The organism is Pseudomonas fulva NBRC 16637 = DSM 17717 (assembly GCF_000730565.1).
Lineage (GTDB): Bacteria > Pseudomonadota > Gammaproteobacteria > Pseudomonadales > Pseudomonadaceae > Aquipseudomonas > Aquipseudomonas fulva.
Genome location: NZ_BBIQ01000007.1, coordinates 1 through 57671, shown reverse-complemented (window position 1 = coordinate 57671; position 57671 = coordinate 1). Strand labels below are relative to the sequence as shown.

The window sequence follows — 57671 nt, the reverse complement described above, 5'->3', positions numbered from 1 at the left end:
CATCAACGCCGCAAGCCATGACTTGGTCGATGATGACCGGATCATCCACCATCGAGACGACGATCAAGGTCGTGCGCGGCAGTTGGCGTTTGAGCTGGGCTAGGCGGCTGACGGAATCCAGGCCCGGAAAACGCAGGTCAAGGATCAAGGTGTCGAGGGCCTCGCCGACGCTGGCAAGCTGCAGTACCTCATCCAGGCTGCCGGCCTCAGCTACATGGGCGCTTGGCAGCACACGGTAGACGGTACGCACCATGGCTTCCCTGAAAAGCGGATGGTCGTCCGCCACGATTATTCGACTGGTCACGCTTGGCAACTCCCTTTGGCCGCAGGTCGATCGGACCATGTTAACGTAGCAGCCCTGGCAAGTGCGTGCCGCCCCGTCACGGGAGCAAAGCCGCCTGATGAAAAGGATTCCGGCCATGGCCCTGGATAAAAACAACGAGCTCGATCAAGCGAACTTGCGTCTGGTCGTTGGCAGTTGCGCCTTCGCCTATGTGGCGATGCTGGTCTTTCTGCTGGACCGTTCTGCTGCGCTCTACGTGCCGGTGGTCGTCTACATTGTCGTCTTTCTCCTGGTATCGGTGCTTCTGCGCCAGGCCATCGCACGCTGGCCGGGGCACTATCCGTGGCGCCGGGTGCTGGGCATGGTGCACGACTACACAGGCACCTGCTTCGGCCTGGTAGTCGGCGGTGAGGCGGCGCTGCCCCTGTATGCCGTGATGGTGTGGGTCAACCTGGGCAACGGCATGCGTTTCGGCTCCCGGTACCTGGCCATCGCGACCGGGCTGGCGCTGATCGCCTTGGTTGCGGTGTACCAACTGACGCCTTACTGGCAGGCCAACCCTTTTCTGGTGCTGATGTTGCTGACCACCAGCACCGTGATCCCCGTCTATGCGCACTTGCTGCTCGAACGCACGCGCCGAGCTTCGGAGCAGGCCGCTGCAGCCAATCTCGAGAAGTCCCGCTTTCTGGCCCAGGCGAGTCACGACCTGCGCCAACCCATTCACTCCATCAGTCTGTTCACCGCTTGCCTGCGCGAGGCGCGGCTGGGCGAGGAGGAACGCAGGCTGGTGGACAGCATTGATCGATCGCTGCTGAATGTGTCCCAGCTGTTTCGTTCGATTCTGGACCTGTACACCTTGGACAACGGGCGTGTGCAGCCGCGCCATGAGCCCTTTGCCCTGGGCGATTTTCTCGAGACCCTTGCGCGTGAGCACGCCGAGGCTGCTCGCTGGGCGGGGGTGGAGATACGGGTGCGGCCTTGTGCCTACTGGACGCGTGCAGACCGCGGCATATTGACGACTATGGTCCAGAACGTCCTTTCCAACAGCCTCAAGTACGCACCGGGACGGCCACTGTTGATGGGTGTCCGACGCTGCCAGGGAGGTCTTGCCATCATGGTCTGTGATCAGGGGCGAGGCATCGAACCTGCACACCAGACGCTGGTGTTCGAGGAGTTCTACCGGGTCAGGCAAGTGCGCGACAAGGACGTCGAGGGCGTCGGATTGGGCCTGTCGATCGTTCGTCGGCTTGCACGGCTGATGGACGTGCAGGTGCACCTGCAATCTCGACCCGGCCACGGCACTACCGTGAGCCTGAAGGGGTTCGCGCAGATAACGCCTCAACCTACACTGCCAGCGCCTGAGCACGAGCTTGCCGCTGCAGGTTTGCTCAGCGGCCTGCGAGTCTGCCTGATAGAAGACGACCGTAACGTGCTCAGGGCAACGTCGGCCCTGTTGCAGCGTTGGGGGTGCGAAGTGGATGGGCACAGTTCTGCTGCCGCTTCGAATGAGGACTGTGACGTCATCGTTGCCGACTATGACCTTGGCCAGGACGCCACCGGAGTCGATTGCATCGAGCGGCTGCGCAGCGAGCGGGGCTGGGCTGTACCAGCCTTGATCATGACGGGGCATGATCCGGACCGAATACAGGACGCGGTACAGGGTCGCGATATCGCAGTGCTGTCCAAGCCTGTGCGCCCGGCCGAATTGCGAGCCATGCTGCGCACGCTCTGTGGTGAGCCCACCTTGCCTCCCTGTTGAAAGCGGCCGCAGCCCTGGTCACAGGCGGCCGGTCTGGCCTTCTTTCACGCAGCTGGGGGTGGGTTGATAAATGCCCATGCCCGCCGCAGCGACAAGTGCACCGCTGGGCATCTGGCATTCGAACCGCCCTTTGCCAGTCGTGGCGGTGTAGTAGGTGATGGTGCTGTCGCTGCGCACATCTTCCACTTTCGACACTTTGGTGTTGAGCACGAACTCGGTACGCTTCTTCAGGGTGTCATCAGACGGCTTGACCGTCTGGCAGCCGGCCATGGCCAATAGAGCCCCGGTAATGGCGATCAGCTTGAAGGGGGTCATGGGGATGGTTCCTTAGCGATGAAAGAACCGAAATATAGCGTGGGCGGGATGCAGGATCGATTAGGGCAGATGTGCTAAATGGCATTTAGCTACTCAGTATCCGACAGGCAGATATCAAGGCCGCTATTGGTGTATCGCCGCACCTGCTGCGCAAGGTCGAGCAGGGGTCGCCTCACGTCGACTTGCGCTCCTTCATGCTGGTGCTATGGCGGCTCGGCATCAAGGATACCGTCCTGGAACATCCCGAGAGCGGCCAAGTGGTCACCCTCGGCCGCCTAACCCTGAAGGGCAAACTGGGCACCTGCGCTTCGCGATCACTTTGCCACCTTCCTCGCGGGTGTCGACCTAGACAGCGCGTGCGCAGCGGCGAGCAGTGATCGGATGCCCAGTTGAGCCTCAGACCATAAGGGCCAACAGCGCTGCGGCTAGAGCTGGCGGCATGACCAGCAGCCCCAGGCGCAGAAATTGCCAGGCGCTGACAGACTCGCCTTCACGTCGAATCGCCACCAGCCAGAGCAAGGTTGCAAGGGATCCGGTAATGGACAAGTTCGGACCTAGGTCGACCCCAATCAGCAACGCGGCGGTAGTTTGCCGAGGGAGGTGGGCGATATCGACCATGGAGCCGGCAATCAGCCCACTCGGCAGGTTGTTCATCAAGTTGCTAGCCACGGCTACACCCACCCCCGCGGTCCAGCTGGCAGCGGTCTGAGACGTCTGCTCCAGGGTCATGAGCGCATGCGCCAGCTGTTCGATCGCGCCTGTCTGAGCCACAGCTTCGACCAACACGAACAAGCCCGCAACCAATGGCAGCACACTCCAGGCGACGTGTCGCAGGACTGGCATCGGACTGCGCCGCTGGCGCAAATGGATCAGCGCGGTGGTCGCAATACCAGCGCTAAAGGTAGGTAGGCCTAGTGGTACGTCCAGCGCCGATGCACCCAGCAGCACGCAGGCAGTCAGCGCAATGCCCCATGCACACAGGCGCGCACCGGCTGGAAGAGGCTGTATTTGCACGGTCAACGCAAGCGGCTGGCAGATCTGACGGCGTTGGGTGATACGCAAAATGACATACGTCGCCGCGATGGCTGCCAACGAAGGCAACGTGAACTGCTTTAACCAGTCCAGCAGAGGAGGCATCTGGCTGCCGAATACCACCAGGTTGGCGGGATTGGAAATGGGCAGAACGAAGCTTGCGGCATTGGCGATGAACGCACAGATGAACAGGTAGGGCAGAGGCTCAGCCTTGGCGGCCTTGCAGGCGGCATACACTGCTGGCGTCAGAACCACGGCAGTGGCATCGTTCGAGAGAAAAACGGTCACCAGGGTACCGACCAGGAAAACCAGATTGAACAGCCGTTGACCAGACCCTTGGGCATGGCCTACGGCATAACGGGCCACCCAATCGAAAAGCCCCTCCTGGCGGGCCACTTCGGCCAGAACCATCATGCCGACCAAAAACAGGTAGACGTCGCTCCCCTTGACCACCGCCGCCAAAGCGTTCATCGGGGCAATCAGCCCAAACAGCACGAGTACGGTGGCACCGCCTAGGGCCCAGATGAATTCGGGCACCTTGAAGGGTCTGAGTATGACGCCAGCAGTGGCCAGGGCCGAGACGATCCAGATGATCAACGATGTTTGGCTCAGGTGCATCAAGGGTTCAGTTTCCGGCGGCTGACGGCATAGAAGAGGAGGGCGCATCGCCCTGGCGTGGGTGCGTTTCGGGGAGGGCGACCAGCACAAGAACAAATGCGCAGGCTGCGATCCCGGCCAGCGTCAAGAACGCGGCATTGTAGCCCGCTGCTTGGACGACGAACCCTGCCAGACCAGGGCTCAGCGCAGCACCAAGGCCGAACACGGCGGTGAGCGCGCCAAGGCTTACGTTGAACCGCCCGGTACCCTCGGTGAGGTCCTTGACGATGATCGGGAACAGCGCCCCGAAAATGCCCGCGCCAATGCCATCGAGTAGCTGCACGCCTACGAGCCAGAAGGGGTTGTCAGACAAGGTGTAGAGCGCGCCGCGCAGTGGAAGTATCAGGAACCCCACGAGCATGAACGGCTTGCGCCCCCATTGTTCGGCACGCGCCCCGACCAGCAGCGCCATGGGCACCATGACCAGCTGGGCTGCCACGATGCAAGCCGAGGTCAATGGCGTGGCCAGGCGCAGGTCGACTTGAGAGAGTTTCTGGCTTACCAACGGCAGCATGGCCGCATTGGCCAGATGGAACAAGGCACAGCAGATCGCGAAGAGCAGCAATGTGCGGTTATGCAACAGCAGCGCCAAGCCCGCCGGATTGTCCTGATCGTTCGGGCTATGGGACAGGCCTCGAGCCACGTGATGGTCAATCTCAGCGCCCGGGACGCAGGCTACCGCGATGATGCTGGCCACGGTCAATGCAGCCATCAGGTAGAACACCACCACCGGCCCATACAGGTAGGCGAGGCCACCGGCCAGTAGTGCAGAGAAAGCATTTCCAGCATGGTTGAAGGTCTCGTTGCGCCCCACGCGTCGCGTGAACGCCTTCGGTCCGGTCAGCCCCAGAGAGATGGCTGCGATCGCCGGCGCGAACACGGAGCCGGCCAAGGCGCTGATGGTTTGCGTTACGGCAACCCAAGTGAATGATGTGATGAAAGGCAGCAACAGACAGCTCCCGGTTACCAGGACTGCCGCTATGACCACAACGGCACGTTTGGCGGGCGTACGGTCAATCAGGGCGCCAGCGGGCGTCTGAGCGAGCAGGGCAGTAACACCGGCAATCGTCATGACCAGCCCTATGCTCGCGGGCTGCCATTGATGAACGGCGAGCAGATAGATGGCAAGGTACGGTCCAAGTCCGTCACGTACATCGGCAAGGAAGAAGTTCAACCAGTCAAGCGAGCGATGCGGGGCGGATTGCCTAGGATTTTCCAAGGACGTGCTCTCGAGAGGGCCACGTAGCCATCGCTGGCATGGGCCAGGGTATGGGCGGCGGGCGAGTGGTGATGCTGGGGTATCTTTGGCAAAGACTGTGCACGGCGAGGATAGGTTCCAGAGGCGGATTTAAGTTATCTGGATGAGGGCCGGGAATTCGGCGAGGGATGGAATGGCGGGCTCGGTCGGCACGCATCGCCCAATGAAAACTTGGTACGGAAGGGATGGATAGGCGACGACAACCTAGGTCAATTATATAACTAAACTAAATGAATATTTAGTGTAGTTATTACTGAAAAGAATATTGAGTTAGGGTAGGAGACGCCCTAGCCATATTGTCAGTCCCCCGGAATCCGGATCTTCAACAAGGTGATCAAGCACCTCGAACCCGTTGGCGTGTAACTGATCGACGTATTCATTGGTACTCAAGCTGGCGTGATACAACGTCTCGCCCTCGAATGTACCCAAGGCTTCGCCATGGGAGGGCCCACTTGTAAACATGAGCAACGCCCCTGGGGCCGCATGGCGACGAAAAATCGGGAACATCAGGCGCTGATCGGTGGGCTTTAGGTGGAAAAAGCTGTTCCAAGCAATGATTGCGTCGAACTGACAGCCCAATGTAAGTGTGCGCATGTCTGCGTGAATCCATTGCTGCTCAGGAAACTGTGCACTGCACAGGATCAGCATCTGTTTGGACGAATCAACACCCACAACGCAGGCGCCGATTTCGACCAGGTGTCGCGCCACAGGTTGGCCAGAGCCGCAGCCCAGATCCAGAACACGTGCTGACGGCTTCAGCATGTTCCCGAAATGCGCAATCCATTTGCGATCAGTGAAGTGATTGGCGCGCTTTTGGTGCCAAGTAAATGCATGGCGGTCGTAAAGGTCGATGATGTGGTCTGCTGATGGATGGTGGGACATGGGAGGACGGTTTCCTTAAACGATCTTACGAGAGGACGCTGTAAGCGATTCGTGGCTTCAAATGTACCCCGGGTTGGTATCGAGCAGGAAATGCCTGGGTGCGCATAATGTGTATTATGTTAAATTATGCATTGGGCTGCTGGGATTTGATCTGTCACCTGTGCCTGAAAACCGGGATTTGCCTTAAATTACCAGAATCAACCCAAATCAAGGCCTTGTGAGGCTATCGCTAAATGAGGCGACTCACCAGTAGTCATGCTTAATCCATTGATCTGATTGAATAAAATTGACAATCAAGGCAATGCCCTGCGAATTGAAGCGACATCTGTGCAGCTCAGCTTCATCATCTGGAGCCAAAGTACCCTATTTTTTGAGTCAGACATCGATTCCTAAACCCTTTAGCGTTAGCAATTAATGAGGCGACTTTCCCGCACTCGTGCAACAGATTGAGGCGACTTTCCCACGCGTTGGAAGTAATAAGGCGACTTTCCACCAGCACCGCTACTGCGTTCAAGTATGGCTTTAAGGATGTTTGTGCAGGTTTATATCATTTAGGGAGTGCAGGAAAGTCTCCAAATTTAAAAGCGCTTGATGAGCGCATTTGCCTAAGCCTTAAGGAGCGCGGCAAGACATCTGTCATTGATCCAATCACAGCACTCTCATGTTGCGCCTAGCTAGGCTTGTCGTTACCATCAGTGATTCGACGCTTTTTCTTCGCAAAAGGTTGAAACTTCCGATTACTGTCATAACTGGAAGTCTATTGTCTTCAAAATTCTGGCTGGTATTTCATGGCGCGCGCACCCCAACCCTTGTTCGAAACCCACGATAACTTCATCGAGCAAGACTTCAGTTTGCACGGCTCACCGCTGGCCTGCGTCGGCGCCTTTCTGAGCGAGTGTGACGCCGCACTGGAGGCTGACCGCGGCTACGCCGCGGTACGTGGATTCCTGCGCGCCTTTTCCGACAACGCCCAGACGTTCAACTCGTACCGCAGTCATACCGAGCGCTTACTGCTGTGGGCGCTGCTGATCCAAGGCAAACCGCTGAATCAACTCAAACGCCAGGATGCCCAAGACTATCTGAACTTCTGTCGAAACCCGCCAGATGACTGGATGGGTCCGGTAACCCGCAGCCGGTTTGTTAGTAACCCGCACGCGCTCGACGCTCGCGAGGCTTACATCCCCAACCCCAAATGGCATCCGTTTAATCTCAAGTCGCGCAAAGTAATCGCTGCAGAAACTCCGAGCACCCAGGAGTATCATGCTGCGAATGGCACGTTGAACCAGGTGTTTACCGTCTGCAGTCGCTTCTACGAATTTCTGATTGAAGATGGCTTCGCCCAAACGAATCCGTTTCGGCTCCTCAAGAAAGGCAGCCGTTTTTCTACGCAAGAACTTGAAGTTTCTTCTTCGCGGGCACTTACGCCGCTGCAGTGGGACTTTGTCCTGGATACCGTTGAAGCAATGGCGAACGCCGAACCGGAGCGACATGAGCGAACATTATTTATTGTTGCTACGCTGTTCGCCATGTACCTGCGGGTTTCCGATCTCGCCGGTCGTAAAAACTGGAAACCCACCATGGGTGACTTCCGCTTAGATGATGAAGGCAATTGGTGGTACTTCGCCGTGGGTAAAGGCAACAAGGCGGCGAAGATTGCCGTGCGGGATATCTACGTAGAGCGCTATTTGAAACGTTATCGACGATTCCTGGGACTTCCCGAGTTACCTCATCCAGGAGAAACTACGCCGCTGATCACCACGCTCAACGGCCGCGCCGGTTTGTCCGATTGACAGATCCGCGCCCTCCTCCAAACCGTGTTTGATAAAGCCGTAGAGAAGATGCGCAGCGAAGGCCGCGCGAACCACGAGATGGAAAGTCTGCGCTGTGCGTCCGCGCACTGGCTGCGTCACACCTCGGCCACCTTTGACGCGCCGCTGCGCAATCCTAAGGACCTCCAGGAAGATTTGCGTCACAGCAACCTCAGTACGACCCAGAACACCTATTATCACTCGCATGATCAGGAGCGCGCACATTCGGTCAAGCGCATCGGCATGCGTGACCGCGGTTGAACTCGAATCACCTGCTCGCCGATCGCCAGCCTGGCGTCCAACAGGGATCGACGCCTTTTTCTAGGAGTCAAGAGTGAAAATTACCGGGCGGGTCGAGATTGAGTGCATCACATTTCCACCCGACAGTACGCACGGATCGTCAAAGCCTGGGTGACAGCGATTGGTTTGGATCCAGCCTTATACGGAACCCATACCCTGCGGCGAACCAACGCTTCGCTGATCTACCGCAGGACAAAGAACCTCAGAGCCGTACAGCTCTTACTGGGCCATACGAAGCTGGAAAGCACTGTCAGGTACCTTGGCATTGAGGTAGACGACGCTCTGGAGATGGCCGAGCAGACAGAGGTTTAGCCGCATGACCTGGCGACGGCTGGGGGCCGTCGCTATCTGGCCATGTTCCTGTCCTTCGTGAAGGTCAGCTTCCGGCCGGCGGGTGAAGCAGCGGGAGTATGATGCGCGCTTAGGCCGAGAGGGCTACCAGGGCGCTACTGCCATTGCCGCCTCGGCAGCCTGGACGGTCAGCTCGACGGCCAACCCGGCTACCATTCGGCAGGTCTCGAAAACATTTCAGATAACCTTCCCGCGTCTGAAATCGATGCCACCTCAGGGTTCCAGTGGCTCTCCCCCAAGCGTTTCGCATTTGAAAAAAGCCCAATCAATCAGGGCCTCAATGGATGGGCCGAGCGCCCGGCCTAGCTCTGTCAATGCATATTCCACCTTCGGGGGAACTTGCGGATAAACCGTCCTGGCGACGATCCCGTCCTTCTCCAACTCCCTAAGCTGCTGGATCAGCATTTTCTGGTTCACGCCTACAACTCGCTTTTCGAGTTCCGAAAAGCGAAGCGGTCCTTTCGCAGCGAAGAGCTGGACGATAATGACGATCTTCCACTTTCCTTCCAGTACCCGCAGGGTCTCGCTTGTCGCTGCCGCCCAGAAAAGTTGCTGATTAGGATCACCGCCCTGCCAATCTCGCTTCACTTCGCTTACCTTTTGGTTAGTAACACACAAAAATGTGTGTTCTTGCTATTGCGACAAGTTATCGCTAATTTCGGGGTTAAGTAAATATCTGATGTGAAAGTCGTGCGGTCATCAATCCTAGTGTCTTGAGGGAAGGCGTTGCCGCACCAGCCAAATGAGGATGAGAGGATGCAGACTGTACGATGGACATCTGGCGATAAGCCAAGCCTAGAGCTTCATGATGAAGCCATGCCTAGCCCTGGTCCGCATGAGGTTGTGGTACGGGTTCACGCCGCTTCTCTTAACTTTCGAGACCAGGCAATTCTCGACGGCGCATATGGCGGCCCGACGAAGCCCAAAGGTGTTCCCCTTTCAGACGGCGCGGGTGAGGTAATTGCGGTTGGTCACGCCGTCCAACGCACCAAGGTAGGCGACCGGGTTTCAGCGTCCTGCTGCCAGCATTGGATCAGCGGACCTTCGCTTCCGGAATATCATGCCAACAGTCTGGGCATGACTACAGACGGCTGGCTGGCCGAAGCTATCTTGTTGCACGAGAACGCCATTGTGCAGCTCCCGAATTATATGTCCTACATTGAGGCAGCATCGTTGCCTTGTGCCGCCGTAACGGCTTGGACGGCTCTGAACCTGTCGTCGCCTCTTCAGGCGGGTGACACGGTACTGGTACAGGGCACTGGTGGTGTAGCGCTGTTCTCGCTGCAGATTGCGAAAATGTTCGGCGCGAAGGTTCTTGCGATTACTTCGTCGGATGCTAAAGCAGAGCGGCTCCAGGCGCTGGGAGCTGCTGCCGTAGTCAACTATCGCTCTTATCCTGATTGGGATAAGCAAATTCTGGCCCTCACGGATGGGCAAGGTGTCGATAAGACCATTGATATAGCAGGCGAGAAGACTATTGTGCAGTCAGCAGCCGCAACAAGGAATGGCGGCAGTATCTCGCTGGTTGGCTTCACGAGCGGCTTTGGTGGCGGTCTGCCTCCGATCAATATTCTCGCTAAGTCGCTCCATGTCGCCGGTACATCGATTGGGTCGCGCGCGCACTTTGAAGCGCTACTGCGAGCTATGGCGTTGCATGAGGTTCACCCTGTCCTAGATCAGGTCTTCCCGTTTGCAGAGTACGAGGCCGCTTATCAGCGCCTTAAAAGCGGCGACCACATTGGCAAGGTCGTTATTGACTTCGCGCAGTAACGCAAACGTCGATATCTATGAGGGGCTGGTCTCGCTAGCCCCACCGTCGCGAGGGATACGGCGAGATGATTCCACTTTCAATTTTGGAACTAGGGCGTGTTCGGCAAGGATTCGATCGCCGCACGGCGCTCGAAGATGCCCGCACGCTTGCTCAGCACGCTGAACGCTTGGGTTATCAGCGCATTTGGGTAGCCGAGCACCACAATTCACCCGCGGTCACCACGGCTGCCACTTCGGTGGTACTGTCTCATATTGCGGCGGGTACAAGCCGTATCCGGATTGGTGCCGGTGGCGTCATGCTTCCCAACCATGCCCCATACGTTATCGCAGAGCAATTTGGGACTCTGGAAACTCTCTATCCTGGCCGTGTCGACTTGGGCCTAGGTCGGGCTCCTGGTACCGATCAGATGACCTTGCGCGCACTGCGGCGGGACTTCAGTAGTGCGGAAAACTTTCCTCAAGATGTCCTTGAGTTGCAGGGGTTCCTCGCCTCCAATGGTCAAGCACAAAGAATTGAAGCCGTCCCAGGCTCCGGGACCAATGTCCCGTTATGGATCTTGGGATCAAGTCTCTTCGGAGCGCGACTGGCTGCGTCCCTTGGCCTTCCGTATGCCTTCGGATCACAGTTTGCTCCACAGGCGCTTCCCCAAGCTCTCAAGGTATATAGACAGAGCTTCCAGCCCTCGGAGCAATTACGAAAGCCCTACGCATTGATCGGGGTGAACGTGGTTGCTGCAGAAACAGACACCGAGGCGCGCATTTTAGCAACTTCCCAGCAGATGACCTTTGCCGACATGTTCCGAGGCAAACCAAGTCTGCTCAAGCCACCTATAGAAGATATCGAGGCCTACAGGACCCCTCGCGAAAGAGCTCAAACCGATCAGATGCTGAGTTGCAGTGTGATAGGTAGTGCTGAGACTGTCCGCGATGGGCTCAACCAGCTCGTCTTGGACACCCAAGCCGATGAGCTAATGATTGTTTCTGACATCTTCGACTTTGATAAGCGAGTGCGCTCGCTTGAAATCATCGCCCAGGCGGCTGCTTAACACAGGAATTTTGTGATGTACGCGCAAATTACGCAATTCATAAAAATGCTCCACACCATTTCTCATCTTCTAGATAAAGCGCAAAAGCACGCGGAATTGAATAAGCTTGAGTCAGAGGTTCTCCTGAACGCGCGTCTTTCACCAGACATGCTGCCACTTACGAGTCAAGTACAGATGGCATGTGATACGGCGAGGCTCGCTACCTCGGTATTGACGGGCCAGCCGGCCCCGGCGTTTGAGGGTACTGAAAATACGGTCCAAGAACTCAAGGTTGTCATTGAAAAGACTATCTCTTACATCGCATCAATGGATGAGAATGATTTTGCGGGCTGGGAGGACAGAATTGTTGCACCTCCGGGTTGGGCTGGTGCATTCCTTGGAAAGGATTACTTTTACCAGCATGGGGTACCAAATTTTTACTTTCACACTGTCATGGCATACGCGATCCTTCGCCACAAAGGTGTTCGGATTGGGAAAATGGACTATATAGGCGCCCTTCCTTTTTTGAAATAATTGTTGAAATCTATTACTTTAGAATTTCTAAACGATATACATCGACTCTCGTCAGCGCTTTATCCACGCCTCGCTGAGAAATTGCCAGTTGCTATAATCGACGTCTGTGCTCGCCGATAAATATAAAATGCTGGCCGCCCAGCATGCCGCTGGCGGTACTCTGACGTTGCCGACCGACGACCATTCCGGCGATCCGCGCTGGCTGGCCGTGGCGCTGCTCCATAATGTCACGAGAGCTCAACTGGAACTGAGTCTCGAACGCGGGGTGGAGCAGGTTGAGAGGATAAGGGCCTATCTTGGTACCCACGAACATAGTCCGAGTAGAGGTTCTCACCGGCGATCGGTGCAACGATCTTTGGATGACCCCCAACCACTACGCCCTCAGCAAAGACCGGCAGCTGCGATACTCGTTAGCTGCCCTCCGCCAAGGGCTGCTTTGGGTCGAAAGCTGCCATCCGCGGTTCGCGGCTTCGTAAGCCTCCAAGCAAGGAACATTGCGATGTGCTATCCGACCCGATGTTTTTTGGGAAGAAGATGGCAACTGACCCTCCCTAGTTGGAAGTGCAGAGAAACGCGTAAGCTTGAGATACGGAGGAGTATATTTGTTCTCTCCGCTAAGACTGTGTTGGAGCCTTACTGAGGCTGACCGTTTTTAGTTTCAATCGCAGCGCGAAGTGCTTTTAGCTCAATTTCAGACTGGTCGAGCAGTGCCTTCAATTTCTCTGCCCTTTGCTGTGCTGCTGTTCCAGCCAGGTGGGCATCGGTAGCCTCCTTACTTTTGGTCTCAAGTTGTTGGGTGAGCAACTCCTTTGCACCCTCTGCTCGCGCAGTCGCCGCACTGGCAATGCCCAGGTCACCTCTCAGATGCTCTATAGCATCACGGTGCTGGCTGGCCTCCTTGGCATGCTGCCGGTTTTCGGCGATCAGGCGTTCGTTATCGCGGATCAGGCGGGTGGCTTCCTCCTGCTTAACCATCAGCGTCTGCTGAAGCAGAGTTACCTCTTGCTGCATCTGGTAGATCTGAGTTTCGTGACGGTTGAGATCCTGGTCGCGCTGTTCCTTTACTGCTACTCGGTAATGCTCGAGTGCTTCTCTGGCATGAGTATGCTTCTCCTCCAGAGATTCGATCTGGGCGTCCTTCTCTTGCACGCGAATTTCAAGGTCGCTGCAACTCTGGCTGATCCGGGCGTTTCGAGTGATCTCGGATTGGAGGCTGGATTTAACGATCTTGAGTTCTTCGTCCTGAGCCTGCAGGGCTGACTGCAGCTTGGCGATCTCCAATTGCGATTGCTCAAGATTGCGTTGAAGTGTACTGCTCTCAGCTTTCATCGCTTTGCGTTCAACCTCAAATGCAGCTCGCTCATGCGTCAAGGCTTCGTTTCCCTCCTCAAGCAGGCGTTCAAGCATCTTACCCACTAGTTCCGTAAGCTCATCACTTAGGCGCGAAGGCGAAGCCGAGGGTCGAAGGTCGAAGGTCGTGTGATTCAATCTCCTTCAAAAACCGCTGAATTGTAGTCTTTGACCCGGTATTTCCAAGTTCGATGCGTATCGCGTCGATGCTAGGGTTTTGCCCTCTCGACAGCAGCGCCTCGCGAGCCTTGCGCACCAGTACCAAGTTAATGCCGCCTGTAGCCATGTCTGCTCTTACGATTTCGTACTGTATTACGTTTCATGTCATTACGTACCGCTTTAACATTTTCAGATACCAGATATGCCTTAATTTTTGGCAAGACATAATCGAGGTTTATGGCTTCTTTACCCTTAAAAGGTCTTTAGCTTGCCGGGATAAGTGTGGAATGCTGGGATCACGCAGTTTTTTGAAGGCGAAAGGTGATGGACAAGGCTGATCGGTACCTCAAGGCAGGCACCCGGGAAAACACTCGCAAGAGCTACCGGGCTGCGATCGAGCATTTCGAAATGACGTGGGGCGGCTACCTGCCCACCACCGGCGACGGTATCGTTCGCTACCTCACCGAGTACGCCGACAAACATGCAATCAGCACGCTCAAGCAACGGTTGGCCGCGCTGGCTCAGTGGCACATCACACAGGGATTCCCCGACCCAACCAAGACGCCCAATGTGCGCCAGATGATCAAGGGCATCCGTGTCGTGCATCCCGCGCAGGTCAAGCAAGCCGCTCCTCTTTAACTTAGACATCTCGAACAGGCTGTGAAATGGCTTGAAGCGGAAGCCGCTGCCGCGCTCGATCGCGGTGACTACAAGACTCTGCTGCGCCACCGACGCTCGATTGCAATGGTGCTAATCGGATTCTGGCGGGGATTTCGCGGGGACGAGCTTGCCAGGCTCACGGTAGAGAACACATGTAGTGGTCTACTAACCCCGGACACCCATTTAGGCGAGAATGCTCGCCACAGAGAGGTGTCCGATGACCAAGCAACGCCGTACCTTTACCCCTGAGTTCAAGCGCGAAGCTGCCTGCCTGGTGCTCGATCAAGGCCACAGCCATGCCGAAGCGGCCCGTTCGCTCGGCTTGGTCGAGTCGGCACTGCGCCGATGGGTTAATCAGCTTCAGCAGGAGCGCGGCGGCGTTACGCCGGCCAGCAAAGCGTTGACGCCAGAGCAGCAAAAAATCCAAGAGTTGGAAGCCCGGATCACGCGCCTTGAACGCGAGAAATCGATACTAAAAAAGGCTACCGCGCTCTTGATGTCGGAAGATCTCGAGCGTACGCGCTGATCCGCCAGCTCAGCGATCATGAGCCCGTTGATTGTTTGTGCGAAGTGTTTGAAGTCACTCGCTCAAGTTACTACGCACATCGTCACAGAAGGCGAACTCCGGACGTTGAACGACTGCGGTTGCGCAGTCGAGTGAATGAGTTGTTCACGCGAGGTCGAAGTGCGCCCGGCAGCCGTACCATCATGGCAATGATGCAAGAAGAAGGTGAGCAAATCGGGCGGTTCAAGGTACGCAGCCTGATGCGTGAGCTGGCGTTGATCAGCAAGCAGCCAGGATCACATGCGTACAAAAAGGCCACAGTGGAGCGGCCAGATATTCCGAATACCTTGAACCGAGCGTTTGATGTCGAAGCGCCAAATCAGGTCTGGTGTGGAGACATAACTTACGTCTGGGCTCAGGGCAAATGGCACTATCTCGCAGTTGTACTGGATCTCTACGCACGCAGAGTGGTGGGCTGGGCCTTATCAGAGAAGCCGGATGCAGACTTAGTCGTCAAAGCGCTGGACGTAGCTTACGAACAGCGTGGAAAGCCTCAAGGACTACTGTTCCATTCCGACCAGGGATCGCAATATGGCAGCCGTCAGTTCCGCCAGAGACTGTGGCGCTACCGCATACGCCAGAGCATGAGCCGCCGAGGCAACTGTTGGGATAATGCACCGATGGAGCGAGTCTTCCGCAGCTTGAAATCAGAGTGGATACCGACCACGGGCTACCTGACCGGGCAGCAAGCTCAACGAGACATTGGCCAATACCTAATGGGCCATTACAACTGGATCCGGCCTCATCAGTTCAACGATGGACTAGCTCCAGCGAAAGCAGAAGAAAAACTCAAAACCGTGTCCGGGATGAGTTGACCACTACAGCTTATCAAGGGACTTGATAAGCAGAACTGTGGTTTGTAGTGGCATCTTCAGCGTTCCTTTCGGCCCGGAATGCTTAGCGGCGGGGCAATTTCGCCTGTCGTTAGGAACATCAGTCATGGTTAATTTAAAGAACCTGGCGCGCCGCAAGGCTCGTCAGTCAATGCACAACAGTGAAGATGCCCGTGTCGTCGAGGTAGCTGCACCCCAAGAACCTAAAGCTGGTCGGATTGCGTGGGTAAAAGCAAAGGCAGTGACGCTGCTGAAGTGGATCGCACGTATTCGTCTATGCATCTGGTTATGGGAAAAGGCTGTTGAGGGTTGGGATTTTGTCGAGACGGTGGTAATTCCATTTCTTGAGAACCTCCCATGACACAACAAACTACATCATTCGAATTCAGACGGGCCGGTTCTTCAGAGCCGGGCAATCATCGGAAGCTTGGACATAGTCGTGCATCTGCACTACCTTTTACCTGGCAATTCGTAAGGAGAACATGTGTACTCCATTGCGTCCCTTACCACTCGAAAGCCCGTTTCTAAGGCGCTTTAGTCTGCTCGTAGGTAGAGTGATCGGCTAAGGATGCTGTCGATTACCGTCCTTTAGAAAAGACTGTCGATTTTCCTTTTCATTAACCGGCCCCCTCCTCACTTTAGTGCCAGCTCAGTGCCAGCCATGATGTCCCAGTTTGGGTTCATTAACCCATAAAACGCCATTGATGTTCCCCTTTGGGGGCATTATGCGAGGTGTATCAGAGAGGCAATTCCCCTCGACTGGCAACCGCATGATGCGGAAAATAGACAGGTTTTCTACGATATCGGAAAACGTACCGGAGACGCACCCTGCCCTATGAAATCTAAGATCTTCAAGCTTCCACAGAACGTCCATGGCCTTCGGCTAGGCATGAGAATACACAGATCGAAGGATCTCCTTCGACGGTTGTTGGGCTAAGAGGTTTGTATGGAATACGTGATTAGCGTCAGCCAGGCGCGCAGGCGTTTTCGTCGCTTGCTCAAGCTCGTCGATCAAGGCCATACGTTCGTCCTAACTTGGTGCGGTAAGTCGGTAAGTCGGCTTGAGCTTGCCCGGTAGACGATTCTAGCTTTCTCGGGCGTGCCCGTTGGGTCGGCTCTTGTGAACCAAGCCGCCCGCTTCGCATGCCTCTTGGCCCTGCGGGCTTCGATCCTCACGCCTGCGCGCGCCGCTTGCCTGAGCGAGTCTACTCACAAGCGATAGTCCGGGAAGCAAGTCGTGATGCGCTTTTGCTATCATCTGCATCATTTCCAACGACGGGCAGAAAATGGACAAGGTTGTAACGGAATTCCTGCGGGAGAGAAAAGATGATCTACCGTCTCTCTATGATTGGACGTTTGATCACGGCCTAGCGAGCTCTGAGTTTGATATTTCTTTCTCAGGCGAAACCTCTTTCGATCGCACCCTTGAGCTGAAAACAGGCCTTCGAGAGCTAGTCCGCTCGACCAGTTGTGAAGTAGAGCATGGACGAGTTGCTACCTATTTCATCAAGGTATGGGGTGGGATTACGCGCTTCTCAAAAGTCAGCGAGACGCTGGAGCTCTTCTCGTCTTACAAGGGCTCCAAAGCAGTGCCGGCGGGTTTCAAGCCCTCCTTCAAGCTCATCAGCAGTTGGTCAAAATGGGCGTCTATTGTATGCCCAGATTGGGCATGTATCTATGATGCTCGCGTCGCGTACTCTCTGAATGCCATCAATTACCTCACAGGTGCCAAGCACCCTATTTTCCCGATGCCTGAGGGTCGTAATACGCGGCTGAAGATGCTGGACATCACCACTCTGCTGCTGAGTGAGCGGCTGCACCCAGGCGAGAGCAGTGATCCGAAAAACATGAGGAAAAAGCATTTTGTGTCGGAGCAAGATGCTTATCCTCAGTATCTGTCCATTGTGCGCAAGGTGAGCAAGGATCTGTGGGGAGATGAAAAGCATATTCATGAGGTAGAGATGCTGCTGTTCGCGCTGGCTGATGGTGAGATCTACCAAGAAGTATTCAATCGCCTCGCAAAGTCTTAAGTCGACTCCTCTAGCCTGCGTCTATTTCTTTATTCTGCAAATTCTGCATCAACCGCACAACCGTCCAGAGGTCGTAAACGCATGAGCGCTCTGAATCATTTGATAAAGCAAATCTACGAGCAGGCCAAAAGCGGGAAATGGGACAATGTCATTTCGGAGTGGATGGAGGAGCCCATGCTTGCCCGGCTTTGCAGCCGCTATCGGACTCCATCGTCAGGCTGGACATTCTTGCATCAAGCCGCTTACTTCGGACACGAACCTGCATGCAGGGAGCTCATTCGCCTAGGTGGTTCGGCTGCCACGCTCACCGCCAATGGCAAGTCCGCAGTTGAGGTCGCTCGGGAGCATGGATACACCGAACTCGCTGCTTTGCTGGAGCATTCAGTCCTTGAAGACCGCTCTTTGTGGTCGCCTCCTACCAATCTCGACCTATTGCCCAGCAGTAATCTCTTCCAGGAGGCGAGCGAGCGGCGAGCGAATTCTTTGATGCTTGTCGCCTACGCGGGAGGGGTTGTGCAGATTCCAAGCGAAGCTAGGTATTACGCAGATCCATTTGAACGCCCGCTCATTGGATGGCATGGCACGTTCGATCCTCCGTGCGGAATGGATGGTGAATCGATGCTGCGAGCCTGACGACTTTGGCATATCTGCCTTGCCCCATTGCGACCATTTTAGAGCTGGAGTCTAATGAGTGATTAACTGCAAACGACTGTGATCTGCCAGGATCCAGTCGATGGCAGCGAAGACGTCATCATCGATCTCCCGTCTGCCATCCTTGCAGCAATGGACGTCGGTCTTGGTGACTCTTTGAGTACGGCCAAGGCATGCATTGCATTCCCAGACCGTACAAATTGGCAACAGCTGATTCCCGCAGTCTGACGCCTATGGCTTTGCGACGCATGATGAAGCATTGCTGAAAAGCCTACGATTGTTCATCAGCGAATAGGTCGGTGCCGCCATTCGCCAAATCAAGTTTTGGCGGTATTGCATGATGAGGGACGCCGCCCTCATCGCAAAAGAACTGGTGAGCGGGGCAAGGCCCCACCGTCCAGATGATTACTCGGCAGCAGGCACGCCCTCGGATCCGTTTGATTGTGGCCTAGTCAGAGTGAGCAGTGGTTTGCGGTTGGCTTCGCAGAATTGCGAGCGGCAATTACCCATCAAGTCCTCGACCTTGGAGGTGCTATCACTCCAGGCAAGCTCCGGCTTTCCACGGGATTTGACCAGGTTGTCAAGGTAGGATTCGATCTTGGTAATACGGTCATGCTCGACGGTGACATAGCCGATGGGCACCGTGATGGCGCTCGCATTGTCGGGCTGCACATGATACTGCACAACGGCCAGTTGGCCAGGGATCAGGAAAATCTCAATTTGAGATTGAAGATCAGCGCCTTTGTAGGCGATGCCACACGGAATGCGGGTGTGAAAGCTAGATTTCAGGGCGCTGAGGTCTCGGCTGTCCTCGTACGGAAGGATTGCGGTGACATGCCCACGGCTTTGTCGGTCTTCAGCCAGGCGCCGAGAGATCTCGTTGCAGAAGTCGCTCATCAGAAACCCGTTGGCGCCCCAGAGTGGCGCCGAGCTGGACAGCCAGAAAGCGCGATGTACCTCGCCAGCCTTCCAGTCCTTGGCCACCTCCTCGATCATGCGATCGATGGTCTTCTTATTGTTGCGGTCGAAGATAGGGCCGATCATCGAGCGAGTGGTCTGTGTGCCGTAGCCGGTCTTGCGATTGGCGTGATCGATCAGCCAGTGATTCAGGTCAAGGCCACGGTCGTCGATATAGCGATCAAGCACATGGTCATCGAACATTTTGCAGTAGCCCAGAATGCTGACGCTCTTCTTAGGGCTTGGCAGGCTGTTGAGGTAGTCGGAGATCTTGGCCTCCACTTCCATCGACAACGGAGGCTGGCGCCCACCACTGGCCTTTTCAGCGACCTTCTTGATGATCTCCAGATCACCTTCTTTCGTTGGGCGCAACCAGATTTCCAGGTCGATCGGAATCTGCACGAACTTGCCTGCGCTGCATCCATCGACCTTGTAAAGCCGGATCTTCTTGGTTTCGATTTCCGGGCGGCGTGAGTAATCCAGGAACGCCCGGAACTGACTGCCAAAGAGCTCGGTGATTAGCTGCGGAGCCGGGCTGTGGTTCTCATCCGGGATCGGCAGTTGAGGCAAGCCGTGACGGCTGCGGTTGTAAGCATTGGAGGGCATGATAGAAACGGTCAAGGCTTCGAAGACCACCGTTTCGGTTTTGACCTCATACTTGGTCAAGCTAGGGGTGACTTCCGGATTGTCCTTGGTGCGGTCGATCAGCATGTTGCTAGGCACCAGCATGCCGTCATTGTTGTGAGTGATGAGCTTGTTCTTCTCAAGCGTCTCGATCAGCACCTCGCATTCGCGCTTGCTCAGCCCGAAGTACTGCTGAACTTCGCCAGGCGTGATTTCACGCAGTGAGATCAGCAGGCGGCAGGTGAACTCCTCGATTGCCGGCAGCGGGATCTCCTGTGTCCAGGCGCAGTTGATGTGATAGCTGTAGGCTGGAATCAGCAGGGAGATCGTATTGCACAGCCGCACGCCGCTGGTTTCGATCATTTCATTTTCTTCAAACATTTCGTGCACCCTCGATAACGGTGGTGCCATCGACCAACTCGTAATTTTCATTGCCAGCGGCGGTCTGCTCACTGATGAAGGTCAGGACATCGGCCAGTGACGACTGCTTGTTGGAAGCTTCCCACATGCTTTTGGCACCGATGACCACCAAGCGCTCCTGTGCTCGGGACAGCGACACGTTGATGCGAGATGGCTCAACCAGGAAGCCCTGTCGCCGCTCTGGGTTGTTTCGAACCAAGCAGAGTATGACAACCCCCCGCTCTTGCCCCTGGTACGAGTCTACCGTCGCGATGTCGCACAAATCGCGAAGCGGCGCCATCCACTCGGATCGCGACAGTTCGGCTTCAAGCAACCGCTTCTGGGCGCTGTACATCACAATAATACCGATCGGAAATGGGTGCTTCTCCGACTTGCTGGCGCGCAGCTTCTCCAGCACGGGGGAGGATGCGATCTGACGTAGCAGATGCATGCACACCTGCAGCTCATGGCGGTTGATCACGCGACCCCCGCCTTGGTTCTCCTCGTAGATCGCCCGCTCACCGGTACCGCTGTCGATCCAGGCCACAGGTTTGTTCATGGGGTATGGCAAGTCGACGTACCAATCCGGAGCGACTTTGCGATGGCTCTTGAGCTGCCCCCCGTAGAAGCAGTGCGATACGATTTCGCCGATAGGCTCGATCATCCGGTACTGGGTGTCGAGCGTTACACCTTCGTTGGCGATGAAGGCGCGCTCGAAGTCGGTTTTGCGCACCTCAGCCTCCTCGATACCCAACTTACGAGACACGGCCCGGACATGAGACTGCTCATAGTGAGGTGACAACTGACGGTGGTCACCTACCAGCAGGCCGCGGCTGGCACACTGCAGGGCGATCATGAGTTCAGAGGCCTGAGCGCGACCGGCTTCGTCGACGATGACCCAATCGAATTCTTGCTCTTCGATGTTCAGCCACTTGGCGCCCATGCCCACCAATGTACCGGTGACCAGTTGGCTCGACTTCACGAAGAAGCGATCAAAGCTTGCTGACCCGGAAGCCAGTACATCGATCCAGTCCTTGCTGATTGCAATCACGTGGTTCAGACGCTGGATGGCCAACTGGTTGGTGACGCCATGGTTGGCGGCAATCTGGCGAACCAGCTCACGCCAGTACTCCGGATCTGTAGCCTCCGGAAGTTTGAATTCGTAGCCACGGGTGCGGATGTTGTTGTTTACGATCTGGGCACATTCGTTCAGGCTGCGTTTGAACTCATCGATGCGGCATGCGCGATCAGGACTCTGCTCGCGGCGTTGGGTCAGGTCATTGATGTTACTCAGCAGTACAGCAATGCGTGACAGCAGAGGGCTGATGCTGCGGTGAAGCTTGGCGATATCCTCGACAAAGCTCTGGTCAAGCATCAGGCGCGATGCCAGCGCGTTGATGCGCTGCTCGTACTCACGCTGGAACTTGTGTCGCATCTTGCGCTGGATTGAGCTGGAGTGGCACTGCAAAAGCTTCTCGTCGATCAGGTGCTCCTGACCAAGACGCACGAGACTGATCTGGTTTCCCATTTCCTCGCACAATTCCTTGGCTTTAATGGCCACGGTGTCGACCGAGGTGTGCGATTGCCCCACCAGCAAGATGTTGCGCGCCAGCCCATTTTCGAATAGGTAATTGATTAGTTGACTAACGAATTTTGTCTTTCCGGTACCAGGCGGGCCCTGTAGCACTGAGACCGGCGATTGACTGATAACCTTCTGAAAAGCAACGACTTGCTTAGGGTTCATTCTTTCGTCAGAACCGTTGAAGTTGTCGTAGCGGGCGCGAATCGATTCTTCGCTGGGTACCTCCCGGACAACCTTGGAGCGTGCAGTGCCCTCTTCGTCAAAGTAGCCTGGCAGGTTGTGAATGCGAGAGTTGCCGGACAGCACCCTGTCCATGGCCTTCTGGCGGCGGAACCGGGATGCGTGGTTGCGTTTGGACTCAAAGAAGATCTCTGTGCCCTCACCGACCTTCTTCTTGAAGGCCGACAGCGATTCGCCATGTGGATGAACAGCGAGGATGTCATCACCCGATTCGGCGGCGATCACATGGCCAAACTGGCGCGTTTCGTCAGCAAGGTAGATGCCGATCTCTTCGTCTTCATCACCGGAAAATTCAAGCTCGTTCCCGGATTTTAGGATGCAGGGGATCAGCCAGGCTCCGGACTTGCTCTCTTCGATCTCGTTGCTGCGGATTTCGACCTTCAGCCGCTGCTCACCCTCGGTATCCATTAGGGCTTGCCAGATCCGGGATGGCTTAACTGTCTGCTCAACGCCCTCTTCAAGCGCGACGGGCTCACTGACTTCCTGCTCGGTAGAGCCGAACATTTCCTCAAGAAGATCCAGTACGGCGTCCTGATCCATCAGGAACTCTAGGAAGTTATTGGTTTTGCCGACTGGCGGGATGCCCCGCTCCACGCTGATCGGCTGCGTGAAGCTGAGTGCTGGTCGCTGCGCTGCCTGGGCATATTCGTTCAGGCCCGAATCGGTAATCCATGCCGCCGTGATCTGGCGCGATTCAGGATTGAGGATGACGGTGAGCTTTTGGTAGTGGGCAGTGATTACGCAGAACAGGTTATTTTTGTATTTGTCCGATATGTTCACGGACAAGTGGTATTCAAGGCCCTCGGCTTGCAGCAAGCGTGCGGTCTCAGGCAAGCGCATGTCGCTGTAGATCAGGCGCAGCGGTGGTAGAGCCACCTTGGGTGGGGCTTTCTGGCGCTCGATTTCCGCTTTCAGGCAGTCGCGCAGCAGAGAGAGGTCGACCGGGATGCCGTCCGGCTGCAAGGACGCGGCCTTGATCTCGGCGCGCACTTCATCAGGTACAGCTTCCCCGAACAGTTCTTCCACCATACGGTAGACGGCAAACTTATCCCGTCCATAGCCATCGGCAGACTGAGGGTTAGTCGGCCCATACTCGGTGTTGTAGGGTTCGCTTTGACCACCCCAGTCCAGTGAGTCGATCAGTACCATACGGCTGGCAGTCTCTGCACCTTCCTCAAGTGCTCCTGAAGCTGGGCGCACAAGAATGTTTGCTGGGTGCAGGTCGCCATGAGCGAATTGGTTGCTATGGATCTGGATGACCAGCTCACACAGTCCCAGCGCATTGTTGAGCTTCTCTTCATCGGTCACCAGTCCCTGGATATAGACATCCCAGGTGGTGCCCTCTTCAAAGCGGGTCAGAATGAAAAGGCCGGCACCTTCGCCGAACAGGCCGAACTGAAGCACCTTGGCGATGGGAAGCTCAGCCTCGACAGCCTTCTCGATCCGGCGCCGCATCCGCAGCAGGCGGCGGTTGGCACTAGGGTTCTTGAGATCGATAGCTGCTTTCTGCCAGAACTTGAACAGGCCATTTTCACCATCAATCGCACAGCGGTAGGCAATCTTCTCGCCAAATAGGGTAGGCGCACCACCGGGAGTCGGGGGGAAGTGAGCCATCATAGCGAAGGGACTCAGCTCGCGTTTGATGAAATCTCCTTTGCTGATCTCTTCGATGACGGTACGAGCATCGTCGAAGGGTTCATCCTTGCCAAGGGAGATGGCGTTGAATTCGGCGTGCATGGCAGCAGCACTTGGGTAGCGGTTGTCCTGCTCCAGATCCATGGCCTTGGCAAAGAAAGCGTCGAGTTTGCCCTTAAAAGGATCGTTCTCAACCGATTGCCAGATGGCCAGACCTTCCTCTTCGGTCATTTTCTGGTCGGGGAAGCAGATCTTGTGAGCGATGATCCCCAGCAGGTAGACGTCCTGGGCAAATGGATTGATGATCTCGCCCGCTTCCCCATAGATGTCCTCAGGAATGATCGAGGCCGAGCTTTTGATCATCTTGCTGATGTCGCGTACGGTGCCTTTTTCAGGAAGATGAGAGGCGTGGAAACCGCTGGCCAGAATGAAGGCGCTGTCTTCTGCGTACCACAGGTTGTGGGGCTGAATGTCTCGGTGGGCAACACCCATGCTGTGCAGTTCGGCAAACGGGGCCAGCAACGCACGGACGATGTCGAGCTTCTGTTCAGGTGTCCATTTTCCGCCGTTGATTGCAATGTAGTCGCCTAGGCGGCGGGTGTTTTTCTTCAGCTCGTACATTGCCACGCAATCGGCGCTGATGTTGTCCTCGTCCGGGGACTCCAGCGGGCGCAACATATAGTTCTGCAAGGGACTGTTGGTTGCCGATGCGGTGCGGTACAGATGATCCTCGCGGGTGACAACCTTCTGCCAGATGCTGTCTTCGCGGTTTATGATGCCCAGCACCGTCAAATCCCAACGACGGATCATGGCGCGCTGGCCATGATACTTCTCGTGTTGCGCCGGGAATTCAGAGAACAGGCTTTTCTCGTGCTGGTGATCAGGGACTTCGGAGGCTTCGAAGCCTTTAACCTTGAAGGTGGCGAGCTCAACTCGGCTGCCACGGAAGAAGTCGTCGAAGTGCTTGAGGTTGACCGGGTCGTTGGGGCGAAGCCGACCGACATCGTCAAACTTGATCGCCTGGGGGCCTGTGATGATCGCGGAATAGCCATCGGCCTCGCGGATCTTCATGAATTCTTCAAGGGTATGGACGAAAGGCTTGTCGTTTGCCGGCAGGTGCTCGGGGGTGGCTTCGCCGCAAAGGACAACGTGGGCTTCGACAAAGGGGTAGTAGCCCAGCTTATGCTGAAGTTCTGAACGCAAGATGCTGAGAAGGCGATAACCTTGATCGCGCTTGGTGTGGTACGGGCTCTTGGAACGGTACTTCCCGTCGATGTACCAGTTGCCGTCGAAGGAAGTCAGCTTGCCACGCCAGTTCTTGAGCTCGACAATCAGGATGCGATCGTGTGTAACTATGATCAGGTCAAACTCCATGCCACCCTGCGAGTCGCAGATCAGCACCGAGGCGTAGGCATGCCATGAATTGCGTAGTTCCGCCTCCATTCTTGCGACCGCTTTAGTCTCGCTCCCGTGAAGGCCCTTACCTTTGACAATGATCTTCATACTGCTCCTGTTGCCTATCCTTTGATCAAGATGCCTCTTGGGTCACCCGTTCTCGACGTACTGTTGGGCCTGATCAATGGCAGCTTCTTGGCGCCCTCTGCCATGGGGCAGGCCCAAACTTATCCTTTAGCTCTTCCTGCCCAGACTCCAGAAAAGTCTTGTACTCCTTCTGGAATTCAAAACTATGGTATTTTTTCGCCAGACCAGCAGTGACCAGAATGCGGTTTTGTGGATCGTAGATATCCATCGTCTCAGCTTTTTCCTGAGCGCTAAGCTCCTTAGTTTCGAACGGCAGTACAGGTAGCTTTGCAATCACGGAAGCGTTTTAGGCGTACCGATTTTGTTCCTCAACGTGAGACTGGTGGTTATTCGCAAACTCAGCGACTGCCACTGCTGCACAGGCGACAACCACTTACTTTTTCGTAATATTTCTAATGCTGTCCTCAGCATCACGAGACCATGCGTTGACGAACGCGCGAGATCTTACGTGATTTCAAAGTGCCATTGCCATATGAAGATGGCCGCCTAATACATGCTGGCACTGCGGATCTTGCCAGTTGCATCACCGTCTTTAACGATCGCGAAGAGCTCGACTGCTGCGAGCATGGTGTGAGTCCGGACGGTAAGCGGTCGGATTTCGATACGATTGCTGTGTTATCTACGTGGAAGCATCAGGCCCCTGGAGCGGATGCTTAAGGATATATAACGAGCCAGCAGCATGCCCTTGTGGGGCCGCTTTTGTGAACCGAGCCATCGTCTTGCGCCGACGTCTCGGCCCTGCGGGCGTACATCCGTCACGCCCGCGCGCTCCGCTTGCCGGCTCTGCGCTACCGGCTGCGGACGCCCGCATCACGTTTCAGTAATTTTGATCCAACGAACTGCGCTCACAATCCCCCAATTCCCCTCAGTATTCGGCCTGCGCTAGTGAGCGGATGGCTATGAACGTAGATAAGCCAAAGCTTCTTAGAATTGCTCGATCTTCTGTTCGCTACCTTTGCGGCCTAGGCTCTGTCTGAAATCCCAAGAAACTGAAATGTGAGCCTGGAACAGCCTGGTTTCTGTACAGTCGCCGACCATCTACGGAAAGGAATTCTGTGATGGCAAAGCGGTACGAACTCTCGGATGAAGCGTGGGCAGTGGTCGCCGATCTCTTTACGGCAATCCACGTCAGGGGCCGGCCGCGTAGCAGTGATCGCTTGATGCTCGATGGTGTACTCTGGGTGCTCTGCTCAGGAGCAGCCTGGCGAGATATGCCTGAGCGCTTCGGGTCTTGGGCGACTGTCTATCACCGCTTCCAAGTCTGGCGAAACCGCGGAACGTTCGATCAGATGCTCAGACGATTGCACCTCAGACTCAATGACAAAGGCTTGATCGATCCCCACACCTGGATGATCGATTCGACCGCTGTTAGAGCAACCCGTGCTTCATCTGGGGCGCGGAAAAAAGGGGGCCTGACGAGCCTGCCGATCACGCTCTAGGCCGCAGTCGTGGCGGCCTGACAACCAAAATCCACATGCTCTGCGACGCCAACGGGATACCGTTGCGCTTCCTTCTCTCTGGCGGTCAAGCCAGTGATATCAGCTACGCACAACCACTGTTGGACGAGGTCAGCATTCCATCGAGCCAGCGTGGACGCCCGCGCAAGCGCTGCAAATGGCTGCTCGCCGACAAGGGCTACGACGCCGAAGCGCTACGCCGCTACTGCGACCAATATCGAATGCAACCCGTCATCCCACTGCGCTCGATGAAGCGCAAGCCCAAGCCTGGCTTACCCAGACTGTTCGACCGGCCCAAATACCGACAGCGCAACATCATCGAACGCATGTTTGGCTGGCTGAAAGAGAACCGCCGAATCGTCACGCGCTTTGACAAGCTCGCAAAAAGTTATGCCGCGATGGTCTCGCTGGCTTGTGTCTTGCGGTGTATGCGACGGCTTTTTTCAGACAGAACCTAGGAATTCAAATGCAGTGTGGGTCAGAACGGCACGCCCTGGTCATAGCGAAAATCACTTCTGATGTCACAAATTAATCATTGACGATGTACTATTACCCCTCTAATCTCTGCCTACACCTTCCGAGCAGGCGGAGCACACGATGAGCACCTATTGGCGTAACCAGTTCGAAAAAAACTTTGTTTCACCTGAGGAGAAATTCGATCTGGACGAAATTCTCCAGGAGTCGCACGACGTCTATTGGGGTTCGCTGGGTGCCTCACTGATCAAATTTCATGGCCAAATCGACCCCGCCATCCTGGCGAGTCTAGATCAGATTTACCAAGGTGAGATCCCGGTTCAGGCGGCAGCTAGAGACTGCTATGACTACGCAATCAATGGTCGGTTGAAACTCGCGACGAATGGAGCAGAGCAAACCCGAATGAACGACAGCTGGGGACGTTTGGCCACGCTTGTGCTGTCTGCCAGACCCGACATCGAAGTCTTCTGGCCAAGCATCCGCAACCGTGAAATGACCTTACCCAGGGGGCTCGAAAAAATTCTGTTCCACGCTCTGATTCGGGCACGCCTAGACCTCGATACCCACCCGGCATTTCAAGATGACGAGGCGCTACCCATGTTCTTGTCGGGGGAAGATCAAAGCGGATATCTGACCCTCAAGGAAATTGCAGTGTTAGGGCAAATGACCGAGCGAGCAGTACGCAATGCGGCTCAACCCACCGCAGCTGACCAGCTTCAAACACGTAAAGAACAGAATCAGACGGTGGTCGACTCGAACGAGGCGTTGCGCTGGCTGAAAGGACGCCGGGGCTTCATCGCCACCCGCGCTGACTAACCCGACTGCCAATCACCATAGGACACGATCATGAGCCTCGAACAATTCAGCACGCTGCTATCCGCTACAACACTCGATTTTAGCAACAGCCTGCCGGTGGAGCTGTTGCTAACATCTGAGGGCAACCTGCAAACCTTCTATGCACCCTTCGACCACATCAATACCGGCGCCCGTATCGTGCTATGCGGCATCACCCCAGGGTTGCAACAAGCCAGCCGCGCCCTGGATGAGGCGTGCAAACAACTTCGCCAAGGTGCCTCCATCGAGCAGGCCAGGGAAGCTGCCAAGGCAACCGCCAGCTTTGCTGGGCCTATGCGAAACAACCTGGTCAACATGCTTGATCACGTAGGTGTGCACACGCTGCTTGGCGTCGACAGCTGTGCTCGACTCTTCGATACGCACCGTCATCTGGTGCACTACACCTCGGCGTTGCGCTATCCAGTTTTTGTAGACGGTCAGAACTACAGCGGCAGCCCAGCCATGCTCAGTCGCTCCAGCTTGCGGCGCCAGGTTGAAACCCACCTGGCGGAAGAGGTCAGAGTCTTGGGCCCGCAATGTTTGTACGTACCGCTCGGGCCGAAGGTGGCGGAGGTCTTCCAGCATTTGCAGGTCGAAGGCCTGTTGAAAACCGAACAAATTCTTGATGGGCTCCCTCACCCATCTGGCGCTAACGCAGAGCGCATCAGCTATTTCCTTGGCAGAAAACCCCGAGATGAGCTGTCGACTCAAACCAATCCGACAGTGTTGGACAGCGCCAAATCCAAAATCTTGGACAAGCTGGCAAAGCTCCAGAAGCTGGAGCGCTTTTAATCGGAAGGTGGGGTTCCACTTGCTGTAGATCTTAGTCACCGCCTGGGGTGGGGCGGCGATTCCCCCTCTCTTTTGCTGGGCTTGCCCAGCTTACTGCTCAGCAGTTTAGCTATTGAGAATCATGTTGATGAGACTTTTTTGGCCTGCGAATTTACCGCGTTAAACGCCACGGCGAAGCTGATTTCGCTGGCGCTGGTGGCAGAAGACGCGCGGGAATTTTACGTAGAATTGCTCGACACATTGCACCGCAACGACTGCAGCGACTTCGTAAAAGTTATCCCTCAGCTGTAGGGTGGTGACCATAGCTGTCCTATTCTCGATGCCCGCGACAGGCTGATAGCAGCGTTTTTGCGCTCATTCGACTGCATGATCACGGTAGTGACTGATGCCCCGGAGTACGACTGGGAGGAATGACTCATCACCCATAGACGTTGGAATGCCGCTGCCGATTCTGATCACGTCGCCAGCATGCTCTCGGGCAATGGCATCAAGCCTTTCTTGATTCAAAAAAGCTGGGCGCTCACGAGCCAGAATCGATCATCAACCGAGTGCAGTCAGTACATCGATGATAACGCCAGCAGTTTCACATGGTAAGCAAAGCCTTTTCGCCAGCGCAGATCGGAAACTGAACCGATGTGCTGCAGGCAGGGATGCTAGGCTCTGTCTGAAAAAAGCCATCGCATACACCGCATGACACAAGCCTGCGAGACCATCGCGGCGTAACTTTGTGCGAGCTTGTCGAAGCGCGTGACGATCCGGCGGTTCTCTTTCAGCCCGCCAAACATGCGTTCGATGATGTTGCGCTGTCGGTATTTGGGCCGGTCGAACAGTTTGGGTAAGCCAGGCTTGGGCTTGCGCTTCATCGAGCGCAGCGGAATGACGGGCTGCATCCGATATTGATCGCAGTAGCGGCGTAGCGCTTCGGCGTCGTAGCCCTTGTCGGCAAGTAGCCATTTACAGCGCTTGCGCGGGCGGCCACGTTGGCTCGATGGAATGCTGACCTCGTCCAGCAGTGGTTGTGCGTAGCTGATGTCACTGGCTTGGCCGCCAGAGAGGAGAAAGCGCAACGGTATCCCGTTGGCGTCGCAGAGCATGTGGATTTTGGTTGTCAGGCCGCCACGACTTCGGCCTAGAGCGTGATCGGCAGGCTCGTCAGGCCCTCTTTTTTCCGCGCTCCAGATGAAGCACGGGTTGCTCTAACAGCGGTCGAATCAATCATCCAGGTGTGGGGATCGATCAAGCCTTTGTCATTGAGTCTGAGGTGCAATCGTCTGAGCATCTGATCGAACGTTCCGCGGTTTCGCCAGACTCGGAAGCGGTGATAGACATTCGTCCAAGACCCGAAACGCTCGGGCATATCTCGCCAGGCTGCTCCTGAGCAGAGCACCCAGAGAATACCATCGAGCATCAAGCGATCACTGCTGCGGGGCCTGCCCCTGACGTGGACTGTGGTAAAGAGGTCGGCGACCATCGCCCACGCTTCATCCGAGAGCTCATAACGCTTTGCCATCACAGAATTCCTTTCCGTAGATGGTCGGCGACTGTACCGAACCCGGGCTGTTCCGGGGCCACATTTCAGTTTCTTGGGATTTCAGACAGAGCCTAGAATCGTTGGGGGTTTTTACCGAAACTTATAGAAACGGACACGGGATTTGCAGAAAGTGGTAGAACCAACACCTATTTTTTCTATTCTTTTGCAAATTTATCTCTGCAACCCTCGTAAACCAAGGGTTCGGGCGTTTCTAGGGGTTTCGTGAACGCATCAATCCGCTCCGAAGTACATCCGCAACTTGCCCGAACACTAGCGTGCAAGCAGTCAACTCTCACAAATGCCAGTAGCCGCCTTTGGAGCCCCAGCCTATATATAGGCGCGCCAGCAAACGAAAGTTTCAACACACGCCCACCCCACGGTCACAAGGATTCGGACTATGGCTACAGAACTGGATGCGCTGCTCTCAAGTATTCGTGATTGCCAAACCTATGACTCGGTGCAACAACGGCTTGCTGTCATCACTGAAAACAAGCATGTCGCCACGGCTCCGGATCTCGTGCGAGCGCTGCGGGATGCCCAGGTATACGCGCTTGTCTGGGGCGTTTTTGTTGCCGCTCTTGAACTGGGCGCGCCTATCGTTGCCCGAGACAAAGCTCGTAAAGCACTGGATGCAGCGTTGGTGAACGATGATGAAAATGCTCATGAAGCTGCCTTCATCGCCTACGAAGCTGCCTGTGGAGCCTGTTACAAGATGCAGGACGCGGCCGCGAGCACCTTGGACAAAGCCCTTGAATCAGTGACCCAAGATGCAAGCACAGCAACCTCAGGTGAAAATGGCACTGACGCCATTGCTGACGCTGCAGCGGCCGAGCTGGCTTCACGTGATATCTCTGAGCACCTGCGTCGCCGAAATGTGATCTACGATTCAGCGTCGTCCAAGGCAGATCCTTATCAGGATTTCTACGACCGTGAGCGGCAAATCAGGAACATTACCCGCCCTGTGCAACAAGCATGTGAAGCCTATGTCAACGATCATGTCATGCGTGCCCAGGTCACAGCTGAGCTCAAGCAGTCGCTTAATCGCTATCTCTTGGTCTGGCGCAAGACAACCACGGGAGGCGGAAATCCACTAGCGGCTCAAGGCATATTGGAGAGCATCGATGAGAAAAACGGCACATTCGTGCTCAGGAGTTTGAATTACAAAGACCAGCGCGTAACGGTGTCTTTCGCAGACATTGACAACGTTGATACATCCCGAACGCGCTCAGGCGCACTCTCCAGTGCTGTAGCGCCCACCTGGAGAAACGTGGGTATAGGTAAATGGGTGCGCTCCGACCAGTAATGAACATGCCTTGCCGCTGCAGCGAACATAAGCTTGAACGCCACCGGCCTTGATACTGCGACGCCTGGACGTTCCCTCCAGGCGACGCGTTTTGGAGTGGCCATGGGTCTAAGCGTTATTTCAAGACCCCTCGCAACAGCGACTCGAACGCTTGAGTCGCCTGCGCCAGTCGCTGTTCGCCCTCCTCTGTCTCTGCGATCCACACCGTCGCCTCCGCCAAACTGCCATATATCAAAGCGGCTAGCGCCTGGGCGTGGATGTCGATGAATACGCCTTGCAGCACCAGCCGTTCGATCAACTGGCGTAAAGACTCCATGCAATGTCGTTGCGCCTCTGGCGAGCCACCCCCAAATACTGCTCTGGCGTCGCGCAGTACGATACGCTGAATCTCAGGTTCCAGCGCCATTTCCAGATAGGCTCGACAACGCTGGCGAAAACCTTCCCAGTCATCCTCAGCAGTGTCGGTAATCGCACGCAGCCGCACGTCCATCTCCGCATCGAGTTGCTCTACCACCGCTGCAAGCAAACCCTTCTTATCACCGAAGTGATGATACAACGCCCCTCTGGTCAAGCCTGCCCGTGCGGTCAAGTCATCCATAGAGGTGTGTGCATACCCTACTTCGGTGAACATCTGGCGGGCGGTTGCCAATAACAGTGCGCGGGTTTCTTGCATCGCGGCGCGGGTGCGACGGACCATTCAACTATTCCTTCTCGCCAATGGCATGATCGGGTGTAAACGTATGCAGGCTGATAGCACGAATTGTCCTGGACAGACTGGGCTCATTCAAGCCTTTAGCCTAGCCGCGCGCCGACTTGACCGATGGCAGGCCTCAAACTGCTAGCATGAAGACATTCAAACCGAAAATGAGGCCTGCTGAGCCCGGACGCGCATGCGCTGGAAGCTCCATAGCGCGACCAGAAGGACAGCGGCCCCTGCGGCCAAGGCGACGTTGAATCCGGCCTTGGCGCCCAACGCATCGACCACCTGACCCGATGCCGCGGCGCCCCCGGCCACACCAACGTTCAAGCCGGCGAGCAGCCAGGTCATCCCTTCGGTGAGCTTACGTTCGGGCACGATGCGTTCGACCAGCGACATTGCCACGATCATGGTTGGGGCAAAAAACAGGCCCGCGACCAATACGGCGCCAGCCAGCTCGATGATGTTTCCCGCCAGCAGCAGCGGCAACGTTGTCGCTGCGGTAGCCAGGCCGCCTAGCAGCAGCAGTTTGTGTAGCGGTGTCTCGAGTTTCAGTGCCCCGAACATCAGCCCGGCGGCGCAAGAACCGATGGCATAGCACGACAGCACCAAACTGGCTGCGGCAGGCATGCCCATCTGCTCGGCGAAGGCCACGCTCACGATGTCGACGGTACCCACGATTACGCCCATGGCGACCATCAGCAAAGCCAGCAGACGCACGTCAGCCAGTCTGAACACCGAATCGCTGCCCTGCCCGGCTACATCGTGTGCTTCGACAGGCGGTTCGGTGCTGACTTGTATCGCCAAGGCGAGTACGCCGATGGCCAAGAGCACAGCGGCAGCCAATGGCCCGGCCTGCGGCAGTACCGCCACGCTCAGACCTACCGAAATCGGTGGTCCGGCGATGAACGTGACCTCGTCGAGAACCGTTTCAAGAGAATAGGCAGTCTGCAATTGCGACTTGCCTCGGTAGATTGTGGTCCAGCGCGCGCGCACCATCGCGGACATGCTCGGCATGAAGCCGGCAAGCGCGGCGCCGACGAACAGCGTCCACTCCGCCAGTCGCCAGTAGCTGCAAGCCAGCAGCCAGAGGATGCCCAGTACGCTGAACGCAGCGGCAGCTGGCAACACCCGACGCTGGCCGTGGCGGTCGACCAAGCGCGAGATCTGTGGCGACATAAGTGCATATGTCAGGACAAAGGTAGCTGCCACGGCACCCGCTAGGCCATAGCTGCCGGTTATTTGGGACAGCATGGTAATGATGCCAATCCCCGTCATAGGCAGTGGAAGTCGCGCCAAGAGGCCCGCAAGGGCAAAGCCCTTGGTGCCGCTAGCCCGGAACAGCTCACGATAGGTACCCAAAATATCCGACTCTCCTTATCGAAAATTTCTTGCGTGGTCATGCTCCGATGCAAGACCACATACACTGCGTATGATTAAAACACTATTATCATACGCACTGAATGTAAACCCATCATCGCGTCAGATTTCACGTGAACGCTCACAGCAGTCCTCGCCAGACCACAAATCTACTCAACAGACGAGCCTATCCAGACGCGTGTGTCGAAAGTGCAAAAAACCCTCAATCGTATAGCGCACTCCGCTCTCTGGCCATTATGGAAACTGGCAGTCCCGAATGTTCTAGCCAGCACGAAATGAGACAGGGTTCACTTTTTGCAAAAAACCTTTCGCGACAATTTTTCCCTGCCTTCTAGCCCCTTATTGCCCCTGACTCAGGGGGTCAAAGCCCCATTTCCCGTACCTGGGAGCTTGCATGTATGGCGTTAAGCCATTATTGCGCAAGCTGGCTAAAGAGAGGAAAAATCGCGCCCCTAGCCGGAACTTCTTCCGCAGTAAGGTGCCCTAGTCGGCATTGCTGGCAACACGATATTCATGTGCCAGCACTCGATTCTGCCGCAGCCTAATGGCGCGATTTCAGGTCCACGCCATTGGCGTTTCAGGACGATCAAACAGGTTCATGGACGATGTACCGATGACACAGACATTCGATGTCGAAGCACTGATCAAGCTGCGTAGCCAGACGCGGGCGATCTCCGATGCGCTGAAGGCGCAGGCGGCGGATTACCTTGCCACTGTGGCACCGCTGATCCGTCCGCAAACCCTGTTTGGCGAATACCTGCAAGGCGCCCAGCGCAGCAGTGGGCGCGAAACCCAGGGCCATTTCCAGTCGTTGATCGAACTTTACGAGCGCATTGGCTCGGCCCCGCCGTTCCAGTTGGTCAGCGAGCTGGAAGTCCCGCTGAACCTGATCAGTACCACCCCCGAATTGTTCCCGTTGGAATACGACAGGGTTCTCGAACAAAGCGGCCAGGTCATCCGCATCACCAGCCCGACGCGCTGGGTGGTGGGCTTTCACGCCTTCGACCTGACGCAGTTTCGCAACGTCATTAAAGACCCTAACCGCAGCAGCGCCGAGCTGTACCGCTTCGTGGTGCACTACCTGGTTTTGTTCTACTGCCTGAGCAAGTCGCCAGGCCTCGGCCGGTTGTTCGAAGGCCTACGCTACGGCCTGAGCTTCGAACGCTTCAAGGGCTTTGGCGACCTGCCGTTCTGCGTTATCAGCTCCCCGGTGCGCTCGGTACTTCCTGACGATTCGGTCATCCGTAGCAGCACGCAGATCGCCGGAAGCACCAGCTTCGAAGAACTGGTGGGCCGCGACAATATTCTGGAAATGAACGACGAAATCCGTCAGCGCCTGCTGCTGACGATCGAAGGACTGTAACGCGCCAGCGCCCTGCAAGGGCGGCGCAATGATTCGCAGCGAATTGCTCGCACTGGAGAACACGATGGCGAAGAAGGAAAGCACCCAGCACAAACTCGACCGCGTCCGCGCACCTCGGGTCCATATCACCTACGACGTGGACATCGGCGATGCGCTCGAAAAAAAGGAGCTGCCCTTCGTCGTCGGTGTGTTGGGCGACTTCTCCGGCAACCCGCTGGAGCCGCTGCCTAAGCTCAAGGACCGCAAGTTCGTTTTCATCGACCGCGATAACTTCAACGGTGTGCTCAAGGGCATCAAGCCACGCCTGACCTACCGCGTCGACAACACATTGGCCAAGAACGGCACGCAACTGGGCGTCGAACTCAACTTCAACACCCTCGAAGACTTCGAGCCACAGAACGTGGTCAAGCAGGTCGAGCCACTGCGCAAGCTGTTGGAAGTGCGTAACAAGCTGGCCGACCTGCGCAACAAGATGGGCGGCAACGACAAGCTCGAAGAGCTGCTCATGGACGTACTGCAGAACACTGAGAAGCTGAAAACCCTCGGCAAGGAATTCGGGCGCGAAGCCGCCGTATCTGTCGACAAAGGCAACGAGTAAGCAGGAGCCAGACGATGACCGACAAGCAAGCGTTGTCCCAACAGGAATCCGATCTGGTCGAAGTCGAGAACTTCGCGCCCAAAGCATCCCTGCTCGACAGCATCATTTCCGAAAGCCGCGTGGCCCGTTCGGAAACCGAGCGCAGCCGCACCCGCGACCTGATCGGCGAACTGGTCGGTCAGGTACTTGAGGGCGAACTGACCCCCAGCAAGGACCTGATCGCCGTGCTCGATGCACGTATCGCTGAGATCGATGCGATGCTGTCTGAGCAGATGAACGAGATCATGCACGCCAGCGAGTTCCAGCAGCTCGAGGCCTCCTGGCGCGGCCTGAAATACCAGGTTGACCAGACAGAGACCAGCACCACGCTGAAGATCCAGTTGCTCAACGCCTCGAAGAAAGATCTGGTACGCGACCTCAAGGCTGCTTCCGAATTCGACCAGAGCGCGTTGTTCAAGAAAATCTACGAAGAAGAGTACGGCACCTTCGGTGGTGCACCCTTCGGTATGCTGGTAGGTGACTACGAGTTTACTCGCAGCCCCGAAGACATGTATCTGCTCGAAGAAATCTCCCACGTCGCCGCAGCCGCCCACGCTCCGTTCATTTCTGCAGCATCGCCGGAGCTGTTCGGCTGGGACTCGTTCACCGACATGTCCGGCCCGCGCGACCTGGCGAAGATCTTCGACACCGTCGAATACGCCAAGTGGAAGTCGTTCCGTGCATCTGAGGACTCACGTTACGTCGGCCTCACCCTACCGCACGTGCTCGGTCGCCTGCCCTACGGCCCAGATACAGTGCCCGTGGATGAGTTCAACTTCGTCGAAAGCGTCGATGGCCGCGACCACAACAAATACCTGTGGATGAACGCCGCCTACGCCCTAGGCACTCGCGTGACCGATGCCTTCTCCCGCTACGGCTGGTGCGTGGCGATCCGGGGCGTGGAAGGCGGCGGCCTGGTCGAAGGCCTGCCAACCCACACCTTCAAGACCGACGACGGTGAAATCGCGCTCAAATGCCCGACTGAAATCGCCATCACGGACCGTCGCGAGAAAGAATTGTCGGACCTGGGCTTCATCCCCCTGGTGCACTGCAAGGGGACCGACTACGCCGCGTTCTTCGGCACCCAGTCGACCCAGAAGCAGAAGCAGTACAACACTGATATCGCCAATGCCAACGCACGGCTCTCGGCGCAGCTGCAGTACATCTTCGCTACCTCGCGCATCGCTCACTATATGAAGGCGATCATGCGCGACAAGATCGGCAGCTTTGCCTCGCGCAAGGATGTCGAGTCGTTCCTCAACGAATGGCTGGCCGACTACGTGCTGCTAGACGACACCGCTAGCCAGGAAGCCAAGGCCAAATTCCCGCTGCGCGAAGCCAGCGTCGAAGTGGTCGAGGTGCCGGGCAAGCCAGGTGCCTACAAAGCCGTGGCGTTCCTGCGCCCGCATTACCAGCTCGACGAATTGACCGCCTCGCTGCGACTGGTGGCCGAACTGCCGCAGTCTACCCGCAGCTGATCGAATACGAGCCAGGAAGGCGTAATTCACCCATGAGCCGTAACTATCAATTAGTGCCAACACTGTTGGATCGCTTGCTTGATGACACTCCTCATCAAGCAAGCGAGGCGGTTTCCAGGCGGTTGTGCTCCCTGGCCGAATACAAGGCCAGCCTGATCCGCGACCTGGAAGTGCTAGTCAACACGCGTCAGTGCATGGTCGCCGAACGTCTCGGCGGCCATGGACAACTGGCTGGCACCATTCTGGAATATGGCATGCCCGACTTCACCAGCAAGGGCGTGCTCAACCCCGAGGACCGGCGCCTGATTCAGGCCCAGCTTGAACGTGCCATCACCGTCGGGGACAAGCGCTTTCGTGCCGTACGCGTACAACTCATGACCCAACAAGTGGGCCACCGCATGCTGACCTTCCGGGTCGATGCCGTGTTGCACCTGCAGGATGCCACCCGCCAGGTCTCGTTCGACGCCGTACTGCAGATCAATACCCAAGAATACAAAGTGCAGAACCTCAACTGATGCTCGACGATCTGCTGCCCTACTATGAAAAGGAACTCTCGCACCTGCGCTTTCTCGGCCAGGAGTTTGCCCGCGAGTACCCGAAAATCGCCTCGCGCCTGCTGATCGAGGGAGACAACTGTGAAGACCCTCATACCGAACGCCTGATCGAAGCGTTTTCGTTCCTTTCCGCGCGCATCCACAAGAAGCTCGATGACGAGTTTCCCGAAATTGTCGAAGCCTTCCTTGAGGTGCTGTACCCGCATTACCTGCGCCCGACCCCGGCGCTGTCAATTGCCGAATTTTCCGCCGGCAACCGTTCGCAATTGGTGGCGCGCTACGACATCGCCCGTCATACCGAAGTCGCTTCACGCAGTGTCGATGGCGTTGCCTGCAGGTTCCGCACATGCTACCCCGTGCAACTCTGGCCCGTGACCGTGCAGGAGGCCTCATTCAGCGAGCTTGAACGTTCTGTGTTCAACGGCCACAGCAGTGACCTCGTAGCGCACCTGAAGATCGGCTTGGTAGCCACCACCGACCTGCATTTCGGCCAGCTCGACATTCATTCGCTCCGTTTCTTCCTCGACGGTGAAAGCACACTGATGCTGCAGCTGTACGAGCTGCTATTCAACAACCTGGCCAAGGCCACCGTCAGCTTCATCGAAAACGGCCAGCGCCGGGAAATCGGTCTGCCAGCCGATGCCTTGCAGGCCGTCGGTTTCGAGCAGGATGACGGCCTGGTGGACTACTCGGCGCGCTCGTTCGCCGGTTACCGCCTGCTGCACGACTACTTCACATTCCCCGACAAGTTCATGTTCTTCGACATTGGCGGGCTCAAGCGTGCCCTGGCTGGTCGTGACGCGCAGACCATCGCGCTGAACTTCTACTTCTCTCACTTCGAGCTCGGCGAGCGCCTCTCTCGGCTGGCGCAGAATCTGGGGCGACACAACTTCAAACTTGGCTGCACACCGATCATCAACCTGTTCAAGCAGCAGGCCGAACCTATAAAGCTGAGCCACACCCAGCATGAATACCCCGTCACACCGGATGTGCGACTGCAGGGAAACGCCGAAGTGGTGTCAATCGACCGTGTGCAGCGCGTGCGCAAGCTCGGCGGGCGGGACAAGGTCAGCGACTGCAACCCGTTCTTCGAACCCCGCGGCGACCTCGGCTCGGATGCCTGCTACTGGATCGGCCGTCGCCAGCCGTCACGGCGTGGCAGCCAGAGCGGCACGGACATGGTGATACGTGTGGTGGACCGGGAACTGGACCTGATCGACAGCAGCAGCGATACCCTCAGCCTCGCCCTAACCTGCAGCAACCGCGATCTGCCGCAACTGCTCAGCTATGGCGGCAGCCAGAGTGACCTGAGCCTGGACCAGGACAGCGTGGTCGACACCATCCGCCTGTTGCGCAAGCCCACCGCCACCGCGCGCGTGCCACTGGGTGACGGCCTGATCTGGCGGCTGATCTCGCACCTGTCGCTGAACCATATGTCGCTGGTGGCGCAGGGCAAGGAAGTGCTGCAGGAAATGCTCAGCCTTTATAACTACCGCCGCGGCCTGGCCGTACGTAAGCAGATCGGCGGGATCCTGTCGATCAAGAGCGAACCGGTCGTCGCCCGCATAGGCCACCCCCGCCCAAACTTCGTGCGTGGCGTGGGCATCACCCTGGAACTCGACGAAAGCCAGTACATCGGCAGCGGGGTGTTCCTGTTTGGCAAGATCCTGGACCACTTCTTTGGCCAATATTGCACCGTCAACAGCTTCACCCAACTGACCCTACGCACCCGCCAGCGGGAAAAGAGAATCGTACAATGGCCACCCAGAACCGGCGATCAGCCACTGGTCTGATCGACCAGGCGCGTGCCCAGCCCTACCGGTTCGAATTTTTCCAACTGGTGCGGCTGCTGCGCCTGCACTACAGCAGAGCGGGACGTATCGACCCGGAAACCCGGCCGCATGACGACCCGCTGCGCTTCCGTTCGCAGCTGTCGCTGGCCTTCCCGGTCAGCGAAGTCAGCGACCTGAAGTTCGAGCGCGCCGAACGCACAAACGCAAACGATCAACCGCTGTCGGAGGTCCAGGTCACCTTCATGGGCCTGGTCGGCCCGTCCGGGGTGCTGCCACGGCCGTACACCGAGCTGCTGATCAACCGCCACATCCAGCACCGCGACGATGCCGCGCACGCATTCATGGACCTGTTCTCCCATCGCATGGTCGCGCAGTTTTACCAAGCCTGGCAGAAATACAAATTCCACATCGAGCACGAACGCAAAGGCAGTTCGGACTTCGAGCGCTACCTGCTGAGCATGGTGGGATTTGGCGAGCAGGCCCGTCAGCGCAAGTTTGCAAGCAGCGATTCGAGCCTGCGCCATGAACTGTTCAGCTACTTCGCCGGTTTGTTCACCCAGCGCCCGCGCAACCCGCAGAACCTGCAAGCGATGCTCAGCTTCTACTTCGCCCTGCCGTTCACCCTGCGCCCATTTGCCGGGCGCTGGCTCAAGCTCAAACCTGAGCAGTGCACGCGTCTGGGACGGCAGAACGCCCAGCTGGGGCTGAGCAGCGTGATCGGCAATCGCGTGTGGGACTACCAGTCGTGCGTACGGATCGTAATCGGCCCGCTGGATCTTGCCGACTACGAGCGTTTTCTGCCCGGCACCCAGGACTACCACAAGCTGGTGGAGCTGGTGCGTTTTTACCTGGGTCCCAGCCTCGACTTCGAGCTGACTCCCCAGCTCAAGCCCGACGCCGTGCCGGTAGCCCGACTGGGGCGTAAAGGGGGAGTGGCGTTGGGCTGGCTGGGCTGGCTCAAACGCCCTGGCAGCCAGGTCGGACCCGCGCGCTGCGGCATTTTTAGTATTCCTTATGATGGGGTCTCGCTGTGAACCTTAAGTCACTGTTTGCCAAGCTCAACGACACCTGCCGCAGCGCCACGGAAAGCGCCGCCGCGCTATGTCTGGCCGAGCGTCACTATGAAGTGGATATCGAGCACGTCCTGCTGCAACTGCTTGAGGGCGATGACAACGACCTGCGGCCGGTGCTGCGCCACTATGATGTGGTGGTCGAGCGCCTACAGTCACAGCTGGCCGATGCCTTGCAGGGCTTCAAGACCGGTAATACCCGCACCCCGGCGCTGTCGCCACACATCACTCAGTTGATCGAGCGCGCCTGGGTGCTGGCCTCGATCGAATATGGCACCAGCCAGATCCGCAGCAGCTACCTGCTGCTGGCCCTGCTCGACGACGCCGATTTACGGCGTTTGCTGCTGGCCAGCGCAGCTGAGCTGGACAAGATCAATGTCGACGACCTGCGAGCCAACCTCCAGGTCTTGACCAGCGCCAGCGGCGAAGCCCAGCAGGCCACAGCCTTGCCGGCCGACAGCAGCGCTCCTGCCCCGCTGCGCGGCGCGGGCAAGACCCCAGCGCTTGACCAATACACCGTCGACCTGACCCGCAATGCCCGCGAAGGTCGGATCGACCCGGTGTTGGGTCGCGAATTCGAGGTGCGGCAGATGGTCGACATTCTTACTCGTCGGCGCCAGAACAACCCGATCCTCACGGGTGAGGCCGGTGTCGGCAAGACCGCTGTGGTCGAAGGACTGGCACTGCGTGTCGCCGAGGGCGACGTGCCAGAGCCGCTTAAGGGGGTGGCCATCCACACCCTCGATTTAGGCTTGCTGCAAGCCGGTGCAGGCATCAAGGGCGAGTTCGAGAACCGCCTGAAATCGGTGATCGAGGAAACCAAGCGCAGCGTGCACCCGATCATCCTGTTCATCGACGAAGCCCATACCCTGATCGGCTCCGGCGGCCAGGCCGGGCAGAACGATGCCGCCAACCTGCTCAAGCCGGCACTGGCGCGGGGCGAGCTGCGCACCATCGCCGCGACCACGTGGGCCGAGTACAAGAAGTACTTCGAGAAGGACGCTGCCCTCGCCCGCCGCTTCCAGGTGGTCAAGGTCGAAGAGCCTGAAGAAGACCAGGCCATCTACATGCTGCGCGGGCTGCTGGAGAAGATGCAGAGCCACCATCGGGTGGCAGTGATGGACGACGCACTCGTGCAGGCGGTACGCCTGTCCAGCCGCTACATCACCGGCCGGCAACTGCCGGACAAGGCAGTCAGCGTACTCGATACGGCCTGCGCCCGGGTCGCTCTGGGGCAGACCTCGCAGCCCGGCCGCGTTGAAGACTGCCTGCGCCTGGTCGATAACCTGCGTACCGAAATCGACCTGCTGGAGCAGGAACAGAGCAAGGGCAGCGACCACCAACGCCGCCTTGGGCAGCTGCGCGAACAGATCGAGCAGGCTGGCCAGCGCCAGCAACGGCTGGAACAGCAATGGCAGCACGAGTTGGAACTGGTCAAGCAGATTCATGCCTTGAGCCAAGACAGCGACAGCGATAACCGCGCCGCACTGGCCGAACTGCGGGAGCAGCTGGCCGATGTCCAAGGCGAAGAACCGCTGATCCATGCGCTGGTCGATGGCGCCACCATCGGTGAAGTGATTTCGGGCTGGACCGGCATCCCCCTGGGCAAGATGCTGCGCGACGAGATCGACACCGTGCAACGTCTGCCTGCGCTGATGGCCGAACGTGTTCTGGGCCAGGATCATGCCCTGCATGAAATCGGCAAGCGCATCAAGATTTCCCGGGCGCGCATGGAAGATCCGAACAAGCCGATTGGCGTATTCCTGCTGCTTGGCCCCAGCGGCGTCGGCAAAACCGAGACCGCGCTGGCCCTGGCCGATACTCTGTACGGCGGCGAGCGCAATGTCATCACCATCAATATGTCGGAGTACCAGGAAGCGCACACCGTCTCCAGCCTCAAGGGGTCGCCACCCGGCTATGTCGGCTACGGCGAAGGGGGCGTGCTGACCGAAGCGGTACGGCGCAAGCCTTACAGTGTTGTGCTGCTCGACGAGGTGGAAAAAGCTCACCCGGACGTGCTCGAACTGTTCTTCCAGGTATTCGACAAAGGCGTACTGGACGACGGCGAAGGGCGCGAGATCAACTTCCGCAACACTGTGATCATCTTGACCTCCAACGTCGGTACCGAACACATCATGCGTACCTGCCTGGGCGCCGACCAGGTACCGGCACCGGCACAGCTGGTAGACGACCTGCGTGACCAGCTCAATGGCGTGTTCAAGCCTGCTTTTCTTGGCCGCCTGAGCATCGTCCCCTACTACCCGGTGCAGGACGCCATCCTGGAGCGCATCGTCGGCCTAAAGCTGGAGCGCATCCGTCAGCGTTTCGAGCGCAATCACCAGGCCCAACTGCACTTCAGCCCGGCGCTGGTGCCAGCGATTGCGGCACGCTGCACTGAGGTCGACAGCGGTGCGCGCAACATCGACAACATCCTCTCGGGCAGCCTCATGCCGGAGCTGGCTGAACAAGTACTGGCACGCATGGCCGCAGATCAGCCGATCACCAGCTTGCGCATCGACCTGGATGAAGCCGGCGGCTTCGCCTACAGCCTGGCGTGAAGGTGCGGACGTTGAAGCAAGGACCATCAGCAGCGCACCGGGCGCTGCCAGAGCAAGTTTTCAGGAGCAGGACGATGGGCAGGATACTGGGTGTACTGATCATGGCCTCGGCGCTTGGCGCCTGCGGCATTACTGACCGCGTTGGCAAGCGCGTCGACGACACCTGGGCAGGCGACATGCTGTTCAGCAGCGACGAAAAAGTGGTCCTGATCATCGACGGTGGCAATCAGCTGAACCCGGACGTGACCGGTACCCCATTGTCGGTGGTGGCGCGCGTCTACCAGCTCACCAGCCTTGATCGATTCATCGCCAGCGATGCCGACACCCTGCTCGACCACCCTGAGCAAGCGCTGGGCGAGACTGTGCTCGATACCCGCGAAACCGTTGTGCTACCGGGTATTGGCAACGTCCAGGGGTGGCCGTTGGCCAAGCAGGCGCGCTATGTCGCCGTGGCCGCTTTTTTCCGTGACGAAAGCGGTGGGCGTTGGAAGATGGCTTTCAATGCCGACGCCTTCCGCAAGGACGGCATCTTCTTCTCGCCCGAGGGCGGTCGGGTGCTGCTCAACCTCAACCAGATCACCGCCGAACGCGGCCAGGATGTGCTCCAGCTCCCGGCCCAGCAAGCCGTCGCCACCCAGCAGCCGGCACAGCCGCTGGAAACAGAGCCTACCGTCGGCCAGCAACTGCAGGCCAAGGCGCTGGACGCCGCCCAGCGGGCCGCTGGCGATGCAGCCGAGCAATCGGCCAAGAAAGCCATGACCAACGTGTTCGATTCAGCACTGGAAGGTATCCAATGAGCAACAAGAGCCGTGTGATGTGGTCGGAAGGCATGTTCCTCCTGCCCCAGCACTTCCAGTATCAGGACGAGTTTCACCAGCACCAGCTGGCTCAGGCAACCTTGCGTTCATCGCCTTTCCATTGGGGTGTGCAGACACTCGAAGTCGATGAACAAGCGCTGAGCAGTGGCGTGCTGCAGCTCAACCGTCTGCACATGGTGTTTCCCGATGGTTCGGTGTTCGACGCCCCGCAACATGACCCGCTGCCGGCGGCGCGCGACCTCAAGGACGTGTCACGAGGCGCGGGCCTTAAGGTGTATGCCGCACTCAAGCTGGCTGAACCCTACAGTGCCAACTACCTGGAAGATGGCGCCGAACGCCAGGGAGCCCGCCGCTACCGCAAAGCGTTCGCGACCTTGCCCGACCTCAACGAAGGCGACCTGGAAAACGAAATCACCAGCCTGCGCCTGAACGTGGTGCTGCTGGTCGATGGCGACGCACTGGATGGCTACAGCTACTGCCCGCTGCTGCACCTGCAGCGCAATAACGTCAACGCGTTTAGCGTCGACAGCCAGTTCGTCCACCCGGCCTTGCACCTGGGCGCACATGAAACCCTGCTGACCATCGCCCAGCGGTTGCTCGCCCTGCTACAGAGCAAGAGCGAGACGTTGTCCGGGCGTCGCCGCGAACGCGCCGACCAGATCGCGGAGTTCGGCTCAAGCGACGTCAGCCTGTTCTGGCTGTTGTACACCGTCAACCGTGCTCACCCGGGCCTTGCGCACCTGCTCCAGCACCCGCGCCTGCACCCGGAACAGCTGTATCGCTTCCTCGCCGAACTGGCCGGCAGCCTGCTGACCTTCTCGCTCAATGCTCGTCTGGACGACATCCCGGCCTACGACCACCAGGACCCGGCCGCTTCGCTGCTCAAGCTCGACCGTCTGGTACGCGAACTGCTCAATAGCGTTGTGCCAAACCAGTACATCCCGATTCCACTGGACCAGACCCGTTCGTCCTATTATGTCGGCCGCCTCAACGACCCGCGCCTGGTCGACGCCGACTTCTACATCTCGGTGCACGCCGACATGCCCGGTGCTCAGGTGCTTGAGCTGGTACCGAGGGCCTTCAAGATCGGGTCCCCGGAAGACATCGAGGTGGTGGTCAACACGGCCATGCCGGGGGCTACCCTCAACCACTGCGTACGCACGCCCAATGCGATTCCGGTGCGCCTGGACAACCAGTACTTCGCGATCGAACCCCACGGACGGGTGTATGAACGCATGATGAGCGCCCACGCCATCGCCTTCTACGTCCCCAGTGCCTTCAAGAACCTCAAGCTCGAACTGATGGCGGTGCTCAAATGACTGTTGCCGTAATGCCGGGCGGCGTGACCGCCGTCGAACAACCCTCCACCCTCAAGGACATGGTCAAGGACTTCCTGACCATGGCGCTGATGATCCGCCGCGGCAACAAGGTGGTCGATGTGCAACGCTTGCGTGCAGGTGTCGACGAGTTCTTCCCAGCCCTGGAGCGCGATGCACGCCGTGCAAACTACAGCGTCGAGCAAGTCAAGGACGTGCAGTACGCGCTTTGCGCCTTCCTCGACGAAAGCGTGCTGAACGCCGGCCCCAGTGAAATCCGTAATCAACTTGAGATCAACCCGCTGCAGTTCCAGTACTTCGGCGTGCACCTGGCCGGCCAGGGCTTTTTCGACAAGTTGGAGGCCTTGCGTACCGACGTAAAGCGCAACCTCGACGTGCTTGAGGTTTACCACCTGTGCCTGGCCCTGGGCTTCGAAGGCAAGTACAGCCTTGAGCAGAAAGACCAGCTGCGCTACATCGCCAATACCCTAGGCCAGGACATCGCCCGTCACCACGCGCCACGCAAGGCCCTGGAACCGCAATGGGCGCTGCCAGACCAAGTGTCGCAGATGCTGCGCTATGAAGTGCCACTGTGGCTGTACCTGGTACTCATCGCGCTGGTATGCGGGGCGGTCTACCTGACCCTTGATTGGTTGCTAGGCAAGGAAGTCGCCGCGTTGGCGGAGCAGGTCCGCCGGCTGTTCGGCGTTTAACTCGAGTACGGTCAGGAAGACATGAAAGCACTACTGCGCTGTTTGAAAAATTTCTGGTTTGCCTTGGCACTGGTCTGGGCGATCGGTCTACTGAGCTGCTGGTTTGCCCTGCCGCGCTGGCAGTTCACGCCTGAACAGGTGTATGTGGCAATGACGCTGTTCAGCGCTGTGTGTCTGCTGCTGATCGTGTTGCGCCAGTACCGCCGTATCCGCGCCGAGCAGAACATCGAGAGCTTGGTGCAGCTGGAAGTCGACCGCTCACTAGGCGCCGAAGGCGAGTTCCGCGATCAGCACGTACTGCGCGAACGCCTCAAGCACGCCATCGCCATGTTGCGCTCGGCGCGCTCGGCCGGGGGGGGTGGTGCCTCGGCGCTGTCGGACCTGCCTTGGTACCTGGTAATGGGCATGTCGGCTTCGGGCAAGACCTCGCTGCTGACCCGCTCCGGGCTCTCGGCCTCAATCGCCGGAGCTCAGGCCAGCGGCCTCGATAGCGGCACTCAGCACTGCGACTGGTACTTCAGCCCCGAAGCGGTGCTGATCGACACCGCTGGCCGCTACCTGCGCGATGACGCCTCGGCCAACGAGTTCGCCTCGTTCCTCAAGCTGTTGCGCAAACAGCGCAGCAAGCCTGCGGTGAACGGCTTGGTGCTGGTGGTGAGCCTGCCGGAAATCATCTGCGCCACTGTGACCGAGCGTGAAGCTCTGGCAGCGCGCCTGGTCAGCCGCATCGACGAATACAGCGAGTGCCTGGGCGTTAACCCGCCGCTGTACCTGGTGCTCAGCAAGACCGACCTGCTGCCGGGCTTCAACCAGACCTTCGAGGGCCTGGACAATGTCCAACGCCAACAACCGCTGGGCATGACCTTCCCGCTTGCCGAGGTGCGCAACAAAGGCCTGCGCAGCGTTGCCGAAGCCCGCTTCGCTCAACTGCTAGGTAGCGTGCGCGAGCACGTCGACCACCAGCTGATAGCCGGCGGCAACACGGCCAACGTCGAACTGCTGCAGTTTCCCAGCTACTTCGCCGAGCTGTCGAGTGTGCTGGGTGGATTCCTCGAACAGTTCGAGCGCACTGCCGACGGCCGCACCCCACCGATCGTGCGGGGAGTGTATTTCACCAGCGCGCTGCAGACCGACGAACAGCTGCCACCGGTCTACGAAGACGCGCTGGGCGCCCATTATGCCCTGCAAGCCAGCGAACGCCCGCCGTCAAACAAATCGACCAACAAGATCGGCGACAAGAGCTTCTTCATCACCGAAACCTTCCGCCAGGTAGTGTTCCCCGACCGCAACCTTAGCCTGTACTACTCGCGCAAGGGCCGTACCCGCGCCATCACCCCGGCTCTGGCCGGCGCTGCGGCGCTCGCCGGCGTCGCCCTGCTGGCCTGGGAAGGCGTGTCATTTCACAACAACCGCCAGGTACTGGCCAGCATCGGTAGCGAGCTGAGCGAACTGGAACAGGCCCCCGACCAGGCCGAGCGCCTGGCATCCGGGCAAGCCATGGAACAGCTGCGCCATTATCTCGGGCAGTTTGAAGGCTACGACAGCGAGGGTGTACCGCTGGCATTGGGCGCCGGCCTGTACAGCGGCGCGGAACTGCTCAGCCCGCTGCGCCAGGCCTACCTGCAGCAACTGCGCACCCAGGCCCTGGAGCCAATCGGCAAGCAACTGCAAGTGCAGCTGCGTGCGCTCAACCAGTTCGCCGAAACTGTCGACCGCACACCACTGGCCGACACCGGCAAGCGCCGCGCGTCGAAGGCCCAGGCAGCGGATGCTGCGCCAGGCAAAGGCGTCAAGGTATTCAAGGCACCGGCCGCTGCAGCACTGACGACCCAGGTTCCGCGCAGTGGCGCGCAACTGGCGGGCCAGGTGCAAGCCGCCGCCAGCGAAGCCGGTCAGGACGGCCGCCGCCGCGCCCTCGATGCGCTGCATGAAAAGGCCCGTTCAGTGTCCAGCGCCGACCCGTCTGAAGACACCGCCCTGACCGCCGGCCTCTCGCTGTCCGAAGACAGCCTCGGACGCCTCAGTGAGCAGCAGGTGGCATCGGTGATCGAAGCCTACAGCGCGCTGAAGCTGTACCTGATCCTGACCCGCCCGCAAGAACACCCGGATGCCGATTTCGTCGCCGCCGAGCTGCCGCGCGCCTGGGCCCAGGCCGCGCAGGCCCAGGGCCATGAGGCAGACCCGGCGCTCGTTGAAGCCAACAGCGCGCTATACGTGCGCTACCTGCAACAGGGCACAGCGCCCGCCCTGCGCCGCAACGAACAACTGGTCAGCGACGCCCGCCAGAGCCTGCGTTCGTTCATGATCGCCAGTTCACTGGTCGACCGTGAGTATCTGCGCCTGCAGCTGGAGTCCGGCCGCCAGTATCCGAACCTGACGTTGGCCGACATGGTACCGGCCAGCGGTCGCAACCAGCTGTTCTCCGCCGAAGCCGTGCCGGCCTTCTACACCCGTCAGGGGTGGGAAGAATACGTGCAGCCAGAGCTGATCAAGCTACTCTCGGGTGACCTGCGCAATGATAGCGACTGGGTGCTCGACGGCGAAGGCGGCAACGGGCTGGTGCAGAAGGCCAACTTCATGCGCGAGCTGCTGGCCCGCTACAAGGCTGACTACGCCGAAGCCTGGCTCAACCTGCTCGAAGGTGTTGGCGTGCGCCACTTTACCGACATGGCCAACGCCAACGAGCGCCTGGCGGTGCTTAGCGACGTGCAGAACTCACCCGTGAAGAGCCTGCTGGCCGCCGTCAACCATAACACCGACTGGGACCAGCCAACGCAAGCGTCCACCACCTCGGCCAGCGCGGCTGAAGACAGCTTCTGGGGCAGCATCAAAGGTGCGTTCAGCAGCCAGGGCGCCACGGTGGAAAACGTCGTGACGCAACTGCCACGTGTTGGTGACGGCAGCCTGGCCAAGCGCTTCGAACCGGTCTCGCGTCTGTTCGCCGCGCAGAATGCAGAAGGTGCCGACAGCACCGTGATGGACCGTTACCTGGCCGCGCTGCGCAAGCTCAAGGTGCGTCTGAGTAACATTCAGCGCTCGCAGGATGTAGGTAAGAACAGCAAGCTGCTGATCAGCGAAACCCTTGAGGGCCAGCCCTCGGAAGTCACCCTTGTACGCAACTATGTCGAGACCAGCGTCGACACCTCGGCCGGCAAGCTGTCCGGCGCCCTGCTGCGCTTGTTCAACTCGCCGCTGCAGTACACTTGGGAAACCCTGCGCGATCCGGCCGGGCAACAGATCGCCAAAGCCTGGGCGCAGGAGGTAGCGCGCCCATGGCAGCAAGTCATGGCGCACCGTTACCCGATTGTCGCCGATAGCAATAACGAAGCCTCGGTCAAGGACCTGCAACGCTTCGTAGACCCCGAGAGCGGCCTGCTACCAGCCTTCAAGCGCAATGAAATTGGCAACCTGGCCGGTGGCGAAGGCCTCGGCATGGGCACTGGCAAGAGCAATAGCCCGCTGGTAAATACGAAAATGGTCGACAGCATCGACAAGGCAAGCTCCGTCGGCCAGGTGATCGCCAGCCTCTCGGACCGTGAAAATGGCTTTGAGATCATGCTTGAGCCATCGGCGCGCTACACCGACATCATTTTCACCCTGGATGGCCAGGAGCAGCACTACCGCAACGGCCGTACCAGCTGGAACCGCTTCGCTTGGCCCGGTAGCAACAGTAGCCCGGGTGCGCGCCTTGACGTTGTCACCCTGGAAGGCCAGCGCATCAACGTGTTCGACTACCCTGGCCGCTGGGGCTTGCTGAAGATGAACGACAGTGCCCGGGTCATCGACTTGGACACCGTGCAGCAGCGTTTCACCTGGCAATCGGTGGCCGGCCCGGTAAGCCTGGTGGTACGCAACTACGGCGGTGTGAAGATGACCGACCTGGCTCAGGTCAAGGCACTCAGCGTGCTCAACGACAGTGCGCGGGTGAACTGATGCTAAACCGTACCCTGACAGGGATACCTGGCCAATGATTGGATGTTTCGGCAAAGTCCCAGCCAGTGCCGACTTCGTCAGCCTTAACGGCGCCTTGCCGGAGGTTTGCGAATTCGACCTGTGGCTGCAAAACGCCCTGGGTCGCATGCAGCCACAGGCCGACTGGCGCGAACGCTTCGATGCTCTGCCGGTGTGCTTCTTCTGCTACCGCACCCGCACCGGGCAATGGCTGCTCGGTGGCTTCATCAGTTCACGCGATACCAGTGGTCGACGCTACCCATTCATGGTGTTCCAGAGCATACGCATGGACCACGATGCGCGCTTCGTCAGCCCGCATATTCTTTGTGAGCTGTTCGCAGGGCAGATCAAGCCGTTGCTCATGCAGGCCGCCCAGGGTGCCGATATGGCCGAGCTGTTCGGGCAGATCAAAGCCATGCGCGGCTGGACCGCCCGGGACCTTGACCTGTATCGCCGGGTGCACGAGAAGTTCCTTCACGACTTCAACCTGCGCGACGTGGCCCGTGCGCTGCGCCACAGCTACCCGGAGTTCGACACCCAAGCCGGGATGGCCAGCCTGTATCGTCTGCGCACCGCCCTGCAGCAGGCGCACACGGCGCCAATCTGCCTGCCGCTGCCGGCCCAGAGCGGCCTCAAACGCCCCATGGCGGACCTCTGGTGCACGCTGCTGTCGCACCTGCGCGGCAGCGCCGGCATGCCCGACGTCAGCGTGCTGGTGGACAACTTCATGCGCCCTGGGCTGCTGTGCTTTGCCTCCCGTGGCAGTGATGAGGTTTACCGGCTGCTGACCGGCATTGCCGATTCCAGCGAACGGCATGACCTGCTGGACCCTTTGCCGTACCCATCGAGCGGCAGCCCCCTGACACTGCCGGCCGATGACCTGGCCCTGAACGATTTCATAGCGCGCTTTGCCAGCGCGCGGGACGAACAGTATTGATGAACAGGCTCAAGTACTATTTCTTCAAATATCAGCCTTACGTGCTGGGTGTGGTGTTTTTCCTGGCCATCTTCCTAGTCTGGACGACAGGCATGGCGCTGGGTTTTGCCTCGCTCGCCAGCCTGCTGGCCGGCATCGGCGTGTTCGTGCTGCTGTCTGCCCTGTATGTATTGCTGATGTACCGCGGCGTATCCCAGCACCATGACCTGCAGGCATTGCTGCGAGAGGATGCCGACCAGGCGGTGCTCAACGCCAATCCACAAGACCGCGAGGAAATCAGCCTGCTGCGCGAGCGCCTGCTGCAGAGCATCGAGCGCCTACAAGGCAGCAGCAAAGGCGGTGCTAACAAAGATGCGCTGTACGCCTTGCCTTGGTATCTGGTGATCGGCCAGCCGGCTTCGGGCAAAAGCACCATGCTCTACCAGTCCGGCCTAACGTTCCCGTACGCCGAGCGCGAAGGTGCCCGGGTCGCGGGCCTTGGCGGCACACGCAACTGTGACTGGTTCTTCAGCTCCGAAGCCGTGCTGCTCGACACTGCCGGCCGCTATATGAACAACCAGGAAGAAGCCGGCAAGTGGCGCGCCTTCCTCGGCCTGCTGCGCCAACATCGCCAGCGTCGCCCGCTCAATGGCCTGATCGTCGCGGTCAGCATCGAAGACATCCTGCACGCCGGTGCCGATGGCCGCGAACGCCTGGCCAAGCGCCTGCGCGAGCGCATTCAAGAGGCCCACGAGCTGCTGGAATTGCGCTTGCCGATCTACCTGGTGTTCACCAAGTGCGACCTGCTGCCGGGCTTTACCCACTTTTACCGTCAGCTGGATGCGCACTTACGTGACGAAGTGATGGGCAAGACGTTCAGCCACGAGGGTTTCGAGCAGTCAGACTGGGGCACGCGCTTTGCCGCGGCCATGAACGAACTGGTCGGCCACTGGCAGGCACTGGCAGACCATCAGCTGCTGCAACAGGACATCCAGCTGACCCGTCGTGACCCGGCCGCCTACCGCTTGCCGCTGGAGCTGGCAGCGCTCAAGCCGCTGCTCAACGCCTTCGTCGCTGACCTGCTGCGGGCCAACCCCTACCAGAGTGCCGAGCTGCTGCGTGGTTTCTATTTCACCAGCGCCCTGGATGCCGACGAACCAGCCCACGGCCGCTATGCCAGCCATGTGCGCGACCGCTTCGCCCTGGCTGCACCGGGCAACGACGCAGCAGCCGACAGCCAGACCGAGCCGCTGTTCATCGCCAGCCTGTTCCGCAAGGTGATCATCCCCGACCAGCACCTGGTGGCGCTGTACACCAGCAACCGCCGCGAGCACCGCCGCAAAGCGGCATGGGTGGGGGCTGCGAGCCTGGCCGGCCTGTTACTGTGCGCAGCCTGGGGCTGGTCTTACAGCAACAACAAGGCAGCGATCCAAGCCGTGGCTGCCAACCTCGACAGCGCCCGCCAGCAGGATGCTGCCGCTCCCCGGCAATACACCGCCTGGAACAGCCTGGACCAGTTGCGCCAGGCCGCTGCCGAGCTGTATGCCCGCCACCGCACCGATGGCGTGCCACTGGCCATGCGCATGGGCCTGTACCGCGGCCATGACATCGAGCCGTTCGTGCGCCAGGCATATTTCGCTCAGCTGGAAAAGGTGATGCTCAAGCCCACCGCCGACAATCTGACCCGTTCGCTGTACCTGCTCAGCAGCATCAAGATCTATCAGCGCAACGCCCCACGCCTCGAGACCGTGAGCGGTATCGACAGCGTTGAGCCTCGGGCCCTGCCGGTGGACAACCGCGCGCAGTCGGTAGCCACCTTCGGCCAGACCACCCTCGATACCTACCTGATGCTGTCCAAGGCCCAGCGTGAACAGGCCCAGCCGGCAGTGCTCAAGGTACGCATCCCAGATTATTGGTACCCGGCTATCTACAAACAGGTGCCGCGCCCGGCCGGGCAGTCGGCACAGGCTTCCGGCGAGGGTGAGGACTACCAGTTCGCCGGGCGCCAGATCGCCTTCTACAGCGACCAGATCCGCGAGCCGGACGTGCCGCGCATCCTCAATAACGCGTTCCTGGTGTCCAGCTCGCGCAACTACATCAACAGCCTGCTGACCCGTTCGCTGCGTGCCATCGAAACCATCACGCTGGAGTCCGACACCTTGTTCGCTTTTGGCCGCGCCGACTTCCAAAGCTTGCAAACCGCCGGCCAGCGACAGCTCAGCAGCATCGCCAACAAACTGCTGAACACACCCAATGTTGGCAAGATCGTGATCACCGGCCATGCCGATCAGATCGGCGATCGCCAGAGCAACCTGCAGGTGTCCCGGCAACGGGCGCAGACCATCAAGACCTACTTGGTGGGCAAGGGCCTGCCAGCGGAACTGGTCGATGCCGTGGGCGCAGGCAGCGACAAACCCTTGGTGCGCTGCAACATGCAAGCGCCGCGCGCCGAACTGATTCAGTGCCTGGAACCTAACAGGCGTGTAGAGATCGAGGTCCGGGCACTTGATTGAATGCCCGGTCTCAACACGACGCCTGCGGCGGGTCTGCAGGCGTCACAATCAGGGCAGGTCCAGGTACTGGATCAAGGAAGCCCTTTATACCTATGGAGAAATGTAGACATGGCATTTGACGCTTACCTCAAGATTGACGGCATCCCAGGCGAAGCTCTGGATGACAAGCACAAGGACTGGATCGAAGTACTGGGCTACCAGTATGGCGCTACCCAGGCGACCTCGGCGACCGCCAGCTCCTCCGGTGGCGCTTCGTCCGAACGTGTCAATCTGAGCGATTTCACCATCCGCAAGTACGTCGACAAAGCCTCTGCCAAGGCCTTCGAAGCGTGCTGCAAAGGCCAGCACATCAAGGAAGTGGTGCTGAACGTGAACCGTGCCGGTGGTGACAAGGTGACTTACCTGACCATCACCCTGGAAGAAGTCGTGATCTCCTCGGTCAACTTCCTCGGCAACCTGCCGCTGGACGGCGAAGCCAAGGCTGAAAGCGACTTGCCGATGGAGGAGATCAAGTTCAACTTCTCGCGCATCAAGACCACCTACACCCAGCAGAAGCGTTCCGATGGCGCCGGTGGCGGCAAGGTTACTGGCGGTTGGGACCGTTCGCTGAACAAGGTCTACTCCTGAGCCTAACCTGAGCTGGCGCCGATAATGGCCAGCTCGCCAGGGGGTCTCGTGCCTGCAAGGGCACGGTGACCTTCCTTTCACCTTCGCACACAGAGCCGTCCATGCACGACATTCTCGACGACCTTTCGCTGTCTGCCCTGCGTACTCCGATTGACGGTGGCGCCGGCGAGGACCTGAGTTTTTCCAGCTTGTTCGATCAGATCAAGGAAGCGCGACGCGCCGATCCCGAATACCTGACCCAGGGCGACTGGCAGACTGACCTCAAGCAGGCCGACTGGGAGCAGGTGATCCAGCTGGCTGCCGTCGGTATCACCGAGCACAGCAAGGACCTGATGCTGGTGGCCTGGCTGAGTGAAGGCCTGGCTCACAGGAAGCAGTTTCCGGGCATCCGTTTTTCCTTGGCGGTGGCGCAAGCCCTGCTGGAAGATTTCTGGGACACGCTCTACCCCTCCCTCGACGAGGGTGAAGACGAGCGTGCTACCCGCCTGGCGTGGTTGACCACTACGCTGACCGAGGTGGTCCGCACCCTGCCGATCACCCAAGGGCAAGGCTACAGCCTGCTCAAGTATGAAGAGTCGCGCCAGGTCGAGAACCTGGCCCGGCAAAACCCCTCGGCCATGCACCAGGCACTGGAAGATGGCAAGATCAACGCCGAACTCTTCCAACGCTCGGTGGTGATGACCGATACCGAGCACCTGCACGTTTTGCACGCGCAAATCAGTGAATGCCTGGGCGCCTGCCAGCAACTGCAGACCACAGCCGATAATGCGTTCGGCCATGACGCGCCGAGCTTTCTGCCCCTCAACGACGTGCTTGTGCAGGCCCGACAACTGGTGGAACGCCTACTCAAGGAGCGCGGTGTAGAGTTGGCACCCGCTCCAGGAGCGTCAGCCGAAGAAGCAGCACAGCCCGAACTGCCGGCAGCAGCCGGTACGGCCCCGGCCGCTGCACAGCTTAGCCACAGTGCCCCGTTGCGAACCGTACCGCTGAACCGTGAAGAAGCCTTCACCTTGCTCCAGGGCGTGGCGCAGTTCTTCAAGCAGACAGAACCGCACAGCCCGGTGCCCTACCTGGTGGAACGTGCCATCAAGTGGGGCAACATGCCGCTGGAATCCTGGCTCAACGATGTGATCAAGGACAGCAGCGTGGTTGATGGCATTCGCGATGTGCTCGGCACCCTGCAACCTCGTGACTGATTTGTGGTCCTAGCCGGCTGAAAAGGAGTTTCGACATGCGTCCGATCATTCTTTTGAACGACCCTACCGACCGCGGCGGCATGGTTGTGCAGGCCTCCTCATCGACCCTGGTCAACGGCCGCGCCGTGGCCAGGCTCGGCGACAAGGTGATGTGCCTGCACGGCGCCTGCGTGATCGCCAGCGGCGACACCTCCACCCTGGTCGACGGCATGCCGGTGGCCCGCCATGGCGACAAGACCGCCTGCGGCTCCAGCCTGATCGCCACCAACAGCGACACCGGAATACTGTAAGGACTGCCAGCATGTTGAAACCCTTCGCCCAGGGCCATCGTTCGTTGTGGGACGTGATCGGCGAGCGCCGCGAGCAAGCACAGCGCCTGGCACCCCCACCACGCCCGCGCGCCGAGTACGACACCACCCGCATCGGCCTTAGTGATGCCTGGGTGTGGCTGCCTAACCTGAGCCCGGCCGACGCCAAGGCAGGCAAGGCGCTGGGCAGGGTAAACGCCGACTTCGAGCACGACCCGCGGCTGGTCACCCCGGCCGGCCACCGTCATACCGTGCGGCGTATTCGCGCGGGCAGCGCGCGTGCCGAAGTCAGGATTCTGCCCAGGGCCCTGCAGCTGCTGCAGGCCATGCTCGGCCAATGGCACGACTTCGCTGGCGGCCTGGACTGGGACCAGACCCAAGTGGTGGTGTTCGCCCCCACCGGCATCGACGCCGACCCCTGGCTGGATGCACTGCTCGAAGTTTGGCCGTTCGACTACTTGCCCGGCCACGGTTTTAGCGCCCCCGGCCAGACCTTCGCCACCTGGCTGCCGTGGGCCCAGTGCAACGAGCTGGAAGCCGCCAACCTGCTGTGCATCGGCATCGACAGCTGGGCCACGGTGGACCGCGCGGGGAGCGTGAAAGGCGAACGCATGGCCGGTGAAGCGATCGCGGTGCTCAACCTGCAACGCATCGACCTGGCCAACCCCGAGGGCAATGCGCGCTGGCAGCTGCACCCTGCGGTGAACCACGCCCATGGGCCTCGGGCGCTGTTGCCGCGCAAAGGCTGCGGTGGCCTGGAGCAGGTGAGCGAGCAGCTGTGCGAACAGGCCGGCATTGCCTTGACCGACGTGAAAGGCCTGGTTACTGACGGCCACCACGACGACAACCGCCTGGAGCACCTGTACCAGTTGCTCTACACCCACCTGCCCGACTGCGACATGCAGCAACACGTGATCGGCCATGCCCTGCTGGCGGGTGAATACGCGCCGGGTATCAGCGAAATGAGTGCGCTGGCGCTGGCGTTGCAAGCGGCCAACAGCCTGGAAGGTGCAGTGCTGGTGATGGATCGGCATGCATCGACACAGACCCAAGGCTGGTTGCTGGGGCCGTTGCAGGCGGTGGTTGCCGAGCAGCGACCGAGCGAGGGCGTTTGATGATCAAATACGCCAGTTGTGCATTTTTCCTGCCGCTTGCCGGGTGTGGGGACTCGAACACGAATGTGGAAAAGCCCTCCATACGATTCGAACTGGACGCGCCTGTCGAGAATGCCTTCTCGGGCTCATCTGTGCAGTTTCAGAAGGACTGCATGGTAGGGCTATGCATGTACAAGTACTCCTTGGCTTTCAGCGAGCCCCTTCGAGCGGACCTGGAAATGGTTTCTGACGCAGGCAGCTTAAAGTTTGACGACGTAGTCAGCACAAAGCTAACTACATTTGAAAGCGATATTGTGACTAGCGCCAACGTAACGTTAGGCGGTGTGAAAACGGATGCCGAGCACACTGAAGCTATGATGTATCACGCCCAATTGCTCGACAAATTGCGAGCAGAAGGCTGGCGTCGATTCATCCTTCAAGATGAAGCCCGTATACCAGGCACCGAAGCCCAGAAATTCAAACCTTACTACGTCTTGGATAAACCCGTGGGCACAGGGCCTTGGAATGATCCTGAATTGAGGTTGACCCAGGAAGCGTGGTTGTCGAAGCGGACATTGAGCAATTGGTATTTGCAAAAGGACGGCGTCTACCTGGTGCTCCGTGTACTGCGTTGGGATAGTGAGATTGTGCCCGAGAAGAAAGCTTCTTACCTGTTCACGTTGGAGTTCGAGTCAGAAAGTGAATTCTACAAAGACTACTTCGAAGGCGATGACCGTGAGCATTGGTCAACCCTCCTCCCCGCCGAACTCAAACGCATGGCCCAGGAACGCGCCCAAACCGGGGCACGCCTGAAAAAAATGGGCATCGCCATCGATGAGGACTACCAGGACCCGCCCATCAAGGCCCTGGAATAACCACCCGATCAGCCCCCACTCAGGAGACACTGTGTCATGGACCTGACCTTCGGCACCCCGCTTTCGCAAAGCGGCCGTCTGCTGCAACTGACCACCCCGTTAGGGGCCGATCAGCTGCAAGCCTTGCGCGCCTACGGCGTCGAGCGCGTCGGCCGCACCCCGCGCTACACCCTCGATGTGTTGGTGCAGGACACCGAGTACGACCCGGAAAAACTCATCGGT

Annotated in this window: 46 protein-coding genes and 2 pseudogenes (1 of these 48 running past the window's edge); 34 read left to right on the top strand and 14 right to left on the bottom strand. The window is 58.4% G+C overall.

All coding sequences use genetic code 11. The features are described from left to right. On the bottom strand, window positions 1-304 hold the 5' portion of the coding sequence (locus PFU01S_RS09355) for a LuxR C-terminal-related transcriptional regulator (protein ID WP_027915583.1). The gene continues 311 nt to the left of window position 1, outside the view; only the first 304 of its 615 coding nucleotides appear in the window; it begins with the start codon at window positions 302-304; its stop codon lies beyond the left edge, outside the window. Between the two features lie 115 nt (window positions 305-419). On the opposite strand from PFU01S_RS09355, the gene PFU01S_RS09350 reads away from it, so the two are divergent. Next, entirely contained in the window at window positions 420-2042 is a 1623-nt protein-coding gene (locus tag PFU01S_RS09350) for an ATP-binding response regulator (protein WP_028687535.1), read from the top strand. Between the two features lie 18 nt (window positions 2043-2060). Here the strand turns inward: PFU01S_RS09350 and PFU01S_RS09345 are convergent, their stop codons facing one another. The 4 genes from PFU01S_RS09345 to PFU01S_RS09330 all read right to left on the bottom strand — a co-directional run bounded on the left by PFU01S_RS09345 (window position 2061) and on the right by PFU01S_RS09330 (window position 6186). Next, window positions 2061-2357 carry a hypothetical protein gene (locus tag PFU01S_RS09345; protein WP_027915581.1) on the bottom strand — a complete coding sequence of 99 codons (297 nt, stop codon included), beginning with the start codon at window positions 2355-2357 and terminating at the stop codon, window positions 2061-2063. A gap of 396 nt (window positions 2358-2753) precedes the next feature. Then, window positions 2754-4007, bottom strand: a complete 1254-nt coding sequence (locus PFU01S_RS09340; RefSeq protein WP_028687536.1) for an arsenic transporter — start codon at window positions 4005-4007, stop codon at window positions 2754-2756. A gap of 7 nt (window positions 4008-4014) precedes the next feature. Then, window positions 4015-5265, bottom strand: a complete 1251-nt coding sequence (locus PFU01S_RS09335) for an MFS transporter (protein WP_028687537.1) — start codon at window positions 5263-5265, stop codon at window positions 4015-4017. 309 nt (window positions 5266-5574) lie between these two features. Next, window positions 5575-6186 (bottom strand): class I SAM-dependent DNA methyltransferase, encoded by a 612-nt coding sequence (locus PFU01S_RS09330; protein ID WP_028687538.1) that lies wholly within the window; start codon window positions 6184-6186, stop codon window positions 5575-5577. Between the two features lie 788 nt (window positions 6187-6974). Between PFU01S_RS09330 and PFU01S_RS09325 the strand changes: the two are divergent. Both PFU01S_RS09325 and PFU01S_RS09320 read left to right on the top strand, forming a co-directional pair. Beyond that, window positions 6975-8255 (top strand): annotated as a pseudogene (locus PFU01S_RS09325) (tyrosine-type recombinase/integrase). 108 nt (window positions 8256-8363) lie between these two features. Beyond that, window positions 8364-8606 (top strand): annotated as a pseudogene (locus PFU01S_RS09320) (tyrosine-type recombinase/integrase); the annotation flags it as partial. Window positions 8607-8858: 252 nt separating this feature from the next. Here the strand turns inward: PFU01S_RS09320 and PFU01S_RS09315 are convergent. Beyond that, on the bottom strand, window positions 8859-9233 hold the full coding sequence (locus tag PFU01S_RS09315; RefSeq protein ID WP_028687539.1) for a winged helix-turn-helix transcriptional regulator: 375 nt from the start codon (window positions 9231-9233) through the stop codon (window positions 8859-8861). A gap of 168 nt (window positions 9234-9401) precedes the next feature. On the opposite strand from PFU01S_RS09315, the gene PFU01S_RS09310 reads away from it, so the two are divergent. From PFU01S_RS09310 to PFU01S_RS09300, 3 genes are all read left to right on the top strand, one after another. Beyond that, entirely contained in the window at window positions 9402-10415 is a 1014-nt protein-coding gene (locus PFU01S_RS09310) for a zinc-dependent alcohol dehydrogenase family protein (RefSeq protein ID WP_028687540.1), read from the top strand. 65 nt (window positions 10416-10480) lie between these two features. Beyond that, window positions 10481-11461 (top strand): LLM class flavin-dependent oxidoreductase, encoded by a 981-nt coding sequence (locus PFU01S_RS09305; RefSeq protein WP_028687541.1) that lies wholly within the window; start codon window positions 10481-10483, stop codon window positions 11459-11461. 15 nt (window positions 11462-11476) lie between these two features. Further along, complete coding sequence (locus tag PFU01S_RS09300) at window positions 11477-11974, top strand: DUF1993 domain-containing protein (RefSeq protein WP_028687542.1); 498 nt, start codon at window positions 11477-11479, stop codon at window positions 11972-11974. Between the two features lie 633 nt (window positions 11975-12607). On the opposite strand, the gene PFU01S_RS09290 is transcribed toward PFU01S_RS09300, so the two are convergent. Continuing rightward, window positions 12608-13381, bottom strand: coding sequence for a coiled-coil domain-containing protein (locus PFU01S_RS09290; RefSeq protein ID WP_230396034.1), 774 nt, complete (start codon window positions 13379-13381; stop codon window positions 12608-12610). A 25-nt stretch (window positions 13382-13406) separates the two neighbouring features. Then, on the bottom strand, window positions 13407-13610 hold the full coding sequence (locus tag PFU01S_RS22630; RefSeq protein WP_230396035.1) for a DNA-binding protein: 204 nt from the start codon (window positions 13608-13610) through the stop codon (window positions 13407-13409). A gap of 197 nt (window positions 13611-13807) precedes the next feature. Between PFU01S_RS22630 and PFU01S_RS21740 the strand changes: the two genes are divergently transcribed. From PFU01S_RS21740 to PFU01S_RS09260, 5 genes are all read left to right on the top strand, one after another. Further along, window positions 13808-14122, top strand: coding sequence for a site-specific integrase (locus PFU01S_RS21740; protein ID WP_028687544.1), 315 nt, complete (start codon window positions 13808-13810; stop codon window positions 14120-14122). Window positions 14123-14360: 238 nt separating this feature from the next. Continuing rightward, a protein-coding gene (locus PFU01S_RS21730; RefSeq protein ID WP_154665203.1) for an IS3 family transposase occupies window positions 14361-15523 on the top strand; the annotation gives its coding sequence in 2 pieces (ribosomal slippage) (window positions 14361-14616 and window positions 14616-15523; 1164 coding nt in all). Window positions 15524-15647: 124 nt separating this feature from the next. After that, a complete protein-coding gene (locus PFU01S_RS09270; protein ID WP_028687547.1) occupies window positions 15648-15902 on the top strand; it encodes a hypothetical protein in 255 nt (84 codons plus the stop codon). Window positions 15903-16827: 925 nt separating this feature from the next. Continuing rightward, complete coding sequence (locus PFU01S_RS09265; RefSeq protein ID WP_028687548.1) at window positions 16828-17571, top strand: hypothetical protein; 744 nt, start codon at window positions 16828-16830, stop codon at window positions 17569-17571. An 81-nt stretch (window positions 17572-17652) separates the two neighbouring features. Further along, window positions 17653-18204 (top strand): hypothetical protein, encoded by a 552-nt coding sequence (locus PFU01S_RS09260; protein ID WP_028687549.1) that lies wholly within the window; start codon window positions 17653-17655, stop codon window positions 18202-18204. A 423-nt stretch (window positions 18205-18627) separates the two neighbouring features. On the opposite strand, the gene PFU01S_RS09255 is transcribed toward PFU01S_RS09260, so the two are convergent. The 3 genes from PFU01S_RS09255 to PFU01S_RS22130 form a co-directional block, all read right to left on the bottom strand. After that, entirely contained in the window at window positions 18628-20184 is a 1557-nt protein-coding gene (locus PFU01S_RS09255; protein ID WP_028687550.1) for a penta-EF hand family protein, read from the bottom strand. After that, on the bottom strand, window positions 20177-25162 hold the full coding sequence (locus tag PFU01S_RS09250; RefSeq protein WP_028687551.1) for an AAA domain-containing protein: 4986 nt from the start codon (window positions 25160-25162) through the stop codon (window positions 20177-20179). The genes PFU01S_RS09255 and PFU01S_RS09250 overlap by 8 nt, the downstream gene beginning before the upstream one ends. 73 nt (window positions 25163-25235) lie before the next feature. After that, entirely contained in the window at window positions 25236-25409 is a 174-nt protein-coding gene (locus PFU01S_RS22130; RefSeq protein WP_154665204.1) for a hypothetical protein, read from the bottom strand. Window positions 25410-26259: 850 nt separating this feature from the next. On the opposite strand from PFU01S_RS22130, the gene PFU01S_RS21720 reads away from it, so the two are divergent. The 3 genes from PFU01S_RS21720 to PFU01S_RS09230 all read left to right on the top strand — a co-directional run bounded on the left by PFU01S_RS21720 (window position 26260) and on the right by PFU01S_RS09230 (window position 28758). Then, a protein-coding gene (locus PFU01S_RS21720) for an IS5 family transposase (RefSeq protein WP_154665205.1) occupies window positions 26260-27116 on the top strand; the annotation gives its coding sequence in 2 pieces (ribosomal slippage) (window positions 26260-26608 and window positions 26608-27116; 858 coding nt in all). 139 nt (window positions 27117-27255) lie between these two features. Beyond that, window positions 27256-27948 (top strand): hypothetical protein, encoded by a 693-nt coding sequence (locus tag PFU01S_RS09235; protein ID WP_028687555.1) that lies wholly within the window; start codon window positions 27256-27258, stop codon window positions 27946-27948. Window positions 27949-27978: 30 nt separating this feature from the next. Then, window positions 27979-28758, top strand: a complete 780-nt coding sequence (locus PFU01S_RS09230; RefSeq protein WP_033737010.1) for a hypothetical protein — start codon at window positions 27979-27981, stop codon at window positions 28756-28758. A 653-nt stretch (window positions 28759-29411) separates the two neighbouring features. Here PFU01S_RS09230 and PFU01S_RS21715 read toward each other — a convergent pair. Next, a protein-coding gene (locus tag PFU01S_RS21715; RefSeq protein ID WP_373876271.1) for an IS5 family transposase occupies window positions 29412-30268 on the bottom strand; the annotation gives its coding sequence in 2 pieces (ribosomal slippage) (window positions 29412-29920 and window positions 29920-30268; 858 coding nt in all). A 418-nt stretch (window positions 30269-30686) separates the two neighbouring features. On the opposite strand from PFU01S_RS21715, the gene PFU01S_RS09210 reads away from it, so the two are divergent. Beyond that, window positions 30687-31592, top strand: coding sequence for a hypothetical protein (locus tag PFU01S_RS09210; RefSeq protein ID WP_028687559.1), 906 nt, complete (start codon window positions 30687-30689; stop codon window positions 31590-31592). A 115-nt stretch (window positions 31593-31707) separates the two neighbouring features. Here PFU01S_RS09210 and PFU01S_RS09205 read toward each other — a convergent pair whose 3' ends face one another. Beyond that, window positions 31708-32289 (bottom strand): TetR/AcrR family transcriptional regulator, encoded by a 582-nt coding sequence (locus PFU01S_RS09205; protein WP_028687560.1) that lies wholly within the window; start codon window positions 32287-32289, stop codon window positions 31708-31710. Between the two features lie 156 nt (window positions 32290-32445). Continuing rightward, a complete protein-coding gene (locus PFU01S_RS09200) occupies window positions 32446-33654 on the bottom strand; it encodes an MFS transporter (RefSeq protein ID WP_028687561.1) in 1209 nt (402 codons plus the stop codon). A gap of 628 nt (window positions 33655-34282) precedes the next feature. On the opposite strand from PFU01S_RS09200, the gene PFU01S_RS09195 reads away from it, so the two are divergent. From PFU01S_RS09195 to PFU01S_RS09105, 19 genes are all read left to right on the top strand, one after another. Next, complete coding sequence (locus PFU01S_RS09195) at window positions 34283-35032, top strand: hypothetical protein (RefSeq protein ID WP_028687562.1); 750 nt, start codon at window positions 34283-34285, stop codon at window positions 35030-35032. Between the two features lie 64 nt (window positions 35033-35096). Continuing rightward, a complete protein-coding gene (gene tssB, locus PFU01S_RS09190) occupies window positions 35097-35630 on the top strand; it encodes a type VI secretion system contractile sheath small subunit (protein ID WP_028687563.1) in 534 nt (177 codons plus the stop codon). Between the two features lie 14 nt (window positions 35631-35644). Continuing rightward, on the top strand, window positions 35645-37147 hold the full coding sequence (gene tssC / locus PFU01S_RS09185; protein ID WP_028687564.1) for a type VI secretion system contractile sheath large subunit: 1503 nt from the start codon (window positions 35645-35647) through the stop codon (window positions 37145-37147). 32 nt (window positions 37148-37179) lie between these two features. Further along, complete coding sequence (gene tssE / locus PFU01S_RS09180) at window positions 37180-37662, top strand: type VI secretion system baseplate subunit TssE (RefSeq protein WP_028687565.1); 483 nt, start codon at window positions 37180-37182, stop codon at window positions 37660-37662. Further along, window positions 37662-39494: a type VI secretion system baseplate subunit TssF gene (tssF, locus tag PFU01S_RS09175; RefSeq protein WP_028687566.1), complete on the top strand. Its 1833-nt coding sequence runs from the start codon at window positions 37662-37664 to the stop codon at window positions 39492-39494. Before tssE ends, tssF begins: the two co-directional genes overlap by 1 nt. Next, a complete protein-coding gene (gene tssG, locus PFU01S_RS09170) occupies window positions 39458-40528 on the top strand; it encodes a type VI secretion system baseplate subunit TssG (RefSeq protein ID WP_028687567.1) in 1071 nt (356 codons plus the stop codon). The genes tssF and tssG overlap by 37 nt, the downstream gene beginning before the upstream one ends. Beyond that, the gene (gene tssH, locus PFU01S_RS09165) at window positions 40525-43122 is read left to right on the top strand and encodes a type VI secretion system ATPase TssH (protein WP_028687568.1); all 2598 of its coding nucleotides are present in this window, start codon (window positions 40525-40527) and stop codon (window positions 43120-43122) included. Before tssG ends, tssH begins: the two co-directional genes overlap by 4 nt. Before the next feature lie 74 nt (window positions 43123-43196). After that, window positions 43197-43919, top strand: a complete 723-nt coding sequence (gene tssJ / locus PFU01S_RS09160; protein WP_028687569.1) for a type VI secretion system lipoprotein TssJ — start codon at window positions 43197-43199, stop codon at window positions 43917-43919. Beyond that, window positions 43916-45259: a type VI secretion system baseplate subunit TssK gene (gene tssK, locus PFU01S_RS09155; RefSeq protein WP_028687570.1), complete on the top strand. Its 1344-nt coding sequence runs from the start codon at window positions 43916-43918 to the stop codon at window positions 45257-45259. Before tssJ ends, tssK begins: the two co-directional genes overlap by 4 nt. Continuing rightward, window positions 45256-45969, top strand: coding sequence for a type IVB secretion system protein IcmH/DotU (gene icmH / locus PFU01S_RS09150; RefSeq protein ID WP_028687571.1), 714 nt, complete (start codon window positions 45256-45258; stop codon window positions 45967-45969). Before tssK ends, icmH begins: the two co-directional genes overlap by 4 nt. 21 nt (window positions 45970-45990) lie before the next feature. After that, window positions 45991-49902: a type VI secretion protein IcmF/TssM N-terminal domain-containing protein gene (locus tag PFU01S_RS09145; RefSeq protein WP_028687572.1), complete on the top strand. Its 3912-nt coding sequence runs from the start codon at window positions 45991-45993 to the stop codon at window positions 49900-49902. A gap of 34 nt (window positions 49903-49936) precedes the next feature. After that, complete coding sequence (gene tagF / locus PFU01S_RS09140; protein WP_028687573.1) at window positions 49937-50857, top strand: type VI secretion system-associated protein TagF; 921 nt, start codon at window positions 49937-49939, stop codon at window positions 50855-50857. Then, entirely contained in the window at window positions 50857-53349 is a 2493-nt protein-coding gene (gene tssM / locus PFU01S_RS09135) for a type VI secretion system membrane subunit TssM (protein WP_028687574.1), read from the top strand. Before tagF ends, tssM begins: the two co-directional genes overlap by 1 nt. Before the next feature lie 108 nt (window positions 53350-53457). Then, window positions 53458-53976 carry an Hcp family type VI secretion system effector gene (locus PFU01S_RS09130; RefSeq protein WP_028687575.1) on the top strand — a complete coding sequence of 173 codons (519 nt, stop codon included), beginning with the start codon at window positions 53458-53460 and terminating at the stop codon, window positions 53974-53976. A 101-nt stretch (window positions 53977-54077) separates the two neighbouring features. After that, complete coding sequence (gene tssA, locus PFU01S_RS09125; protein ID WP_028687576.1) at window positions 54078-55172, top strand: type VI secretion system protein TssA; 1095 nt, start codon at window positions 54078-54080, stop codon at window positions 55170-55172. 35 nt (window positions 55173-55207) lie between these two features. Further along, window positions 55208-55462, top strand: a complete 255-nt coding sequence (locus PFU01S_RS09120; RefSeq protein ID WP_028687577.1) for a PAAR domain-containing protein — start codon at window positions 55208-55210, stop codon at window positions 55460-55462. A gap of 11 nt (window positions 55463-55473) precedes the next feature. After that, window positions 55474-56595 (top strand): hypothetical protein, encoded by a 1122-nt coding sequence (locus tag PFU01S_RS22620; RefSeq protein ID WP_042139398.1) that lies wholly within the window; start codon window positions 55474-55476, stop codon window positions 56593-56595. Continuing rightward, window positions 56595-57449, top strand: a complete 855-nt coding sequence (locus PFU01S_RS09110; protein ID WP_028687578.1) for a hypothetical protein — start codon at window positions 56595-56597, stop codon at window positions 57447-57449. The genes PFU01S_RS22620 and PFU01S_RS09110 overlap by 1 nt, the downstream gene beginning before the upstream one ends. A 36-nt stretch (window positions 57450-57485) precedes the next feature. Further along, a partial coding sequence (locus tag PFU01S_RS09105; protein ID WP_042139396.1) for a hypothetical protein occupies window positions 57486-57671 on the top strand: 186 nt, incomplete at its 3' end.

What these genes read in the sequence shown, in the direction of transcription:
- tagF (WP_028687573.1), top strand. Translation starts at nt 49,937, where the DNA reads ATGATTGGATGTTTCGGCAAAGTCCCAGCCAGTGCCGACTTCGTCAGC.
- PFU01S_RS22130 (WP_154665204.1), bottom strand. Translation starts at nt 25,409, where the DNA reads ATGGATATCTACGATCCACAAAACCGCATTCTGGTCACTGCTGGTCTG.
- PFU01S_RS09250 (WP_028687551.1), bottom strand. Translation starts at nt 25,162, where the DNA reads ATGAAGATCATTGTCAAAGGTAAGGGCCTTCACGGGAGCGAGACTAAA.
- PFU01S_RS22620 (WP_042139398.1), top strand. Translation starts at nt 55,474, where the DNA reads ATGTTGAAACCCTTCGCCCAGGGCCATCGTTCGTTGTGGGACGTGATC.
- tssM (WP_028687574.1), top strand. Translation starts at nt 50,857, where the DNA reads ATGAACAGGCTCAAGTACTATTTCTTCAAATATCAGCCTTACGTGCTG.
- PFU01S_RS09305 (WP_028687541.1), top strand. Translation starts at nt 10,481, where the DNA reads ATGATTCCACTTTCAATTTTGGAACTAGGGCGTGTTCGGCAAGGATTC.
- tssE (WP_028687565.1), top strand. Translation starts at nt 37,180, where the DNA reads ATGAGCCGTAACTATCAATTAGTGCCAACACTGTTGGATCGCTTGCTT.
- PFU01S_RS09290 (WP_230396034.1), bottom strand. Translation starts at nt 13,381, where the DNA reads ATGCTTGAACGCCTGCTTGAGGAGGGAAACGAAGCCTTGACGCATGAG.
- PFU01S_RS09235 (WP_028687555.1), top strand. Translation starts at nt 27,256, where the DNA reads ATGAGCACCTATTGGCGTAACCAGTTCGAAAAAAACTTTGTTTCACCT.
- PFU01S_RS09110 (WP_028687578.1), top strand. Translation starts at nt 56,595, where the DNA reads ATGATCAAATACGCCAGTTGTGCATTTTTCCTGCCGCTTGCCGGGTGT.
- PFU01S_RS09310 (WP_028687540.1), top strand. Translation starts at nt 9,402, where the DNA reads ATGCAGACTGTACGATGGACATCTGGCGATAAGCCAAGCCTAGAGCTT.
- tssA (WP_028687576.1), top strand. Translation starts at nt 54,078, where the DNA reads ATGCACGACATTCTCGACGACCTTTCGCTGTCTGCCCTGCGTACTCCG.
- PFU01S_RS09130 (WP_028687575.1), top strand. Translation starts at nt 53,458, where the DNA reads ATGGCATTTGACGCTTACCTCAAGATTGACGGCATCCCAGGCGAAGCT.
- PFU01S_RS09270 (WP_028687547.1), top strand. Translation starts at nt 15,648, where the DNA reads ATGGTTAATTTAAAGAACCTGGCGCGCCGCAAGGCTCGTCAGTCAATG.
- PFU01S_RS09260 (WP_028687549.1), top strand. Translation starts at nt 17,653, where the DNA reads ATGAGCGCTCTGAATCATTTGATAAAGCAAATCTACGAGCAGGCCAAA.
- PFU01S_RS09330 (WP_028687538.1), bottom strand. Translation starts at nt 6,186, where the DNA reads ATGTCCCACCATCCATCAGCAGACCACATCATCGACCTTTACGACCGC.
- PFU01S_RS09350 (WP_028687535.1), top strand. Translation starts at nt 420, where the DNA reads ATGGCCCTGGATAAAAACAACGAGCTCGATCAAGCGAACTTGCGTCTG.
- PFU01S_RS21740 (WP_028687544.1), top strand. Translation starts at nt 13,808, where the DNA reads ATGGACAAGGCTGATCGGTACCTCAAGGCAGGCACCCGGGAAAACACT.
- PFU01S_RS09205 (WP_028687560.1), bottom strand. Translation starts at nt 32,289, where the DNA reads ATGGTCCGTCGCACCCGCGCCGCGATGCAAGAAACCCGCGCACTGTTA.
- tssB (WP_028687563.1), top strand. Translation starts at nt 35,097, where the DNA reads ATGGCGAAGAAGGAAAGCACCCAGCACAAACTCGACCGCGTCCGCGCA.
- PFU01S_RS09120 (WP_028687577.1), top strand. Translation starts at nt 55,208, where the DNA reads ATGCGTCCGATCATTCTTTTGAACGACCCTACCGACCGCGGCGGCATG.
- PFU01S_RS09300 (WP_028687542.1), top strand. Translation starts at nt 11,477, where the DNA reads ATGTACGCGCAAATTACGCAATTCATAAAAATGCTCCACACCATTTCT.
- PFU01S_RS22630 (WP_230396035.1), bottom strand. Translation starts at nt 13,610, where the DNA reads ATGGCTACAGGCGGCATTAACTTGGTACTGGTGCGCAAGGCTCGCGAG.
- PFU01S_RS09255 (WP_028687550.1), bottom strand. Translation starts at nt 20,184, where the DNA reads ATGTTTGAAGAAAATGAAATGATCGAAACCAGCGGCGTGCGGCTGTGC.
- icmH (WP_028687571.1), top strand. Translation starts at nt 45,256, where the DNA reads ATGACTGTTGCCGTAATGCCGGGCGGCGTGACCGCCGTCGAACAACCC.
- PFU01S_RS09340 (WP_028687536.1), bottom strand. Translation starts at nt 4,007, where the DNA reads ATGCACCTGAGCCAAACATCGTTGATCATCTGGATCGTCTCGGCCCTG.
- PFU01S_RS09195 (WP_028687562.1), top strand. Translation starts at nt 34,283, where the DNA reads ATGACACAGACATTCGATGTCGAAGCACTGATCAAGCTGCGTAGCCAG.
- tssK (WP_028687570.1), top strand. Translation starts at nt 43,916, where the DNA reads ATGAGCAACAAGAGCCGTGTGATGTGGTCGGAAGGCATGTTCCTCCTG.
- tssC (WP_028687564.1), top strand. Translation starts at nt 35,645, where the DNA reads ATGACCGACAAGCAAGCGTTGTCCCAACAGGAATCCGATCTGGTCGAA.
- tssJ (WP_028687569.1), top strand. Translation starts at nt 43,197, where the DNA reads ATGGGCAGGATACTGGGTGTACTGATCATGGCCTCGGCGCTTGGCGCC.
- tssG (WP_028687567.1), top strand. Translation starts at nt 39,458, where the DNA reads ATGGCCACCCAGAACCGGCGATCAGCCACTGGTCTGATCGACCAGGCG.
- PFU01S_RS09345 (WP_027915581.1), bottom strand. Translation starts at nt 2,357, where the DNA reads ATGACCCCCTTCAAGCTGATCGCCATTACCGGGGCTCTATTGGCCATG.
- PFU01S_RS09145 (WP_028687572.1), top strand. Translation starts at nt 45,991, where the DNA reads ATGAAAGCACTACTGCGCTGTTTGAAAAATTTCTGGTTTGCCTTGGCA.
- PFU01S_RS09210 (WP_028687559.1), top strand. Translation starts at nt 30,687, where the DNA reads ATGGCTACAGAACTGGATGCGCTGCTCTCAAGTATTCGTGATTGCCAA.
- PFU01S_RS09230 (WP_033737010.1), top strand. Translation starts at nt 27,979, where the DNA reads ATGAGCCTCGAACAATTCAGCACGCTGCTATCCGCTACAACACTCGAT.
- tssF (WP_028687566.1), top strand. Translation starts at nt 37,662, where the DNA reads ATGCTCGACGATCTGCTGCCCTACTATGAAAAGGAACTCTCGCACCTG.
- PFU01S_RS09265 (WP_028687548.1), top strand. Translation starts at nt 16,828, where the DNA reads ATGGACAAGGTTGTAACGGAATTCCTGCGGGAGAGAAAAGATGATCTA.